The organism is Streptomyces sp. NPDC093544, from assembly GCF_040683495.1.
Lineage (GTDB): Bacteria > Actinomycetota > Actinomycetes > Streptomycetales > Streptomycetaceae > Streptomyces.
In genome coordinates this window covers 288358-346028 of sequence record NZ_JBFBEA010000003.1, presented here as the reverse complement: position 1 = coordinate 346028, position 57671 = coordinate 288358, and the positions used below count along the sequence as shown (strand labels likewise).

Sequence of the window (57671 nt, the reverse complement as noted above, 5' to 3'; positions counted from 1 at the left end):
GCCCCTGACGTGGGCGCCCGTGGCCCGAGCGGCCGACGCGGCAGCGACGACGGCCGATCCGCTCGCGCTGCCGAACACCGCCCGGGCGAAGGTGGTCAAGGCCTGGATGACGGGTGGCAAAGCCACCAAGGCGGCAGCGGCCAACGCGCTTTTCGGTACTGATGCCGACATCAGTACCTTCCTCGCCCAGACGCTGCCGACGGTGACGACGGAGGACAACCGCGTCGCGATCGCCAGCTACCTCGCCCGCTCCGGCAAGGGCCTGCGCCGCGAGGCCGTCGCCGCTCTCGACAACGGTGACAGCTCCATCGCCGCCTTCCTCCAGGGCGGTTACGAGTCGGCTCTCCAGGAAGATCTTCAGGTGGCGACCGCCATCCTGTCGGCCACCGGCGGCAAGGCGGTCCAGCGGGATGCGTCCGCCGCCCTGAACACGGGTACTCGGTCGGCGCTGGAGGCCTTCCTGACAGAGGGCCAGTACTCCGCCCGTCTGGAGGACTCGCAGCTTCAGGTCGGCGCCATGCTGGTCAACGCGGGGCCCGAGGTGCGGAAGTACGCGAACCGCGCCATGGACGGCACCGCGACGGACATCCAGTGGTTCCTCGACACCGGCCAGCACATCGCCCGCGCCCGTGACCAGGAGTCGGCGACCATCGAGGAACTCGTCGCGGTCGTCGACCGGGAGGGTAAGCGCGCCCAGGCCGAGACCGACCTGGCCGTCGAGGCGTCCGAGCGGGCCCAGGCCGCCGCGGCCGCGGCGAAGGCGGCGGCGGAGGAGGCCGCGGCCGAGGCCGCGGCCGCCAAGGACGACGTACAGAAGTCCGCCGCGGCGGCCCGCAAGGCGGCAAGCGCGGCCACGGGCGCGGCGAACGCCGCCCGTATCGCCATCAACGCATCCAACGCGGCCGTGAACGCCTCCCGCCGCGCCTCCTGGGCGGCCACCGCCGCGTCCCAGGCCGCGTCCGTCGCCGGTGGGGCCGCGTCCCGTGCCTACAACGCGGCCATCGCCGCCTCCAAGGACGCGAGCAAGACCCAGGCGGCCAAGGACGCGGCGGTCGCGGCCCGCAACTCCGCCGCCAAGGCCCGTACCGCGGCAAAGGCCGCCGACTCCGCCCGGGCCGCCTGCGCGCAGTCCGTCAGCGCCAGTGCCTCGGCCGCCTCCGCGGCCCGTAACTCCGCCGCCGCCGCCACCGCCGCCGCGCAGGCCGCCGCCGCGTCCGGAGCCGCCCAGTCGCAGGCCGCCGAGGCCAAGCGGCAGGCCGCCATCGCCACCGCCGCCGCCAACCGTGCCACCAACGCCGCCTCCACCGCCCAGGCCCTCGCCAACGCGGCGGCCTCGGCCTCGGCCGCCGCGCGGGACGCCGCCAACTCCGCTGCCGCCCACGCCGAGAAGGCGGCCGCCGCCGTCGACGAGGCCGTGGCGAACGCGGGCAAGGCCATCGACTTCGCGAACAAGTCCACCGCCCACGCCGGCGAGGCCGTCAAGGCCGCCGACACCGCCACCAAGGCCGTGACGGACGCCATGGCGGTCGCCAAGGCGGCCCGGGACGCGGAGCTCGCGCGCCTGGAGCAGGAGCGGCTCCAGGGCCTGGACGAGGCCCGGTTGCTGGGCGAGATCGAGGCGGAGGAACTGGCCGAGTACGCGAACAAGCGAGCCCAGGAGGCGCAGACCGATCAGGCGACCAAGGACCTGATCAGCGGGGCCGAGAAGGCCCTGTTCACGGACGGCGACCTGTCGCTCGCCGGCACCCTGGGCCGCAAGGCCGCCACCGCGCTGCTCGAAGCCAAGGGCGCCTGGACGCGGGAGGCCGCCCAGTTCGCGCTGTCCGGCAGCGACGACGACGTGTTCTCCTGGATCGACCTCGACCGGGGCGTCGCCCAGGGCCAGGACGACCGGGAGACCGTCCTCTACATCGCCCAGGTGTCCAACCCCACCATCGCCAGGGCGGCACAGGCCGCGCTGGAGAGCACCAGCTCCACGGCGGTGGGCGACTTTCTCACCTCCGGGGTGATCAAGGCCTCGAAGGACGACAACCGGGTGCAGATCGGCCGCATCCTCGACCAGAAGCCCGGCAAGGCCGTCACCAAGGCGGCCAACGACGCGCTGGACAAGAACACCCCGGAGGCCTTGCAGGACTTCTTCGACCGCACCTACCCCGCCGCCGTACGGGAGGACGACGCGGTCGAGACCGCGACCTCGGTGGCGAACGGAGGCGACTACACCAAGGCCTACGGGGACGTCGCCCTGGAGGGGCCGACGTGGATGCGCCGGAACTTCGTCCAGGTCGTGCAGCACTCCTCGGCCCAGCTCGACCACGACTCCGCCACCCACGTCGCGGCGATCCAGGGGGCGATCGCCGCCGCGGCCAAGACCGCCTACACAGCACAGCAGAACGCGGCGCTGGCGTCGCAGGTGGCGGCGACCGCCCGCCAAGCCGCCGCGGAGGCCCAGAACTGGGCGAACAAGGCCATCGCCGCGGGGACGAAGGCCGGCGAGTACTCCGACCAGGCCCGGCAGAACGCCGACGCGGCGGACAAGTCGGCCGCGGACGCGCAGACCTCGGCGAACAAGGCCTCGGCTGCCGCGACAACGGCGCGCAGCGCCTCCCGCTCGGCCAACTACTCCGCGAACAAGGCGATCGACTCGGCTCGTTCGGCCCTGAACTCCGCCTACAACGCCCAGGCGTCCGCGGCCAGCGCGCGCCAGTCCGAACTCGAAGCGGGCCGGGACGCGGCCACGGCGGCCGCGGCGGCGAACCAGGCACGCGCCATCGTCATCCAGAAGCGCCAGGAGGAGGCCCGCGAGGCCGCCCGTGAGGCCGCCGAGAAGGCGCAGGAGGACCGGAACAACGGCAGCAACCCGGCCGACAACGACGCCAACGACGACGTCAACCAGAACGGCAGCGGCTCCGACAACGACGAGTGGTACTCGGACGCCGGCTGGTGGGCCGACGCCTTCAACTACGTCAGCATCGGAACGGGATTCATCGCCGCCGGCCTCGGGCTCGCCAGCCTCGTCTTTCCCCCGTTCGCCGTCATCGGTGTCCCGGCCGCGGCGATCTTCGGCGGCATCGCGATGGGAGCCGGCGCGCTGAGCACCCTGTTCACCGGCATCGAATACGGCTTCACCAGCGGCGAGTTCGCCTGGTCCGCGGCCGGCACCGCGCTGAGCCTGGTCACCTACGGCCAGTCCAAGTGGATCACCCCGGTCGCCAAGAGGGTGGCTCCCGCGGTGAAGCAGATCGCGGAGGAGGGCAAGGAGCTCGTCTCCTCGATCACCGGCGACCTGTCGTCGATGTTCTGACCACCGTCCCGGGACAGCAGGGCGGCCGTTCTTTCACGCTTCGAGGTGTCGAGCAACGTCGCGTGAAGGAACGGCCGCCGGCGAAGAGTCTCGCCCCTGAACAGCCCGATGACGCCGCGCTGGGCATCCTGTGGTACTTCAGCGCGCGGCGTACCCAGGTCAGGGCCCACTTCCTCAGCACTCGATGATGTTCACCGCAAGCCCGCCCCGGGCCGTCTCCTTGTACTTGACGCTCATGTCCGCGCCCGTCTCCTTCATGGTCTTGATGACCTTGTCGAGGGAGACCTTGTGGGAGCCGTCGCCGCGCATGGCCATTTTCGCGGCTGTCACGGCCTTCACCGCGGCCATGCCGTTGCGCTCGATGCAGGGGATCTGGACGAGGCCGCCGACCGGGTCGCAGGTGAGGCCGAGGTTGTGCTCCATGCCGATCTCGGCGGCGTTCTCGACCTGTTCGGGGCTGCCGCCGAGGACCTCGGCGAAGGCGCCGGCGGCCATGGAGCAGGCCGAGCCGACCTCGCCCTGGCAGCCGACCTCGGCGCCGGAGATGGACGCGTTCTCCTTGAAGAGCATGCCGATGGCTCCGGCCGCGAGCAGGAATCGTACGACTCCCTCCTCGTCGGCGCCCGGCACGAAGTTGATGTAGTAGTGCAGGACCGCCGGGATGATGCCGGCCGCGCCGTTCGTGGGGGCCGTGACGACCCGGCCGCCCGCCGCGTTCTCCTCGTTCACCGCCATCGCGTAGAGGGTGATCCACTCCATCGCGTGGGCCAACGGGTCGCCCTCGGCGCGGAGTTGGCGGGCCGAGACGGCGGCGCGGCGGCGGACCTTGAGGCCGCCCGGCAGGATGCCCTCGCGGGACATGCCGCGCGACGTGCATGCCTGCATGACGCGCCAGATCGCGAGGAGCCCCTCGCGAATCTCCTCCTCGGTGCGCCACGCCCGCTCGTTCTCCAGCATCAGCGCGGAGATCGACAGTCCCGTCTCGCGGGTCAGCCGCAGCAGCTCGTCGCCCGTACGGAAGGGGTACTTCAGGACCGTGTCGTCCAGCTTGATGCGGTCCTCGCCCACCGCGTCGTCGTCGACCACGAAGCCGCCGCCGACCGAGTAGTACGTCTTCTCCAGCACGAGTTCGCCCGAGGCGCCGTACGCGAAGACCGTCATGCCGTTCGCGTGGTAAGGCAGCGTCTTGCGGCGGTGCAGGATCAGGTCGTCGGAGAAGGAGAAGTCGATCTCGTGCTCGCCCAGCAGCTTGAGGCGGCCCGCCGACTTGATCTCCTCGACCCGGCCGTCGGCGCCCTCCACGTCCACCGTCCGGGGTGAGGCGCCCTCCAGGCCGAGCAGCACCGCCTTGGGGGTGCCGTGCCCGTGGCCGGTCGCGCCCAGGGAGCCGTACAGCTCGGCGCGTATCGACACCACCGAGTCCAGCACGGCCTCGTTGCGCAGGCGCCGGGCGAACATGCCTGCCGCGCGCATCGGGCCCACCGTGTGGGAGCTGGACGGGCCTATGCCGATCGAGAACAGGTCGAAGACCGAGATGGCCACGGGAACTCCTCAAAACAAGGTGGTGCAAGGGGGTGGGCGCCGCGCACGGCTGATGTCCAGTGTGCGCGGCGCCCCGAAGAAACGTACGTTCCGGACGAACCCAATGGTGAAACGCAGGAAACGCGTGAAACGTACGAACTGCTACAGACCGGGGTACAGCGGGTGCTTGTCGGTCAGGGCTGCCACCCGGGTCTTCAGCGAGTCGACGTCGTACGACGGCTTCAGCGCTTCCGCGATGATGTCCGCGACCTCGGTGAAGTCCTCGGTCGTGAAGCCGCGGGTCGCCAGGGCCGGCGTACCGATGCGGAGACCCGAGGTCACCATCGGCGGGCGCGGGTCGTTCGGGATGGCGTTGCGGTTGACCGTGATGCCGACCTCGTGGAGACGGTCCTCGGCCTGCTGCCCGTCCAGCTCGGAGTTACGCAGGTCTACCAGGACGAGGTGCACGTCCGTGCCGCCGGAGAGCACGTCCACGCCCACGGCCTTCACGTCGTCCTGGACCAGCCGCTCCGCCAGGATCCGCGCACCGTCCAGCGTCCGCTGCTGGCGCTCCTTGAAGTCGTCCGTCGCGGCGACCTTGAAGGAGACGGCCTTGGCGGCGATCACATGCTCCAGCGGGCCACCCTGCTGGCCCGGGAAGACCGCCGAGTTGATCTTCTTGGCGAGTTCGGCCGTGGACAGGATCACGCCACCGCGCGGGCCGCCCAGCGTCTTGTGGGTGGTGGTCGTGACGACATGGGCGTGCGGCACGGGGTTGGGGTGCAGGCCCGCCGCCACCAGACCGGCGAAGTGCGCCATGTCGACCATCAGGTACGCGCCGACCTCGTCCGCGATCCGGCGGAACTCGGCGAAGTCCAGCTGGCGCGGATACGCCGACCAGCCCGCCACGATCAGCTTCGGCTGGGACTCCTTGGCGAGCTTCTCGACCTCGGTCATGTCGACCTGGCCGGTGGCTTCGTCCACGTGGTACGCGACCACGTTGTAGAGCTTGCCAGAGAAGTTGATCTTCATGCCGTGGGTCAGGTGCCCGCCGTGCGCGAGGTTCAGACCCATGATCGTGTCGCCCGGCTTGAGCAGCGCGAACATCGCGGCCGCGTTGGCCTGGGCGCCCGAGTGGGGCTGCACGTTGGCGTGCTCGGCACCGAAGAGCGCCTTGACGCGGTCGATGGCGATCTGCTCGATGACATCGACGTGCTCACAGCCGCCGTAGTAGCGGCGGCCGGGGTAGCCCTCGGCGTACTTGTTGGTCAGGACCGAGCCCTGGGCCTCCATGACCGCGACCGGAGCGAAGTTCTCCGAGGCGATCATTTCGAGGGTGGACTGCTGGCGGTGCAGTTCGGCGTCGACGGCGGCGGCGACGTCGGGGTCGAGTTCGTGGAGGGGCGTGTTCAGAATCGACTTGGGTTCAGACATGGGGCTACGACTCCTCAGCCGGCGGTGAAAGCGGTGTACTCGTCGGCGGAGAGCAGGTCGTCCGGCTCGTCCGCGACGCGCACCTTGAACAGCCAGCCGCCCGCGAAGGGGGCCGAGTTGACCAGCGCGGGGTCGTCCACCACGTCCTGGTTGAACTCCACGATCTCGCCGGTGACCGGCGCGTACAGGTCGCTCACCGACTTGGTCGACTCCAGTTCACCGCAGGACTCGCCCGCGGTCACCGTGTCACCGACCTCCGGAAGCTGGGCGTAGACGACATCGCCGAGCGCGTTGGCCGCGAACTCGGTGATGCCGACCGTCGAGACGCCGTCCTCGGCGACCGACAGCCACTCGTGCTCCTTGCTGTAGCGCAGCTGCTGGGGGTTGCTCATGTCCTGAATTCTCCTGTACGCGGGGGAGTGCTGATGACGGGGGGAGGGGTGATGAGCAGGGCGGATGTGCCCGGTGTCACGTCTGGCGGATGTGCCCTGCTGACGTCCGGCCACCGTGACCGCGAGCGAGCCCGAAGCCCGGCCTGTGGGCCAGTCTCACTTCTGGCGCTTGTAGAACGGCAGCGCCACGACCTCGTACGGCTCGTGACTGCCCCGGATGTCCACACCCACTCCGGCGGTACCCGGAGCGGAGTGCGCGGCGTCGACGTAGGCGATAGCGATCGGCTTGCCCAGTGTCGGGGACGGGGCGCCCGAGGTGACCTCGCCGACGACCTTGCCGTCGGCGACGACGGCGTACCCCGCGCGCGGGACGCGACGGCCCTCGGCGATCAGACCGACGAGCACCCGCGGGGGGTTCTCAAGAGCGGCCGCGGCGGCTTCGGAGAGCGCGTCGCGCCCCACGAAGTCGCCCTCCTTCTCGAACTTCACGACCCGGCCGAGGCCGGCGTCGAAGGGGGTGAGCGAGGTGCTCAGCTCATGCCCGTACAGCGGCATGCCCGCCTCCAGGCGCAGGGTGTCCCGGCAGGACAGACCGCATGGGATCAGGCCGACGCCCTCGCCCGCCTTGGTCAGCGCCTGCCACAGCTCCACGGCGTGCGCCGGCTTCACGAACAGCTCGAAGCCGTCCTCGCCGGTGTAGCCGGTGCGCGCGATGAGCGCCGGGACGCCCGCGACCGTGCCGGGCAGACCCGCGTAGTACTTCAGGCCGTCGAGGTCGGCGTCGGTGAGGGACTTGAGGATGCCGGGGGATTCCGGTCCCTGTACGGCGATCAGCGCGTACGCGTCACGGTCGTCCCGCACGACGGCGTCGAAGCCCGCCGAACGCTCCACGAGCGCGTCCAGCACCACCTGGGCGTTGGAGGCATTGGCGACGACCATGTACTCGGCATCGGCCAGCCGGTACACGATCAGGTCGTCGAGGATGCCGCCGTCCGCCTGGCAGATCATGGTGTACCGGGCGCGGCCGGCGCCGACCGAGGCGATGTTGCCGACCAGCGCGTAGCTGAGGAGTGCGGCGGCCTGGGGCCCGCTGACCGTGATCTCACCCATGTGCGAGAGGTCGAAGAGGCCGGCCTTCGTGCGGACGGCGATGTGCTCGTCGCGTTCGGAGCCGTAGCGCAGGGGCATGTCCCAGCCCGCGAAGTCGGTCATCGTCGCGCCGAGCGAGCGATGCAGGGCATCGAGCGCGGTGTGACGGGGTGCGTTACTGCTCATCGGTGGGGCTCCCAAGGCATGACGGCGAGGTCGTTCCTCCCCATCTGTCATCGGAACCTGAGAGGTTCATCACGACCCCGCGAAACGGTGGTCATGACTTGCACCTTGGGTGGGGCCACTGGTCAGCGGCCCGCTTTTCAGATGTGCCTCGCCCGCGCGGTACGGGGCCTGAGAGATTCAAGGGAGGGACTTGCTCCTTCGGCGCCCAGGGCGACGTGCCCCGGGACTCTCCCGCGCGGATTCAAGCGGCCGGTATGCAGTTGGCGCGCACATCATTGCACGCATCCCGGAGACACGGGAGGGGCACCTCCGAACACCCCCCTCACGGCAGCCCACGGCACCCCACGGCAACCCATGGCGACCCGCGGCAACCCACAGTGACTCACAGCGCCTTACAGTGACTTGTAACCAGCCTGTGGCAGACCGATTACGGAAACAGGAAGCACCGCGCATTACCTTCTCTTTACACTCGGCGGGGATGGGACTCCAGACCCATGGGGAGGACGATCACGGTGAACAGGACCACGGCGTACGCGACATCGACGGGTCTCGCGCTGCCCAAGCAGCCCGGTGCCCCGGCCAGGGAGGCGTGCGACCCGCTCCCGACTGCTGTCGTCCGCGACCTCAGGGAGCGCGCGGGACACAGCCCGCACGGCCTGCACTTCGGCAGCTCCGACGTCGTCGTGGTCACCGGACTCCCCGGCAGCGGCAAGTCGACCCTGATGCGCCGTGCCGTCTCGGGCCCGCGTATCGACTCGCAGGACACCCGCGACCGTTGGGACGGACGGATGTCCCGCTGGCTCCCGTACGCGCTCTACCGCCCCCTCGTCCGCCTCGCCCATTACACGGGCCTGCACCGCGCGTTGCGCTCCGGCGCCGGAGTCGTCGTACACGACTGCGGTACGCAGGCCTGGGTCCGCCGCTGGCTCTCCCGCGAGGCCCGCCGCCGTGGCGGCGCGCTGCACCTGCTGCTCCTCGATGTCACGCCCGGCACGGCGCTTGACGGCCAGCGCGAGCGCGGCCGCGGCGTCTCGCGGTACGCGTTCGGGCGCCACCGCGGCGCGGTCACCCGGCTGCTGCGTTCCGTCGAGAAGGGCGACCTGCCGGAGGGCTGCGGTTCCGCGGTGCTCATCGACCGGGACGCGGCGGACGTACTGCGCCGGATCGACTTCGGCGGCTGAGAGCGGCTGAGAGCGGCGGGGAACCGCTGAGAGCGGCCGAAGCGGCGGAGATTCCGTACAAGCCCACTAATCTAGCCAGCCGGAACACCGGAACAGTGGTTCACAGCAGGCGGTAGACAGGTAGGCAGATGGACTTCCCCCAATTCCCCGACTTCCCCGGCCTCCCGGCGCAGGCGCACCCCCATCCGCACGGCGGATGGCCGGGCAACGAACTGGAGGAGGTGCTCGCCGCGTCCCTCGGCGTGCCCGCGGGGCACTCGTCGGGTGCCCGCATCGTCGAGGTCCTCGGCCGCAGCTTCGTCTGGGTCCCGCTGCCGAACGGCGGCGGGACGCAGAGCGGCCCGCTCGACCTGCCCACGCTGGAGATCGCGGGTCAGGCGTACGTCCCTGTCTTCAGCTCCGAGGAGCAGTTCCGCCAAGTCACCGGCGGGCACATGTCGTACACGATCGCGCCCGCCGTCGAGTTCGCCCGCGGGCTGCCCCCGCAGGTCGGCATCGTGGTCAACCCGGACGGCGTGGTCGGCGTACCACTGCCGCCCCTCGCGGTCGCCGAACTGTGCCGCGCCCGGCGTACGCCTCTCGACGGGTCCGCGAGCGGCGGCCGGGTGCGGCTCTTCGAGCCCGACTGGCAGGACGACCCGGTGGACTTCCTGTCCGCGGCCTCCGCCGAGTTCGCCGGGACCGGCGTCGTGCTGACCGCCCGCCGCTGCCTGGCCAGCATCGAGGGCGGCGCACCCGTGATGTTCATCGGCGTCGAACTCTCGCTGTGGGAGGGCGAGGCCCGCACGCTCCCCCTGGACGCGCTGGGACGTGCGCTGGGCCGGGTCCCGGTCGACCGCCCCGTGAACCTGGTTCTCCTGGACATCACCCAGGACCCGGTGGGCGACTGGATGCGCGAGCGGGTGCGGCCCTTCTACCACCGGGGTCACTAGGAGCGCCCCGTCAGGGGCGCGGGGCTGTGACATTGTGCGGCTCCGCCGCGTGGGCGCGAGCAACCACAGCCGGCCCGCGGTCGCGGACGGCAGCAAGTCCCGAGCTCTTACGCGGCTTTCCGAGCGGAGCGTCCCGCACCGGTGTCAGGGTCGCCGCTTAAGCTGGTTTCATATCCGGGGCAACTTCGCGAAGGGGCGGTACAGGTGAGCGCCAGCGGCACCGCGGCCGGGCAGGTCGAGCACATGCTGCGCCAGGTGACGCCCGGGCGTTACGACGCCTACGAGGCGCTCCTGCGCGCGCTCGCGGCCCCGTCGGCAGGCCAGGTCTGGATGCTGCTCTGGCACGGCCAGTCCGGCTCCCCGGACGCGCAGTACGGAAACATGCAGGTGGACGGCTTCGGGTACGCGCCCTGTGTGACCTCCGCCCAGGAGCTCTCGGCCAGCGGCTGGAACCGTTCGTACGAGGTCGTCGACGGCCTCGACGTCGCCCGCACCCTGTACCCCGACCAGTTCGGCCTCTGGTTGAACCCGCACGCCCCCGGCGGCGGCGTCGGTATCCCCTGGCTCGATCTGCGCCGTATCGCCACCGGCCTGGAGCGCCAGCCCGCGGGCCCGCTCAGGCTCTCCGAGCCGGGCATCGAGATCCCGCAGTTCTACGCCCTGCTCACGCAGAACGCGCACCGCACGTCCGCCGTGCGCTCGCTGCGCCGCGCCTGGGTACAGCCCGCGCTCGGGGCGCCCTATCTGGCCATCGGTCTCGATGTGTACGACACCTCGCCGCCGGCCGTCGACTCGGTGCGGGCGATGATGCAGCAGTCCATCGGCGCGGTGCCGGACGGGCTGCCCGTCTCGACGGTCGCGATGTCCGACGAGTACGACCCGGTGGCGATGTGGCTGCGGTCCAACGCGCGACCCTTCTACGACCGTGAAGCCCATGCGGCTCCGGCGCAGGCACCGGTGGCCGGTGGCTACGGCTATCCGCAGTCCCGGTCATACTGATCCCTGTTCCACCGCTGAACCCATCCTGGCCCCGCCACGTCCTGATTTCCGCATGCCGTGACCTCGCGTCTGACCTGCGGCTCGACAGACGTAAGGGTTGGATGTCCCCTTTGAGGCTGACACCAGCCTAAAGGGCGCCTCATGGCCCCTTCCACCCCAACTGCCCCGTGTCCGCCCCGCGTTACCCACTGTTCGGATAACGGAATCCCCTTAACCGCATCACGGTTGCGCATACTTTCACCGCCAGACCTGGCACGTGATCGTGGCGGCCATGAAGACTCCCGTGCAGACATGGGGTCATCGATCCTGTGAGTGAGTGCAAGTCGAAGTAACAGCCCGGGTCTCCAGGCCGCATCATCTGCGGCCGCTCCCGGCATGCAAGTGAACCAAGCCGCAGACAGCGGCAGGCGTAGGCCGGTCACCACCGGTCAGAGGGGTCGGGTCATTGTGACCGCACCGATCGAGACCACCGGGTCGGAGACGGAAGTGCAGCCGGAGGCTGTGCTGGCCGGAGTCGACAAGGGGCAGATCGAGGGCCGTTCCCTGGGGCAGATCGCCTGGACGCGCTTCAAGCGCGACAAGGTGGCGGTCGCCGGCGGTGTCATTGTGGTGCTGCTCATCCTGCTGGCGGCGCTCTCGCGCCCCATCCAGGCGCTGTTCGGGCTCGACCCGAACGCCTTCAACCAGGACCTGATCGACCCCAACACCTCGCTGCCCCTGGGCGATTTCGGCGGGATGAGCTGGGCGCACCCGCTCGGCGTGGAGCCGAAGTTCGGGCGCGACATCGCCACCCGCATCCTGGAGGGCTCCTGGGTCTCGCTGGTCGTCGCCTTCGGTGCCACGATCCTCTCGAACGTGATCGGCACGGTCCTCGGAGTGGTCGCCGGTTACTACGGCGGCCGGGTCGACACGATCATCAGCCGGCTGATGGACACCTTCCTGGCCTTCCCGCTGTTGCTCTTCGCCATCGCGATCTCCGCGACGCTGCAGGGCGGCGCGTTCGGCCTCGAAGGACTCCCGCTGCACATCAGCGTGTTGATCTTCATTATCGGCTTCTTCAACTGGCCCTACCTGGGACGCATCGTCCGCGGCCAGACCCTGGCCCTGCGGGAGCGCGAGTTCGTCGACGCCTCCCGGGGGATGGGCGCGAGGGGACCGTACATCCTCTTCCGAGAGCTGCTCCCGAACCTGGTCGGCCCGATCATCGTCTACTCGACGCTGCTCATCCCGACCAACATCCTCTTCGAGGCGAGCCTGAGCTTCCTCGGCGTCGGCATCCAGCCCCCGCAGGCGTCATGGGGCGGGATGATCAGCGAGGCGGTCACCTACTACCAGGTCGATCCGCAGTTCCTGATCGTGCCCGGCCTCGCGATCTTCGTCACCGTGCTGGCGTTCAACCTGCTCGGCGACGGTCTGCGCGACGCTCTCGACCCGCGCAGCCGCTGACCTGTGGCAGCGCCGAGCGTCCATCAAGTTTCCAACAATGGAGGGGACCCGAACATCATGCGAAGGTCAGCGCTGGCCGCAGTTGCGGCCATCGGCAGTGTGAGTCTGCTTCTCGCAGGCTGCAGCAAGGCCGATGACAACACGAACGACGACACGAAATCAGCTGGGGCCAACGCAGCGACCAAGGACGTCGTCAACGCTTCCACCCAGAAGGGTGGGACGGTCACGTACGAGTACTCCGACGTCCCGGACTCGTTCGACCCGGGCAACACGTACTACGCGTACATGTACAACCTCAGCCGGTTGTACGCCCGCCCGCTGATGACCTTCAAGCCCGCCGCGGGCGACAAGGGCAACGAGCTGGTCCCGGACCTCGCCGCCAGCGCGGGTGTGCCGAGCGACGGCGGCAAGACCTGGACGTACAAGCTGCGCTCGGGCCTCAAGTACCAGGACGGCACGGCGATCACGTCGAAGGACGTGAAGTACGCCGTGGAGCGCTCCAACTTCGCGCGTGACGTACTCTCCCTCGGCCCGAACTACTTCCAGCAGTTCCTCGAGGGCGGCGACAAGTACAAGGGCCCCTACAAGGACAAGAGCGCCGAGGGTCTGTCGTCCATCGAGACGCCGGACGACACGACGATCGTCTTCAAGCTCAACACCGCCTTCCAGGAGTTCGACTACCTGGTCGCCACGCCGCAGACGGCTCCGGTGCCGCAGGCCAAGGACACCGGCGTCGACTACGTCAAGAACATCGTGTCCTCGGGCTCGTACAAGTTCGAGAGCTACGAGGAGGGCAAGCAGGTCACCCTCGTCCGCAACGAGAACTGGGACGCGAAGACCGACCCGCTGCGCAAGCAGTACCCGGACAAGATCGTCGTCAAGCTGAAGGTCAACGCCGAGACGATCGACCAGGACGTGATGGCCGGTAACGCCATCGACCTGGGCGGTACGGGTGTCCAGGCCGCGACGCAGGCCAAGGTGGTCAACTCCGCCGACCTGAAGGCCAACACCGACAACACCTACGGTGGCCGTCTCGTCTACATGGCGATCAACACCAAGCTCGCCCCGTTCGACAACGTCGCCTGCCGCAAGGCCGTCGAGTACGCCATCGACAAGGTCTCGGTGCAGACCGCCGAGGGCGGCCCGATCCGTGGTGACATCGCCACCACCGTCCTCCCGCCGGACATCCCCGGCTACGAGAAGTCGGACATCTACGCCTCCGCCGGCAACAAGGGCGACGTGGCCAAGGCCAAGGAGCAGCTGACGGCCTGCGGCAAGACGTCGATCACCACGAACATCTCCGCGCGCAGCGACCGCCCGGCGGAGATCGACGCGGCCACCGCGATCATCAACTCGCTGAAGGCCGCCGGCATCAACGCCAGCCTGAAGCAGTACCCGTCGGGCAAGTACTTCACCGACAACGCGGGTGTCCCCGAGTTCGACAAGAAGAACAACATCGGTCTGATGATGATGCAGTGGGGTTCCGACTGGCCGTCCGGCTACGGCTTCCTGCAGCAGATCCTGAACGGTGCCGCGATCGGCGCGTCCGGCAACACCAACCTGTCGCAGCTCGACAACGCCGTGGTCAACTCGACGCTGCAGAAGGCGATCGGCACCGAGGACAAGGCCGCGCGTGACGCCCTCTACACCGAGGTCGACAAGAAGGCCATGGAAGAGGCGGCCCTCGTTCCGCTGACCTACTTCAAGGTCCTGCTGTACCGCCCGGCCGGCTTCACCAACCTGGTCTCCACGGCGGCCTTCAGCGGCCAGTACGACTACCTCAACATCGGTACGACCAAGAAGTAGCCCCGGAAGGCAGGTGAAGGCATTGGTGCCCGCGGGCTTAGCGGCCCGCGGGCACCAGCGCCGATCCCCGTGATCTCGTACATCCTCCGCCGGATGGCCGCGGCAGTGATCCTGCTGCTGGTCGTCACCGCGGTCACCTTCGCCATTTTCTTCGTACTGCCGCGGTTCGCCGGTCAGACCGCAGACTCGCTGGCCCAGCAGTACATCGGGAAGAACCCGTCGGCGGCCGATATCGCCGCGGTCAAGCACAACCTCGGACTGGACCAGCCCCTTTACGCCCAGTTCTGGCATTTCATCAAGGGGATCGTGGTCGGGGCCACCTATGACCTCGGCCCCACCACGGCGCACTGCGACGCGCCCTGCTTCGGCTACTCCTTCAAGACCCACCAGGCGGTCTGGCCGGAGCTGACGTCCCGCATTCCGGTGACGGCCTCGCTGGCCGCCGGTGCCGCCGTGCTCTGGCTGGTGTCCGGTGTCACGGCCGGTGTGGTCTCCGCGCTCAAGCCGCGCTCGTTCCTCGACCGCACCTTCATGGGCATCGCCCTTGCCGGTGTCTCGCTGCCCATGTTCTTCACGGGCAACCTGGCGCTGCTGCTCTTCACCTTCCAGTGGCCGATCTTCGGCCAGACGTACGTCCCGTTCACCGAGAATCCCGCGGAGTGGGCCAACACCCTCTTCCCCGCGTGGTGCTCGCTCGCACTTCTCTACTCCGCCATCTACGCGCGGCTCACCCGCTCGGGCATGCTGGAGACGATGAACGAGGACTACATCCGTACGGCCCGCGCCAAGGGCCTGCGTGAGAGCAAGGTCGTGGTGCGGCACGGGCTGCGGGCCGCGCTGACGCCGATCATCACCATCTTCGGCATGGACCTCGGTCTGCTGCTCGGCGGAGCCGTGATCACCGAGTACGTGTTCTCGCTGCCCGGCATCGGCCAGTACGCGGTACAGGGCATCACCGACAACGACCTGCCCAAGATCCTCGGTGTCACCCTGATCGCCGCCCTCTTCGTCGTGATCGCAAATCTTCTGGTGGACCTGCTCTACGCAGCCGCCGACCCGCGGGTGAGGCTCTCGTGACCGAACTGTCCAAGACCGGCGCCGCGGTAGGCGAACCCGTCACCGCGCGCTCGGACGCACCGAGCGCCTTCCTCGAAGTACGCGACCTCAAGGTGCACTTCCCGACCGACGACGGCGTGGTCAAGTCCGTCGACGGGCTCAGCTTCTCGCTGGAGAAGGGCAAGACCCTCTCCATCGTGGGCGAGTCGGGCTCCGGGAAGTCCGTCACCTCGCTGGCGATCATGGGTCTGCACCGGCTGGGCGCGGGCGGCAAGCACGTCCGGATGTCCGGCGAGATCTGGCTCGACGGCAAGGAACTGGTCGGCGCCGACCCGGACGAGGTGCGCAAGCTCCGCGGCCGCGAGATGTCGATGATCTTCCAGGACCCGCTCTCCGCGATGCACCCGTACTACACGATCGGTAACCAGATCGTGGAGGCGTACCGCGTCCACCACAAGGTCAACAAGAAGACCGCGCGCAGGCGGGCCATCGAGATGCTCGACCGGGTCGGCATCCCCGAGCCCGGCAAGCGCGTCGACAGCTACCCGCACGAGTTCTCCGGCGGTATGCGCCAGCGCGCGATGATCGCCATGGCGCTCGTCAACAACCCCGAGCTGCTCATCGCGGACGAGCCGACGACCGCCCTGGACGTGACCGTCCAGGCGCAGATCCTCGACCTCATCCGCGATCTGCAGAAGGAGTTCGGCTCCGCCGTCGTCCTCATCACCCACGACCTGGGTGTGGTCGCCGAGATCGCCGACGACGTCCTGGTGATGTACGGCGGCCGGTGCGCGGAACGCGGTCCCGTCGACACGATCTTCGAGCGGCCGCAGCACCCCTACACCTGGGGTCTGCTCGGCTCGATGCCGCGTATCGACCGGGAGACGTCCGAGCGGCTCATCCCCGTCAAGGGCCAGCCGCCGAGTCTCATCAACATCCCCTCGGGCTGCGCCTTCCACCCGCGCTGCCCGTACGCCGACCTCCCCAAGGGCGATGTCACCCGTACCGTGCGCCCCGAACTGCAACTGGTCGGCAGCGGGCACTACTCCGCCTGTCACCTCTCGCCGGAGGACCGCACGCGGATCTGGACCGAAGAGATTGCGCCGAAGCTGTGAGTGAGACGAAGAAGACGGACGCCGTCGACGCGCCGGTGACCCCGCCGCAGGCGGCGGCCTCCGATGACCGCGAGGTGCTGCTCAGGGTCCAGGGGCTGAAGAAGCACTTCCCTATCCGGAAGGGCGTCCTCCAGCGCCAGGTCGCGGCCGTCAAGGCGGTCGACGGCATCGACTTCGAGGTGCGCAAGGGCGAGACGCTGGGCGTGGTCGGCGAGTCCGGCTGCGGCAAGTCGACCATGGGCCGGGTCATCACCCGGCTCCAGGACCCGACCGCCGGCACCATCGAGTTCGAGGGCAAGGACATCACCCGGCTCGGCGCGGGAGGGATGCGCCCGCTGCGCCGGGACATCCAGATGATCTTCCAGGACCCGTACGGTTCGCTGAACCCGCGGCACACCATCGGCTCGATCGTCTCGGCGCCCTTCCGGCTCCAGGGCGTGGAGCCCGAGGGCGGTGTGAAGAAGGAGGTCCAGCGCCTTCTCGAGCTGGTGGGTCTGAGCCCCGAGCACTTCAACCGCTACCCGCACGAGTTCTCCGGCGGTCAGCGCCAGCGCATCGGCATCGCCCGCGCGCTCGCCCTGAAGCCGAAGCTGGTCGTCGCGGACGAGCCGGTCTCGGCCCTCGACGTGTCGATCCAGGCGCAGGTCGTGAACCTGATGGACGACCTGCAGACCGAGCTGGGCCTGACGTACGTGATCATCGCGCACGACCTCTCCGTCGTACGCCATGTCTCGGACCGTATCGCGGTGATGTACCTCGGCAAGATCGTCGAACTCGCCGACCGTACCTCGCTGTACGAGGCGCCGATGCACCCGTACACCAAGGCCCTGATGTCGGCGGTGCCGGTCCCGGACCCCAAGCGCCGGGGCACCAAGAGCGACCGCATCCTGCTCAAGGGTGACGTGCCCTCGCCGATCTCGCCGCCGAGCGGCTGCCGCTTCCACACGCGGTGCTGGAAGGCCACGGAGATCTGCAAGACGACCGAGCCGCTGCTCCTGGAGCTGAAGCCCGGCCAGCAGGTGGCCTGCCACCACCCGGAGAACGCGGACGACCAGGCGCCGCAGGACACGGTGTTGCTGTCGGCGGCCAAGGTGGCCATGGAGACGGTCGAGCTGGTCCCTGCGGTGGATGCCGCCGAGGTGTCGGGGGAGGCTCCGGCCGAGGTGTCGGTCGAGACCGGGACTTCGGTTGAGGCTGAAGCTGAGACTCCGGCTGAGGCTGCGACTTCGGCCGAGGCTGAGACCTCGGTCGAGGTTGAGGCTCCGGCTGAGGCTGCGGAGGAGACTTCCTCCGAGGAACCGGAGTCCGCACCCGAGGCAAGCGCGTCCACGGAGTCGAAGGAGTCCACGGAGCCGAAAGAGTCCAAGGACTAGGCGCCGAAGCCGGGCCGAAGCACCACGAACGGGAGAGCGCACGCGCGCTCTCCCGTTCGCATAGGTAAAAATGGCGGGTGCTCCAGGAACTGTTCACCCCCTCCGTCCAGCATGTCCTCGACCTCGTGGGGATCTTCGTCTTCGCGATCTCCGGCGCCCTGCTGGCCGTCCGCAAGAACTTCGACGTCTTCGGCATCGCCGTACTCGCCGAGGTCACCGCGCTGGGCGGAGGACTGTTCCGCGACCTGATCATCGGGGCCGTACCCCCGGCCGCGTTCACCGACCTCGGCTACTTCAGCACCCCGCTGCTCGCCGCCCTGCTCGTCTTCTTCCTCCACCCGGAGGTGGAACGGACCCAGGTCGCCGTCAACGTCTTCGACGCGGCAGGACTCGGCCTCTTCTGCGTCTCCGGCACGACGAAGGCGTACGAGTACGGGCTCGGCCTGACCCAGTCCGCGGCCCTCGGCCTCGCCACGGCGGTCGGCGGCGGCGTGCTGCGTGACGTCCTCGCCAACGAGGTGCCCTCGCTGCTGCGTTGGGACCGCGACCTGTACGCGGTGCCGGCGATGGTCGGTGCGGCGATGGTCGTCGTGTGCATCCGCTACGACATGCTCACCACGTTCACCAGCGGACTCGCGGTCGTCACCGCCTTCGTGCTGCGGCTGCTCGCGATGCGGTACCACTGGCGGGCGCCGCGCGCGTGGCACCGGCGCTCGACGGCGACCGAGTCGGAGACTCCGTGAACCCTGGCTCGTCGCGGGCAGACGTCATGCGCCTGAAACAGTCAAAGCTACCGCTTAGTAATTTCCTGTTGTACCGTTCGGGCATGTCAGATGCAGCTTCGATACAGGCCGTACAGGCCACGATCGGCGACAGCGAGTTCGACCGCGACACGGCGGTCACCCTGCGCGAACCCGGCGTCTACGACATCGACCTGTCCGCCGGGTGGACGATCATCAGTGCCGTCAACGGCGGCTATCTCCTGGCGGTCCTGGGCCGCGCCCTCGCGCACGCCCTGCCGCACGCCGACCCGTTCACGATCTCCGCGCACTACCTGACCGCGTCCCAGCCGGGACCGGCGGTCGTCCGTACGGAGGCCGTACGCACCGGCCGGACCCTCTCCACCGGCCAGGCCTCCCTCTTCCAGTACGACGACGAGGGCCGCGAGGTCGAACGGATCCGCGTCCTCGCCTCGTACGGCGATCTCGACACCCTGCCCGAAGACGTCCGTACGACGGCGAAGCCGCCCGCGATACCGCCCATGGACCAGTGCTTCGGTCCCGAAGACGCGCCTGCACCCGTGCCCGGCGGCTCGGCGATCACCGACCGGCTGATGCTCAAGCTCGACCCGGCGACGCTGGGCTGGGCGCTCGGAGCGCCCTCCGGGAAGGGCGAGATGAGGTCCTGGTTCGGCCTGGCCGACGGCCGCGACGCGGACCCCCTCTCACTACTCCTCGCCGTCGACGCGCTGCCCCCGACCGCCTTCGAACTCGGCCTGTCCGGCTGGGTGCCGACCGTCGAACTGACGGTGCACGTCCGCTCCCGCCCGGCCCCCGGCCCGCTCCGGGTGTCGATCACCACCCGCAACCTCGCCGGCGGCTTCCTGGAGGAGGACGCCGAGGTGTGGGACAGCGCGGACCGGCTGGTCGCGCAGTCCCGGCAGCTCGCACGGGTGCGGATCGGCTGAGGGGCTCGCCGGCCGGTCCGTCAGGTGGCCGACCGGACCGGCCGGTCAGGTCGCCGATCGGGCGTCGAACTCGTGGACGCCCGTGAGGCGTTGCGGCGCCGGGTGGCAGGCGGCGTTGCCGCCGCTGGTCCCGATGTCACGGTTCGGGAACAGCGCTCCCACCTGGACCTGTCTTCTTTCCCGCGGCTTCAACCGATCCACAGCAAGCCATAGCTTCGGCACAGCGTGGTCCTACCTGGATCTGGTGCTCTGGCCCCCACTCATCCCGTACTCATCCGGTACTCATAAACCGGGCTCGGGACCTGACTGGGAGTTAGCCTCATGAACCGTCGTGTACGACTCGTCCCCGCCGTCGCACTGCTCGCACTCGCGCCTCTGCTGGCGGCCTGTGGCTCGGGCGACTCGTCCTCGGACAGCGGCACCACCGGCCAGACGGAGTGTGCCCGGCCTTCGGGCATGCCGAGCGGGGGCCCGTCCGGGCGGCCCAGCGGCGCGCGGTCCGGCAGGCCCTCCGGTGCTCCGTCCGGGATGCCCTCGGGCGCGGCCCGCTCGGGTCGGCCGTCCGGTATGCCGAGCGGTGGGGCCGGTGGCGGCGGCTGCGGTGGCGGGGGTGGTGGGCAGGGGGCTCAGGCGCAGCAGACGGGCTGACCCTTTCCCTCACGTCGGTTCGATGGCTTTGTGGGGTGACGTACTCGGTGAACGGGTGCGTCACCTCTGCCAGTTGCGTCACCGGAGCCGGGTTGTCACCCCAGCCAATTCCGTCACGGGAGCCGGGTTGCGTCACCCCAGCCAGTTGCGGCGGCCGATGCTGATCAGCCGCATCTGGCGGGCCGCCACGCGGGCCACCCGGTCCCGCTCCTCCTCGGACGCCTCCAGCGCCTCCAGGAGGAGCGACGCCGTCATCAGCATCTGGTCGACGTACAGGCCCGCGAGCATCAGCAGGTCGTCGTCGCTCCACCCCTGCGACTCGGGCTGCTTGGCCAGCTCGGTCTTCACTTCCTCGGCGAACCGGGCCAGTTGCTCGCGGATCTCCTCCCGCACCGGCTGTACGCCGCCGTGCCGCTCGCGCGCGATGAAGCGGACGTGCGCGGGGTGGGTCGCCACGTGGTGGGCGATCAGATCGACGGCACGCGTGATGCGTTCGTCGCTGTCGCCGGCCGCGGACACGGTGTCCCCGATCATCGGGTGCAGGCTGCCCAGCGCCTCCTCGACGAGCGCCACACCCAGATCCGCCGTCGAGCGGAAGTGCCGGTAGAAGGCGGTCGGAGCGACACCTACGGCACGGGTGACCTCACGCAGACCCAGGCTGCTCAGGCTCTGCTCCTCCAGCAGCCCCAACGCCGCGTCCAGGAGGGCCTGTCGGGTCTTCTGCTTCTGGGCCTGTCGGATGCCGAGGGTGTGACTCATGCCATGCAGTTAACAACTGTTCTCTGTAGTTGGAAAGCCGGGTGACCCGCTAGACTCAAGAGTCAGTGAACAAGTGTTACTACAACCGTTCACTGAGTCGTCGGACTTCCACGAGAGGCATCTCATGCTGTTCCTCGTCGCCGCCCTCCTGCTGATGGGTGTGGTCATGGGCTCCGTGGCCCACGCGCCGGTGCCCGTCAGCCTCGTCGCCGCCGTCGTCATCGGCATCTGGCTGGCCGTCTTCGCCGTTCGGGAGCGGAACGCACGCCGGCGCCACACCTCCCTCAACTGACTGCGCCACACCTCCACCAACTGAATGTTGGGAGCGGACTCACACCATGGAACTCACCGAACTCACCGAACGTACTGACCACGCCGACCGCGAGGAACTTGCCGAGCGCACCGCCGCGCCGACCCGCGGGACCGCAGGGCGGGACGCCGACGGTATGGCCGTCGCCTCCTTCATCCTCGGCCTCGTCGGCCTCCTGGTCCTCAATGTCTTCCTGGGCCCCATCGCCATCGTCCTCGCGTCGATCGCCCTGTACCGCGGCACGGCCCGCCGGGGCCGCGCGTTCCTGGGCCTCGGTCTGGGCGTCGCGGACCTGGTCGTACTGGTGGCCCTCATGCAGTTCGACAGCACGGTGTCCTGGAGCTTCTAGGGCGCGATACGACCCCGGGTGGCGACCGGGCCGGGTCCACCCCCGGGTGGGGCGGAGGCAGTGGTGAGCGGGCCCGTAGAATCGGGCCCACCATGGCTTACCTCGACCACGCCGCGACCACGCCGATGCTTCCCGAGGCGGTAGAGGCACTGACCGCCCAACTGAGCGTCACGGGCAACGCCTCCTCCCTGCATGCCGCCGGCCGCCGCGCCAGACGTACCGTCGAGGAAGGCCGTGAAGCCCTGGCGGACGCCCTCGCCGCACGCCCCAGCGAGGTGGTCTTCACCTCCGGCGGCACCGAGGCCGACAACCTCGCCGTGAAGGGCCTCTATTGGGCTCGCCGCGACGCCGATCCCGCCCGCACCCGCATCCTCGCGAGCCCCGTCGAACACCACGCCGTCCTCGACGCCGTGCACTGGCTCGGCGAACACGAGGGTGCCACCGTCGAGTACCTCCCGGTGGACTCGTACGGCCGCGTGCACCCGGACGCCCTGCGCGAGGCCATCGCCCGCAACCCCGACGACGTCACCCTCGCCACGGTCATGTGGGCCAACAACGAGATCGGCACCATCATGCCGGTCCGCGAACTGGCCGACGTGGCAGCCGAGTTCGGCGTCCCGCTGCACGCCGACGCCGTCCAGGCCTTCGGTCAGATCCCGGTCGACTTCGGCGCTTCGGGCCTCGCCGCCATGACGGTGTCCGGCCACAAGATCGGCGGCCCGTACGGCATCGGCGCGCTGCTCCTGGGCCGCGAGTACAGCCCCGTACCCGTCCTGCACGGCGGCGGCCAGGAACGCCACGTCCGCTCCGGCACGCTCGACGTACCCGCGATCGCGTCGTTCGCCGTCGCCGGGCAACTCGCCGCCGAGCAGCGCGAGTGGTTCGCCCGGGAGATCGGCGCCCTGCGCGACGACCTGGTCGAGGCCGTACGCAAGGCCGTGCCCGACGCGATCCTCGGTGGCGATCCGGCCGATGGAGGGCGGCTGCCGGCCAACGCGCACTTCACCTTCCCCGGCTGCGAAGGCGATTCCCTGCTCCTCCTCCTGGACGCGCAGGGCATCGAGTGCTCCACCGGCTCCGCGTGCACGGCGGGCGTGGCCCAGCCGAGCCACGTCCTCCTCGCCACCGGCACCGACCCCGACCTGGCCCGCGGCACCCTCCGCTTCTCCCTCGGCCACACCTCCACGGAGGCGGACGTCCAGGCGGTGGCCCGCGCGATCGGACCGGCGGTGGAACGGGCGCGCTCGGCGGGGCTCAGCTAGCGGACGCCTCGCCCGTCCCGGCCGCCTGGGTCTGTGCCTGGGCGGACAGTGCCTGCCGTACGAGCGGTATGTACCGGTCCCAGTCCCAGTTCGGCCCAGGGTCCGTGTGATCCGTGCCCGGCACCTCGACGTGCCCGATGATGTGCTCCCGGTCGACGGGGATGTCGTAGCGCCCGCATATCCGGGCCGTCAGCCGTGCCGAGGCCGCGTACATCGCGTCCGTGAGGTCCTCGGGGCGGTCCACGAAGCCCTCGTGCTCTATGCCGACACTCCGCTCGTTGTACTCGCGGTTGCCCGCGTGGAACGCCACGTCCAGCTCGCGGATCATCTGGGCGATGTGCCCGTCCTGGCGGACGATGTAGTGCGCGGCCGCGCCGTGCCCCGGGTCCTGGAAGACCTTCACCGCGCTGGCGAAGCTGCCCTGGGTGACGTGGATGATCACCCGGTCTATTCCGTAGTCGTCGGGCCGGTCCGCCCGCCGCCAGTTCGCCGACGACGCCGCAACCCACTGGGCGCCCGCGAAGTCGACCTCGCCCTCCTTGCGCGGCTTCTCCACGCTCGGCAGCCGCCACCACAGACGCGCGAGCTCGTCGCGCGCGAGCACGACGCTCCCCACGGCGGCCGCCGCGCCACCGATGAGCAGCGCCCGGCGCCCGATCCGCCGGTCGCCGTCCCTGGCCCGGTGGCCCTTCGTACGGGCCTCTCCGTCCGCCTTTTTCTCCCCCATGCGATCTTCAACGGATACTCGCGGGCTTCGGTTCCCACGGCCCCGTACCCTGGAGGGGTTATGACTGACACCTCGCAGCGCCCCCGCACCCTTCGCGTACTCGCCGCCATGTCCGGTGGAGTGGACTCCGCCGTCGCCGCCGCCCGCGCGGCGGAAGCCGGCCACGATGTGACGGGCGTGCACCTCGCGCTCTCCGCCAACCCGCAATCGTTCCGCACGGGCGCGCGTGGCTGTTGCACCATCGAGGACTCGCGCGACGCCCGCCGCGCGGCCGATGTCATCGGCATCCCGTTCTACGTGTGGGACCTCGCCGAGCGCTTCCGGGAGGACGTGGTCGAGGACTTCGTCGCCGAGTACGAGGCGGGGCGCACCCCGAACCCGTGCCTGCGCTGCAACGAGAAGATCAAGTTCGCCGCGCTGCTCGACAAGGCGCTCGCGCTCGGCTTCGACGCGGTCTGCACGGGCCACTACGCGAAGGTGATGGTCGGCGAGGACGGCACGCGCGAGCTGCACCGCGCCTCCGACATGGCCAAGGACCAGTCGTACGTCCTCGGAGTGCTCGACGACCGCCAGCTCGCGCACGCCATGTTCCCGCTCGGGGACACCCTCACCACGAAGGACGAGATCCGCGCCGAGGCCGAGCGCCGGGGCCTCGCCGTCGCCAAGAAGCCGGACTCCCACGACATCTGCTTCATCGCCGACGGCGACACCCAGGGCTTCCTGGCGAACCGTCTCGGCAAGGCCGAGGGCGACATCGTCGACGAGTCCGGCACCAAGCTGGGCACCCACGAGGGCGCGTTCGGCTACACGATCGGCCAGCGCAAGGGGCTCCGCATCGGCACCCCGGCCCCCGACGGCAAGCCGCGCTACGTCCTGGACATCTCGCCCGTCGACAACACCGTGACGGTCGGCCCGGCGGCGGCCCTGGACGTCAACGGCCTCACAGCCATCAAGCCCCGCTGGTGCGGCACCGCCCCGACCGGGCCCGGCACCTACACGGCCCAACTCCGCGCCCACGGCGGCGAGACGACGGTCACGGCGGAGCTCGTCGACGGCACCCTCGAAGTCGCCTTCACCGAGCCAGTCCGCGGTGTCGCCCCCGGCCAGGCGGTCGTCCTGTACGACGGCACACGCGTGGTCGGCTCGGCGACGATCGCGACGACCACGCGCGCGACGGCGGCTGTCTAGCACCGTCCGACCGGCTCAACTGCTGCCGGCGCTCCCGAAGAACTCCGCCAGAACCGGCGCCAGCACCTGGGGATCCACCATGTGGGTCTGGCCGTCCAACGTGCGGTACGACCCGTCGGGGACCGTTTCGGCGACGGTGCGCGCCGCCTCCCGCAGCCACTCGGGGCTCGCTCCGCCGCCGACGGCCAGCACCGGCACCGTGAGCGAGGCCAGCCGGTCCCGGGGGACCAGTCCGTCGCCCATCGCGGCATTGTCGTAAGCCAGGGTCGGTGCGATCGCCTCCATGTCCGGCCACGCGGGGGAGCGGCGGGCGCCCGCGATCATCTCCGGCGGCGTACCGGCGAGTGCCATGAACAGCTCGACGGCGTCTCCCCGCCGCCCCTTGCCGAGCAGCTCGGTCAGCCGCTCGGTGTACTCCAGGCGCTCCTTGCCGCCCCCTTCGTATACGGCGAACGGTGTCTCGTAGACGACGACTTGGCTGACGGGCAGCCCGCTCGCCGCGGCCTCCAGGGCCAGCGCGCCGCCCGACGAGATGCCGTAGAGCGCCGCGGGGCCCCCGGACGCCTCGATCAGCGCCGCGATGTCCTCGACCTCACGGGCCACCGCGAAGGGGGCCGTGTCGCCGCTCTCACCCCGGCCCCGTCGGTCGTAGGTGATGGCGCCGAAACGGTCCGAGAGGGCTGCCGCCTGTGGCGCCAGGGTGGCGCCCGTGCACAGGGCGCCACCGACCAGGACAACCGTCGGGCCGTCACCGTGGCGTTCGTACGCGATAGGGGTTCCGTCGAGGGAGAGAGTCTTCTTGTCCATGCCGTGGAGACTGGCAGAAGACCCGGAACTCATCGGGTCAGACCACTTCCACTTCGTAGAAGCACAGGTGGTCCTTGATCTGGGTGACTTCGGGGTTGGGGTCGGGGTACGCCCAGACCAGGTCGGCCGCGTCGGCGAGGGACCAGTAGGACGCGGTGCCCTTGAAGGGGCAGAACGTGTGGGTCGGGGAAGCCGCCAGCAGATCGAGGCGGACATCCTCCGGGGGGATGTAGTAGCGCACGGGACAGCCGGTCTCGCGCAGCAACAGGGGGCGGTCGCTCTCCGCCAGGATCTGGTCGCCGTGCACGACGCGTACGCGCTCCGTGCCCTGCTCGATGGTGATCGTGTGTCCTTCAGCCATACCTGGAAAGCACCGGCAGGCCCGAAGTTCTTCCCCCGTACCGTGGACGCATGAATATCTGTGTCTTTCTCTCCGCCGCCGACCTCGACGAGCGCTACACGCGCCCCGCGCGGGAGTTCGCCGAACTGCTGGGCAAAGGCGGCCACACGCTGGTGTGGGGCGGCTCCGACGTCGGTCTCATGAAGGTGGTCGCCGACGGAGTGCAGGAGGCGGGCGGGCGCCTGGTGGGCGTCTCCGTGGACTTCCTGGCGGACACGGCCCGGCCGAACGCCGACGAGATGGTCATCGCGCGTGACCTGGCCGCGCGCAAGGCGCTGCTTGTGGAGAAGGCCGACGCCGTGGTGATCATGGTCGGGGGAACGGGGACGCTCGACGAGGCGACCGAGATCCTGGAGCTGAAGAAGCACGGGAAGACGCAGAAGCCGGTGGTGCTGCTCAACACGGCGGGCTTCTACGACGGCCTGAAGGAGCAGTTCCGGCGTATGGAGGACGAGGGTTTCCTGCCGCTTCCCCTCACTGAACTGGTGTTCTTCGCCGAAGAGGCAGTGGGCGCCCTGGCCTACCTGGAGGAGAGTCAGGGCCAGCAGTGATGCGAGCATGGCGGGCATGGCTACCCATGTGATCACCGGGGCGGGCTCCGGCATCGGCGCGGCCGTCGCCCGCCGCCTCCACGCGCGCGGGGACGACATCGTGCTGCACGCGCGCGACGCGGGCCGCGCGAAGGAACTCGCCGCCCAGTACCCCGGAGCGAGGACTCTGGTCGGTGACCTCGCGGACCCGGACAAGCTCTCCTGGGCGTTCTCGTACCAGACGCTGCCCGACCGGATCGACTCGCTGCTGCACATCGCGGGCGTCGTCGACCTCGGCCCGGTCGGCGAGCTGACCCCCAAGTCCTGGCGCCACCAGCTCAACGTCAACCTGATCGCCCCCGCCGAGCTGACCCGCCACTTCCTTCCCCAACTGCGCCTGTCCCAGGGGCACGTGCTGTTCGTCAACTCCGGCGCCGGCCTCAACGCCCACGCCGACTGGTCCGCGTACGCCGCCTCCAAGCACGGCCTCAAAGCCCTCGCCGACTCCCTGCGCCACGAGGAGCACAGGAACGGCGTCCGCGTCACCTCCGTCTACCCCGGCCGCACCGCCGGCCCCATGCAGGTCAAGGTCCACCAGCAGGAGGGCAAAGAGTACGACGCGTCGAAGTGGATCGACCCCGAGTCCGTCGCGACGACGATCCTGATGGCCCTCGACCTGCCGAGCGACGCGGAGGTCAGCAACCTGACGGTACGACCGGGCCGCTGACCTCGTGAGAGCCATTCCGTAGGCTTCCCGCGTGAGCGAAAACAGCAGGTTCAGGTTCGGTCCCGCCACCGGGGTCGGATCCATGCCCGGAGGGGACACGCGGGAAGCCGCGAAGACCGTCACCGGGTCCGTCGAGGAGTTCCCGTATCTGCCCGAGTTGCCCGCGCGGGGGCCCGGCGCCGACATGATCGGGCGGACCGCCGGGATGCTCGTCGAGCTCTACGCGCGCGTGGAGCCCAGCGGGTGGCGGCTCGGGGACCGGCCGGGGCGGGACACCAAGCGGGCCCGGTCGTGGCTGGGGGAGGACCTCGACGCGACCGAGGAGTACCTGCAGGGGTTCGAAGGGCCGCTGAAGGTGCAGGCCGTGGGGCCCTGGACACTGGCCGCCGCGCTGGAGTTGAGGAACGGCGAGGTGGCGCTCTCCGACCTCGGCGCCTGCCGGGATCTCGCCGGTTCGCTCGCCGAGGGACTGCGTGTCCATCTCGAAGACGTACAGCGGCGCGTTCCGGGAGCACAGCTCGTCCTCCAGCTCGACGAGCCGTCCCTCATCGCCGTACTGCGCGGGCACGTGAGGAGCGCGAGCGGCTACCGGACCCACCGGGCCGTGGACCGGCAGCTGATCGAGGCGACGCTGCGGGATGTCATCGGGGTGCACGGAGAAGGCCCCGTCGTGGTGCACTCGTGCGCACCCGACGTGCCGTTCGCGCTGCTGGGCAGGGCGGGCGCCTCGGCGGTCTCCTTCGACTTCTCGCTCCTCACCGAGCGTGACGACGATGTGATCGGGGAAGCAGTGGAAGGCGGGACGCAACTCCTCGCCGGTGTCGTCCCCGGCGTGGACGGTCCATTGTCAGACCCTGCCGGTAGCGTCATGGGTGTCAGGACGCTGTGGCGCAGGCTGGGGCTGCAACCGGGGCTTCTCGCGGAGGCGGTCACGGTCACTCCGTCGTGCGGGCTCGCGGGGGCTTCCCCCGACTATGCGCGCAGGGCGCTCGCCCACTGCGTCCGGGCGGCGAGATCCCTCGCGGACAACCCTGAGTAACGGGAGGACAACACGGTGGCCGGCGAAAAGCACGCAGAGCCCACATCGGTACCCGCCGAGGCACGGGAGAAGCACGCGCTGCTCGCCGAGCAGATCGAGGAGCACCGCTTCCGGTACTACGTCAGGGACCAACCCGTCATCAGCGACGCGGAGTTCGACAAACTCCTGCGCTCCGTGGAGGCCCTTGAGGACGAGTACCCCGAGCTGCGCACGCCCGACTCCCCGACCCAGAAGGTCGCGGGCGCGTACGCGACCGAGTTCACGTCCGTGCAGCACCGCGAGCGCATGCTGTCGCTCGACAACGCCTTCGACGACCTGGAGCTCGCGGCCTGGGCCGAGCGCGTCGCCAAAGACGTGGGCACCACCGACTACCACCTCCTGTGCGAGCTGAAGGTCGACGGCCTCGCGGTCAACCTCACGTACGAGGGCGGCCGCCTCACGCGCGCGGCGACCCGCGGCGATGGCCGCACGGGCGAGGACATCACGCCCAACGTCCGTACGATCGCGGAGATCCCGGACCGGCTGAAGGGCGAGCGCGTCCCGGACCTCGTGGAGATCCGCGGCGAGGTCTACTTCCCGATGGAGAAGTTCGAAGAGCTCAACGCCCGCCTGGTGGAGGCCGGTGACAAGCCCTTCGCCAACCCGCGCAACGCGGCGGCGGGCTCCCTGCGCCAGAAGGACCCGCGCGTCACCGCGAGCCGCCCCCTGCACATGGTGGTGCACGGCATCGGCGCCCGCGAGGGCTTCGACATCGATCGCCTCTCGCATGCGTACGAACTGCTTCACGAGTGGGGCCTGCCGACCACGAGGTACGCGAAGGTGGTCGACGACCTCGATGGCGTACGGGAGTTCATCGCGTTCTACGGCGAGAACCGCCACTCCGTGGAGCACGAGATCGACGGGGTGGTCGTCAAGCTCGACGAGATCCGCCTCCAGGGCCGCCTGGGGTCCACGGCCCGTGCCCCGCGCTGGGCGATCGCCTGGAAGTACGCGCCCGAGGAGGTCAACACCAAGCTGATCAACATCCGGGTCGGTGTCGGACGCACAGGCCGCGTCACGCCGTACGCGCAGGTCGAACCGGTCACGGTCGCCGGCTCCGAGGTCGAGTTCGCGACCCTGCACAACCAGGACGTGGTCAAGGCCAAGGGCGTCCTCATCGGCGACACGGTCGTGCTCCGCAAGGCCGGTGACGTCATCCCGGAGATCCTCGGGCCGGTGGTCGACCTGCGCGACGGCAGCGAGCGGGAGTTCGTGATGCCGGCCGAGTGCCCGGAGTGCGGGACGCCGCTGCGCCCGATGAAGGAAGGCGACATCGACCTGCGCTGCCCGAACGCCCGCACCTGCCCGGCCCAGTTGCGGGAGCGGCTCTTCTATCTGGCGGGCCGCAAGGCGCTGGACATCGAGCACTTCGGGTACGTCGCCGCCGCGGCGCTCACCAAGCCGCTGGAGCCGGCCGAGCCGCCGCTCATGGACGAGGGCGATCTCTTCGACCTCACCATCGAGCGACTGCTGCCCATCAAGGCGTACGTCCTCGACCAGGACAGCGGACTGCCCAAGCGCGACCCGAAGACGGGCGAGGAGAAGATCGCCACGGTCTTCGCCAACCAGCAGGGCGAGCCCAAGAAGAACGCGATCGCCATGCTGGACACCATTGCGGCGGCCAAGGAGCGCCCGCTCGCCCGCGTGCTGACGGGGCTGTCGATCCGTCATGTCGGGCCGGTCGCGGCCGAGGCGCTGGCCCGCGAGTTCCGCTCGATCGACCGGATCGAGGAGGCGACCGAGGAGGAGCTCGCCGCCACCGAGGGCGTCGGCGCGATCATCGCCACCTCCCTCAAGCAGTGGTTCGCGGAGGACTGGCACCGCGAGATCCTGCGCAAGTGGCGCGCGGCCGGGGTCCGCATGGAGGAGGAGAGCTCCGGCGAGGACGACGGGCCGCGCCCGCTCGAGGGGCTCACCGTTGTCGTCACGGGAACGCTCGAACACCACACACGGGATGGCGCGAAAGAGGCCCTGCAGAGCCGGGGAGCGAAAGTGACCGGTTCTGTTTCGAAGAAGACATCTTTCGTCGTTGTGGGAGACAATCCCGGTTCCAAGTACGACAAGGCCATGCAGCTGAAAGTTCCGGTTCTGAACGAGGACGGCTTCGCCGTTCTGCTCGAACAGGGACCGGACGCGGCAGCGGAAGTCGCACTTCCGATCGAGGAGTAGCGGTTGAAGGCCACCCGTTCGGCGCATATCAGATGCATACGGGTGGCCGGGTCGCATTCGGGCAACCGTCCACGACCGCTGCCCGTGGAAGCCTTCTGCGGCCTAGTGTTGAGATGTGCGCCTGCCGTGCCCAGCTGCGGTTGGGGCATCCCCTGCTCCTCGGGAGTTCGGGGATTGGTTTTCGGACGCGGCGGCCGTGGCCAGATTGTCTTCGGGCCCGGGCCGCGTGGCGTGGGCACCGCCGGCTGTGAGAGGGACGGGAATGGAACCGACCGAGAGCGCCGCCTCTGACTCACGGCTGCGCCGGATGGCCGGCGCATGGCTCGGGGGCGGCCGCGGGACAGCGCGGACCTCGGAGCGCCCCGGCGCCGCGTCCCGCACGGCCGCCAATGGTGTGGGGGTCGGCGGTCTCGCTCCCGGCCCCGGCATGGCCGGCCACGAACCCGAACGGCCCATATCCGGGCCCGCGCTGCCCGCGGCGGTCGTCGCGGCGGCCGGGCTAGTCCTGGGCGCCGGTTTCTACCGGGCGTTCAGCGGCGACCACGCGCTCTTCCCCTCCGGCGCCGTCGGCTGGTCGCTCGCCCTGCTGACCGGCATCATCGTCGGCCACCTCGTCGCCCTCGGCCGCTCCCGCTGGTGGGGCGGCACGGGCTCCGGCGCCGCCCTCACCCTCGCGGTCCTGCTGCTGTTCGGCTGGGTGCCCGCCGGAATGGTCAGCCTGACCGTCGTCGTCCTGGTCGGCATCGCGCGCCGCAACCGTTGGCGCCAGGGCATCCTGCACGGCGCGGTCGACATCCTCGGCATCGGCGCCGGGGCGCTGGTCCTGGCCGCCTGGGGACGGTTCCCGTCCGTCGAGACGCCCTGGAGCCCGGAGACCTGGACCGTCTCCGCGGTACCCGAAGTGGTCCTGGTCGCCGCCGCGTATCTCGCGGCCACCCGCACCCTGCTCTGGTACGTCCACGCGCCGCGTACCGGCGGCCTGCCGACCGTCGCGCGTACGGCCCTGGTCAGACAGGGGCTCGTCGCGGTCGCGCTGCTCGGCATCACGCCGCTGATCTGCGTGGTCGCGATCGCGCAGCCGATGCTGCTGCCGCTGTTCTCGATCCCGCTGATCGCTCTCGACTCCACCCTGTGGATCGCCCGCGCGCGGGCGGAGGAGCAGTTGCGTGACCCGCTGACCGGGCTGCCCAACCGGCAGTGGCTGCTTGAACGTACGTGGACGGCCCTGGACGAAGCCGAACGCATCGGTGCACGTTCCGCCCTGATGCTGATCGACCTGGACCGTTTCCGTTCGGTGAATGACACGCTTGGGCATCTCGCCGGAGACCGGCTGCTCCTTCAGATAGCCGATCGGCTGCGGCTCAACCTGCCGCGCGGAGCGGAGGCCGCGCGGCTGGGCGGCGACGAGTTCGCCGTACTGCTGCCCATCGCCGACTCCACGACGTCGGCCACGCGGGTCGCCCGCAATCTCGTCGCCGCGCTCGGTTCGTCGCTCGACCTGGACGGGCTCTCGCTCGTCCTGGAGGCCAGCGCCGGGCTCGCCGTCTTCCCCGACCACGCGCTCGACGCGGAGGGGCTGCTCCGGCGGGCGGACGTCGCCATGTACCAGGCGAAGCGGGACCGGACGGGGGTGGAGGTGTACGAGTCCAAGCGGGACTCGAACACACCGGACCGGCTGGGGCTGCTGGGGGATCTGCGCCGGGCCCTGGACGCCGGGGACGTCGAGCTGCACTACCAGCCGAAGGTCCGGTTCGACGGTCAGGTCGCCGGACTCGAGGCACTCGTACGGTGGGTGCACCCCGAGCGGGGAAGGGTCGCACCGGACGAGTTCATCGCCATCGCCGAGTCGTCCGGGCTCATGCCGCACCTCACGGAGTACGTCCTGGAGACCGCGCTCGCCCAGGTCGCGCGGTGGCGTGCACAGGGGCTGCATGTGCCGGTCGCGGTGAACGTCTCGCCACGCGATGTCCACACCCCCGGGTTCGCGGGCTCGGTCGCCGCGCGACTGGCCAGGCACGGGGTTCCCGCGGGGTCGCTCCAGCTGGAGATAACGGAGCATGTGCTCCTTGAGGATCCGCAGCGGGCCGCGGACACCCTGGCCGCGCTGACCGCGCACGGGGTGAAGATGTCGCTGGACGACTTCGGTACGGGGTACTCCTCGCTCGTCCATCTGCGCCGACTGCCGGTCAGCGAGCTGAAGATCGACCGGTCCTTCGTCGCAAGGCTCGCCGTGGACAACGAGGACGCGGAGATCGTGCGCTGCACCATCGATCTCGCGCACTCGCTCGGACTGCTTGTCGTCGCCGAGGGCGTGGAGGACGACGAGACGTGGGAGCGGTTGCGCGATCTCGGGTGTGACGCGGTGCAGGGGTGGCTGGTCGCCGCCGCGATGCCGCCGGAGGACACCACGGCGTGGTTGCTCGCGCGGGGGTCGCGGGGGTGGCAGCGGCCGCGGGCCGCGTTGCCGGCGGCGGAGTAGTCCCGCCGGCCGGTGGGGGCCGTTTTATTCACCCGTTTATTCACCCGCCCACGCACCGCCCGTGACGGTTCGCTGATGAGTGGGCGTCTCCTGTGGGGGCCGAGCGCCATCGGGGCCCGCCCGTCAGCGGACGGGACGACAAGGGGCGCGGGGAACTGCGCGCCCAGCCACAGACGGCCCGCAGCGTCCGAACGATGGCGCGGCCCCTGGAGGGACGGCCGCCGACGGCGCTCAAACCCCCACAGGAGAGGCCCGCTTGTCGGGAGACAGTCACGGGCGGGCGTGGGTGGGCAAAGGCTCCCGAGGAAACCCGGGCGCAGGCACCGTCCCCCGACCCATAGGATTGGGCCAAACCACACACACTCACCCCCAGAGGAACGCCGCATGCCTGGCATCACGCGCGAGGAGGTCGCCCACCTCGCACGGCTGGCGCGTCTGGAGCTGAAGGGCGAAGAGCTCGATCACTTCGCCGGCCAGCTCGACGACATCATCGGCGCGGTCGCCCGCGTCAGCGAGGTCGCCGACCAAGACGTACCGCCGACCTCACATCCGCTGCCGCTGACGAACGTCATGCGCGCGGACGAGGTCCGTCCGTCGCTCACCCCCGAGCAGGCGCTCTCCGGCGCCCCGGCCCAGGAGCAGCGGCGTTTCAAGGTGCCGCAGATCCTGGGGGAGGACTAATCACCATGACGGACACCAACGTCAACATCATCAGGCTGACGGCCGCGGAGATCGCCGCCAAGGTCGCTTCCGGCGAACTCACCGCCGTCGAGGTCACCGAGGCGCACCTCGCCCGTATCGAGGCCGTCGACGAGAAGGTGCACGCCTTCCTGCACGTCGACCGCGAGGGAGCGCTCGCCCAGGCTCGCGCCGTCGACGGGAAGCGGGAGCGCGGCGAGAAGCTCGGCCCGCTCGCCGGCGTCCCCCTCGCACTCAAGGACATCTTCACCACCGAGGGCATCCCGACCACCGTCGGATCGAAGATCCTCGAAGGGTGGATCCCGCCGTACGACGCGACCGTCACCAAGAGGCTGAAGGCCGCCGACGTCGTCATCCTGGGCAAGACCAACATGGACGAGTTCGCCATGGGGTCCAGCACCGAGAACAGCGCGTACGGGCCCACCGGCAACCCCTGGGATCTGAGCAGGATCCCCGGCGGCTCGGGCGGCGGGTCGAGCGCCGCGCTCGCCTCCTTCCAGGCCCCCCTCGCCATCGGCACGGACACCGGCGGCTCGATCCGCCAGCCCGCGGCCGTCACCGGCACGGTCGGCGTCAAGCCGACGTACGGCGGCGTCTCCCGCTACGGCATGGTGGCGTTCTCGTCCTCCCTCGACCAGGGCGGCCCCTGCGGCCGTACGGTCCTGGACACGGCCCTGCTCCACGAGGTCATCGCCGGGCACGACCCGCTCGACTCGACCTCCATCGACGCCCCGGTCCCGCCGGTCGTCGAGGCCGCGCGCAACGGCTCAGTCGCCGGGATGCGCGTCGGCGTCGTCAAGCAGTTCGCGGGCGAGGGCTACCAGGCCGGAGTCGTCCAGCGTTTCAACGAGTCCGTCGCCCTCCTCAAGGAGCTGGGCGCCGAGATCGTCGAGCTGGACTGCCCGTCCTTCGACCTGGCGCTCTCCGCGTACTACCTGATCGCGCCGTCCGAGTGTTCCTCGAACCTCGCCCGCTTCGACGCCATGCGCTACGGCCTGCGCGTCGGCGACGACGGCACGCACTCCGCCGAGCAGGTCACCGCCCTCACCCGTGAGGAGGGCTTCGGCGACGAGGTCAAGCGCCGCATCATGCTCGGCACGTACGCCCTGTCCAGCGGCTACTACGACGCGTACTACGGCAGCGCCCAGAAGGTCCGTACGCTCATCACGCGCGACTTCGAGAAGGCGTTCGAGCAGGTCGACGTGATCGTGTCGCCCACGACGCCGACCACCGCCTTCCCGATCGGCGAGCGCGCCGACGACCCGATGGCGATGTACCTCGCGGACCTCTGCACCATCCCGACCAACCTGGCGGGCAACGCCGCCATGTCGCTGCCCTGCGGTCTCGCGCCGGAGGACAACCTTCCGGTCGGCCTGCAGATCATCGCCCCCGCGATGAAGGACGACCGGCTGTACAAGGTCGGCGCCGCCGTCGAGGCCGCCTTCGTGGAAAGGTGGGGGCACCCGCTGATCGAGGAGGCTCCGTCGCTGTGAGTGCCATGGCAAAGAAGGCCAAGAACTTCAAGAAGTCCAAGACGGGCGTGTACGTGTCGCTCGCCAGCACCGCCTTCGGTGCGCTCAGCGTCGCCAAGCAGGCCAAGCTCGCCCGCGAGGACGGCGACTTCCTGCGGCTCGTCGACGCCGCCGTATCCGCCGCCGCCATCGTCACCGGCCTCGCCATCCTCTACCGGGAGCTCAAGCGCCTGGGCGACGACGACGTCCTGCTGGGCTGAGAGGGAAGTTTTCACCGTGACCACCACGACCGACGAACTGGTGTCGTACGAGGACGCTCTGGCGACGTACGACCCTGTCATGGGCCTCGAAGTCCATGTCGAACTCGGCACCAAGACCAAGATGTTCTGCGGGTGTTCCACCGAGCTGGGCGCCGAGCCCAACTCGCAGACCTGCCCGACCTGCCTCGGCATGCCCGGCGCGCTCCCGGTCGTCAACGCGATCGGCATCGAGTCCGCCATCAAGATCGGCCTCGCGCTGCACTGCGAGATCGCCGAGTGGTGCCGCTTCGCCCGGAAGAACTACTTCTATCCGGACATGCCGAAGAACTTCCAGACCTCCCAGTACGACGAGCCGATCGCCTTCAACGGCTATCTGGACGTCCAGATGGAGGACGGCGAGGTCTTCCGCGTGGAGATCGAGCGCGCCCACATGGAGGAGGACACCGGTAAGTCGCTGCACGTCGGCGGCGCCACCGGCCGTATCCACGGCGCCTCGCACTCGCTTCTCGACTACAACCGTGCCGGCATCCCGCTCATCGAAATCGTCACCAAGCCGATCGAGGGCGCGGGCGAGCGCGCTCCCGAGGTCGCCAAGGCGTACGTCGCCGAGCTGCGCGAGCTCATCAAGGCGCTCGGTGTCTCCGAGGCCCGCATGGAGCAGGGCCAGATGCGCTGCGACGTGAACCTGTCGCTGCGTCCTTACGGCCGGGAGAAGTTCGGCACCCGGAGCGAGACGAAGAACGTCAACTCCCTGCGCTCCGTGGAGCGTGCGGCCCGCTTCGAGATCCAGCGGCACGCCGCCGTGCTCAACAGCGGCGGCACGATCATCCAGGAGACCCGCCACTTCCACGAGGACACCGGGTCCACGACCTCCGGCCGCGTGAAGGAGGAGGCTGAGGACTACCGGTACTTCCCGGAGCCCGACCTCGTCCCCATCGCGCCGTCCCGTGAGTGGGTCGAGGAGCTGCGCGCCGGTCTGCCGGAGCAGCCGCTTGCCCGCCGCAACCGGCTGCGTGAGGAGTGGGGCGTCGGCGCCCACGACATGCAGTCGATCCTCAACGCCGGTGCCATCGACCTGATCGTCGCCACCACCGAGGAGGGCGCCGACTCGGCGTCCGCCCGCAAGTGGTGGATGGGCGAACTGGCCCGCAGCGCCAACGAGTCGGGCAAGGCCCTTGAGGACCTGCCCATCACCCCGGCGCAGGTCGCCCGCGTCACCGCCCTGGTGGCCGAGGGCTCCCTGAACGACAAGCTGGCCCGCCAGGTCATCGAAGGCGTCCTCGCCGGCGAGGGCACCCCGGACGAGGTCGTCGAGAAGCGCGGTCTGAAGGTCGTCTCCGACGAGGGTGCGCTGACCGCCGCCGTCGACGAGGCCATCGTCGGCAACCCCGGTATCGCCGACAAGATCCGCGGCGGCAAGCTCCAGGCCGTCGGCGCGCTGGTCGGCGCGGTCATGAAGGCCACCCGTGGCCAGGCCGACGCGGCCCGCGTCAAGGAACTGATCCTGGAGAGGCTGGGCGTCAGCGAGGGCTGAGGTCCGCGTTTTCTTGTGCCTTGGGGGGATGCATCGATTCCGATGCATCCCCCCAAGCGCGTCTCCGAAGAGAGTGTCTTCCGCGCCTCAGCATCGAGCCGCCCGAGTGCCGCGCCGCCCATGAGAGGCTGGCCGGCGCGACGGACGCCGAGGTGGCGGACGTACTGGAGAAGGAGCGGCGGCAGGATGTACGCGATATCCCTGGGTGACGACGGAGCGGAACTGCGGCCTCTGGAGCCCTGGCACGCCGAGGAGCTCCTGGCGCACATGGAGCGGGGACGCGAGTTCATCGGCCGGCACATCGCCCTGGCCGACGCGGTGAAGGACCTCCCGTCGGCGCGGGCCTTCCTCCAGGCGTACGCCGACAAGCGCGCCGCCGACACGGGCCACCTGTACGGGATCTGGCTGGAGGGGAAGCTTGTCGGCGGGCTGCTCTTCAGGATTTTCGACACCGCGCAGCAGACCTGCGAGGCCGGGTGCTGGCTGGAACCCGCGGCCGCCGGACACGGACTCGTCACCCGCGGGGCGCGGACCATCATCGACTGGGCGGTCGAGGAGCGCGGTATGCACCGTGTGGAGTGGATCGCGTCACCCGCGAACGAGCCGAGCCTGAACGTGGCGCGGCGGCTGGGCATGACGCGGGAGGGCGTACTTCGCGAAAGCTACCTGTATCGGGGCGTACGGAGCGACATGGAGGTCTGGTCGGTGCTCGCCCCCGAGTGGCGGGCGGCACGCGCGCGTCACGGACGATAACGATCGACTTCCATTCCCGCGAACATTAAGAGACCTCTCAGACAGCATCCGTACGGTGCGATGTATGGGAACCAAGACTGTTGACGAGGCCGGGGTCGAGACCGGCGCCGAGGCGAAGAGCGAAGAGGAAAAGGTGGACGTCACCAAGAGCGACGCCACTGACGCCACCGAGGCCGACGAGGCCACGGAAACCGACGGGGAAGCCACGGCCGGCACCCCTGACGAGGACGAGGACGGGTTCGACGACGAGGAGCCGGCCGAGCCGGTCGCCGAGAAGGTCCCCTCAGGGGTCGGCCTGGGTGCCGCAGCTGTGGTCTCGGCCGCACTGGGTCTCGTCTCGCTGACCGGCGGCTGGCTCGGTACCGTCGCCCAGGCGCGCGACTCGCTCTACGGGCAGCTGGAGACCGCGTCCACCGCGACCGTCTCCACCCAGATCGAGCAGGTCTACGGCAACTCGTGGAACGCCAACGCGCTGGTCGCCGGCATCTTCGCGCTGGTCGCCCTGATCGTCGGCGTCGGCGTGCTGGTCCGGCCGCTGTTCGGGAACCCCGACCGGGTGGTGCAGTCCACGTGGGTCAAGTCCGTCGCCTGGGCGGGTGTCTCGCTCGCGATCATCGGCCTGCTGCTGGCCGTCCTGAAGTACACCGACGTCCTGCTGGCCATGCCGACCGTGAGCAGCTGAGTACTCGCTCCCGAGCTGTCCCAGCTCTCCGACCTGTCCTGAGGGGCCTTAGGCCCGCCCTACGTCATGTACGGCGGACCTAAGGCCCTTCGTGCGCTCAAGATGCGGAACTCTCCCGATGTGGCGCACCCCCCTTGGAGACGAAGGTTGAGGCATCGCAACAAGCGAAGCCCGAAACCGACTCTTCACGAGGGGTACAAGATGTTCGAGTACGAGCTCCAGCAGATCCGTTCCGCAGAGCTGATCCGCGAGGCCCAGAACCACCGACTGGCTCGGGAGGCACTCCGCAGCCGCCGTGCCGCCCGCCGCGCCGCGCGCGATTCGGCACAGAACGACGCGGAGGGGCAGTCGCATAGCCGCCGCCACCGCCGGCACCGGTTCGCCCGCGCCGCGTGAACGCCGCCGCCGGGCCCCGGGAGGACGGCCGCACAGGGGTCGGCCGTCCCGCCGGGCCCCGGGAGGACGGCCGCACAGGGGTCGGCCGTGCTCCCGGACCAAGGGCCGGCGTCCCGGCAAGTGAATCAATGGCCGCCGTCGTGACAAATGGATCGACGGCGGCCGTTGTGACAAATGGATCGACGGCGGCTGTCCTGGAAACTGGATTGACGGCGGCCGTCCCAGCAACGGGATTGACGGCGGCCGTCCCGGCAACCGGATCGACGGCCGCCCTCCCGATAACCAGTGCCGCACTGTCAGACCGCTGTGCGATGCTCGGGCCAATGGAGACCAGGTCCGTCAGCCCAGTGTTCGTCGGACGCGCCGAGGAGCTGGGCGTGCTGCACGACGCGCTCGCCCGCGCCGCCGCGGGCGAGCCGCAGGCGTTGCTGCTCGGCGGTGAGGCCGGGGTCGGAAAGACCCGCCTGATCGAAGAGTTCGCCACCTCGGCCGGACGCGAGGGCGCGATCGTCGTGTGCGGCGGCTGCGTCGAGATCGGCGCCGACGGACTGCCCTTCGCCCCCTTCTCCACGGCCCTGCGCGCCCTGCGCCGCCTCCTCCCGGACGAGCTCACCGCGGCTGCCGCCGGTCAGGAGGACGAACTGGCCCGGCTGCTGCCCGAGCTGGGCGAGGCCAGCCAGGGGCGGCGGTACGAGGAGGAGGGCATGGCCCGCCTCTTCGAGCTCACCGCCCGCCTCCTGGAACGCGTCGCGGCGAACCGCACGGTCGTCGTCGCCCTCGAAGACCTGCACTGGGCCGACGCCTCCACCCGTCACCTCCTGGCCTACCTCTTCCGCACCCTGCGCAGCGGCCGGCTCGTCGTCGTCGCCACCTACCGCGCCGACGACATCCACCGCCGTCACCCGCTGCGTCCCCTGCTGGCCGAGCTGGACCGCCTCCGCACGGTCCGCCGTGTCGAACTGGGCCGCTTCAGCCGAGCCGAGGTCGGCCGTCAGATCGCCGGGATCCTCGCCCACGAACCCGACCCGGGCCAGGTCGACGAGATCTTCGAACGCTCCGACGGCAACGCGTTCTTCGTCGAGGAACTCGCCGTCGCCTCCGACCAGGGCTGCCGTACGGCGCTCACGGACACCCTCCGCGACCTGCTCCTGGTACGCGTCGAAGGCCTGCCCGAGAGCTCCCAGCGGGTCGCCCGGATCGCCGCCGAGGGCGGCTCCACCGTCGAGTACCCGCTGCTCGCCGCCGTGGCCGGGCTCGCCGAGGACGACCTCATCGAGGCGCTGCGGGCCGCCGTCGGCGCCAACATCCTGCTCGCCTCACCCGGTGGCGACGGCTACCGCTTCCGCCACTCCCTGGTCCGCGAGGCCGTCAGCGACGACCTGCTGCCCGGCGAACGCTCCCGCTTCAACCGGCGCTACGCCGAAGCCCTGGAGGCCGACCCGACGCTCGTACCGGCCGACGAGCGCCTCACCCGCCTGGCCAGCTACTGGTACCACGCCCATGACGCGGCCAAGGCCCTCCCCGCCGTCCTCGACGCCTCGGTCGAGGCTCGCTGCCGCCACGCCCACTCCGAGCAACTGCGGCTCCTGGAGCGGGCGATGGAGCTGTGGGACGTCGCCTCCGACGCCGTACGGGCCGACCTGCGCCCCGTCGACTACGTGGAGGTCTATCCTCCCCCACTGCCTGAAAGGCGTGGGGGGACCCCCAGCGGCTGCGACCCGGCGAACACACCCCTGCGCTATCTCGACCTGATGGCGGAGGCAGCCGTCGCGGGCCGGCTGTGCGGGGAGCGCGAGCGCGCCCTGAAGATCACCAAGCGGGCGCTGCACCTCCTGGAGGACGAGGGCGATCCACTGCGCGCGGCGTGGTTCTGGGTCCAGCGATCCCGCCTGGTCCAGGCGCAGGCCCGCGGCGACGGCTGGCAGGAACTCGGCACCGCCCAGGAACTGGTACGCGGCCTGCCCCCGTCGGAGGTGCACGCCGACGTCCTGTCCAACGTCGCCGCCTGGTGCATGCTGCACGAACCGGGACCCGGGGCCTTCTCCGCCGCCGAGCGCGCCGTGGAGTACGCGCGCATGGTCGGCGCCCGCGACATCGAGCTGAACGCCCGGCTCACACTCGGCGGCCTGATGGTCGACGCCGGCGACATCGAGGCGGGCCTCGCGGAGCTGTACGAGGTCAAGGAGCGGGTGAACCGGCACGGCGCCTCCCTCGTCGTGGGCCGGGTCCACATCAACCTGCCCTCCCATCTGGAGTCGCTGGGCCGCTCTCGCGAGGCAGTCTCGGTCCTGCGAGAGGGCGTTGAACTCGCCAAGAGAAAGGGCCTGTTGGACACCGAGGCCTATGTCTGGGGCAACTTCTCGGAGTCGCTCGACTCGCTCGGGCAGTGGGACGAGGCCGTCGAGGCCGCAGGGAAGGCGCTACGCATCGGGCTCAGCGGCAAGGCGTCCGGCGTCGGCACCATCCGGCTGTCCCAACTCGCGCTGGCCCGAGGTGATCTCGCCGAGTCGGGACGTCGACTGACAGCCACCCGCGCCCACTTCGGCACCCACGACCCCATGCCCCAGCACGCTCTCCCGTTGCTGAGCACCGCGATCGGTATCGCCGCCGCCGAAGGCCGCATCCTCGACGCCCGCGCCGCCCTGGAGGAGGGCCTGAGCGTGGGCTTCCCGCCCGGCACCCAGCGCTACGGTTGGCCGCTGCTGCTCGCCGCCGCCACCGCGGAGGCCGACGCCCGCGGGCTGCCCGTCGCCGAGGCGGGCCGCGCCGAGACGGTGGAACACCTCCGCTCGGCCGCCAAGTCCCTGGTAACCGGCGCGCCCCTCTGGCTCGCGTACGAGGAGTGGGTGCGCGCCGAGCTCCGCCGCGCCGAGGGGGTGACCGCCCCGCAGGACTGGTGCGAGGTGGTCACCGCCTTCGAACCCCTGGAGCGCCCCTACGACCTCGCCCGCGTCCGCCATCGCCTCGCCGATGCCCTGCTCGCCTCGGGCACGGACGACGACGACCGTGCCCGCGCCACCGAACTCCTCCGCCTGGCCCGGGCCGCCGCCGACCACCTCGGCGCGCGCCCGCTCGCCGACGCCGTCGCGCTGCTCGCCCAGCGGGCCCGCCTTGTCCTGGGCCGCGCCTCCGAGCCGTCCGCCCCGGCCCCTGTAGACCCCGCGGTCGCACTCGGCCTCACCAGCCGTGAGCGCGATGTCCTGCGCCTCGTCGCCGCAGGCCGCAGCAACCGCCGGATCGCCGAGGAACTCTTCATCTCCCCCAAGACGGCCAGCGTCCATGTGTCGAACATCCTCGCCAAGCTGGGCGTATCCGGCCGTGGCGAGGCGGCGGCCATGGCCCACCGCCTGCGGTTGTTCCCGCCCGAGACCCCCGCCGCCCAGGCTGTGGGCTGAGGTTTACGCTGTAGGGGATCCGGGCCGAGGGAGGCGCCGTGTTCAACATGTTCGAGGAGCTGTTCGCACCAGGCCGCAAGCACACCAACGACGAACGCAAGCGCCTGGAACTGAGCCGGGTGGACCTGAACGACGGTGACCCCGGCCGCGGCCCCATAGACCTGTCCTCGGGCAAGGTGGTCGTACGACCACCGGTGCCCGAACCGGCGACTTCTCAGAGCCCGGCCGTGGACGCGACGGAGGCCACGGAGGCCGTGGACGCGACGGAGGCCACGGAGGCCGTGGACGCGACGGAGGCCACGGACGCCGTGGACGCGACGGAAGCCACGGACGCGACGGAAGCCACGGACGCCGAGGAGCCCGACGAGGACTGAGCGGCCCATCACGGCATCTTCAGCTCCGCAATCACGTCACCTCCAAGCTTCGCAATCACGTCACCTCCAGCTCCAGAATCCTGTCGTCCCCCGCCCCGGGGCTGCCCCGCCCGTCCGTCTCGCTCGTCACCAGCCAGAGCTTGTCGCCGCCGGCGGAAACCACCGTCCGCAGGCGGCCGTAGTCACCCTCCAGGAAGGACTGCGGGTCGGCGGAGGCCTTGGTGCCGTCCAGGGGGATGCGCCACAGTCGTTCGCCCTTGAGACCCGCCATCCAGATGGAGCCCTCCGCGTAGGCGATGCCGCTGGGGGAGGCGTCGTCCGTGTGCCACTGGGCGATCGGGTTCAGATACTTGGAATTGTCGCTCTCGCCCTCGACCACCGGCCAGCCGTAGTTCCCGCCCGGCTTGATCTGGTTCAGCTCGTCCCAGGTGTCCTGGCCGAACTCGGCGGCCCACAGCCGCTGCTTGTCGTCCCAGGCGAGGCCCTGGACGTTGCGATGCCCGTACGAGTAGACGACCGAGTTGTCGAACGGATTGCCCGGCGCCGGCTCGCCCTCCGGGGTCATCCGGAGGATCTTGCCGCCCAGCGACTTGGTGTCCTGGGCCAGACCCGTCTGACCCGTCTCACCCGCCCCCGCGTACAGCATCTTGTCCGGGCCGAAGGCGATCCGGCCGCCGTTGTGGATGTACCCCTTGGGGATGCCCTTGAAGATCGTGTCCGGCGAGCCCAGCTGGTCCCCGGACGGCTTGTTCTCGTCGTACAGCATGCGGACGATGCGATTGTCCGACACCGTGGTGAAGTACGCGTAGACCAGATGGTCCGAGGCGTAGTCGGGGGAGAGCGCGATCCCCAGGAGGCCGCCCTCTCCCTCGGGGGCCACCCCGGACACCTCGCCCAGCTCCGTCTTCTTGCCGCTCTCCCCGTCGACCCGCGTGATCGTCCCCTCGTCCCGGGAGGACACCAGCAGGTCGCCCTCGGGCAGCGGTGCCAGGCCCCAGGGGGAATCGAGGTCCTCGGTGACGGTACGCACGACCTTCACCGAGCCCTTGGCGGGCGGTGTCTCCTCGGCGGCCTGCTCGGAGGACGAGGCCCCCGGCTCCGTACTGCCGCCGTCACTGCTGCTCGGCGACGTGCTCCCGCCGCCGTCCGCCGTCCCTCCGTCGTCGGAGGAACAGCCGGACGTCACCAGAAGCGCGGCCGCGGCCAACACGGCCGTCACCACTCGTCGTTGCACGATCATGGAGTCCCTTCGACGCGGCGGTTCTACTGTTCATACACCGCTCGCGTCCCACGAGTTCCCGATCACGGACAAACAAATCCGGCCACGTGACTCATGGCCACGTACTGATCGCCAGGTACGCCCGGTTGTCCGCCAGGCGCTCCGGTTGTCCGCCAGGCGCTCCGGCTATTCGCCAGGGCCTCCGGCAGCGCGGCCTACTCCCAGGATCCCTGCGCCCCCGGCAACCCCGCCACCTCCGCCAGATCCTCCGCCGTCAGTCCCAGCCCGGCCGCCCCCGCGTTCTCCGCGACCCACCGCTCCCGCTTGGCCCCCGGCACCGGCACCACGTGCCGCCCCTGCGCCAGCACCCAGGCCAGCGCCACCTGCGCGGGCGTGACAGCGTGCTCGTGGGACCCGTGCCGCCGGGCGACGCGTCGCAGGCCGACGACGATCGGCTGGTTCGAGGCCATCATCTCGGCGGTGAAGCGGGGGTGCCGGGCGCGGACGTCGTCGGGCTCGAAGCCCTCGCCGGGGGTCAGTGTGCCGGTCAGGAAGCCGTTGCCGAGGGGCATCGCCGCCAGGAAGCCGACCCCGCGGGCCGCGCACCACGGCAGCAGCGCGTCCAGCGCCTCCGTGGACCACACCGACAGCTCGGCCTCCACGGCGCTCACCGGGAAGACCTGCTGCACCCGCTCCAGCTGCCTGATCGTTCCGTCGTGCAGCCGTGCCCCCGAGCGGCGGGCGGAGCGCGCACCCACCGCGCACAGCCCGAGCGAGCGCACCTTTCCGGCCGTCACCAGCTCCGCCATCGCACCCCAGGTCTCCTCGACGGGAATCTCGGGGTCCGCGCGGTGCAGCTGGTAGAGATCGATCACGTCCGTCTGGAGCCGGCGCAGCGAGGCGTCGCACGCCCGCTTCACATAGCCAGGGCGGCCGTTGGCCACGATGTGCTGTTCGCCCACCAGCAGGCCGACCTTGGTCGACACGAAGGCCTCGGAGCGCCGCTCCTTCAGCACGCGCCCCAGCAGCAGCTCGTTGGTGAAGGGGCCGTACATGTCGGCCGTGTCGAGCAGCGTCGAACCCCGGTCGAGCGCCGCGTGCACCGCACGGAGCGACTCCTCACCGCGCTGCCGCGAACCGGTGTACGCCCAGCTCATCGGCATGCACCCGAGCCCGATCGCTCCCACGCCGAGCGCCGCCGCCCCGACCGTCCTGCGCTCCACCTGGCCGTAACCCTCCCTCTTCTGGCACCCCAACCTAACCTCTGTGCGTCCCGGCGCCTGACATAGCCTCTTGAGCATGACTTCAGACGTATGGCTTCCCCTTCGCGCCGAGGAGATCGACGGGCTTCCCGAGGGCCTCAACTACCGCTACTGGAATGGTGACCAGGAGTTTCCTTCGGATCCGGCCGATTGCGAGTTCTATGTCGTGCCCTACATGAAGCCGCCCGCCGTCTCGCAGCGGCCGATGTCCGAAATGACCTCGGTACGGGTTCTGCAGACGCTCTCCGCCGGTGTCGACCACGTCCTGCCGAGCCTCGAAGTCCTGCCCGCCGGCGTGCAGTTGTGCAACGCGCGCGGGGTGCACGAGGCGAGCACCGGCGAGCTTGCCCTCGCGCTGATCCTCGCCTCGCTGCGGGGCATCCCCGCCTTCGTGCGAGCGCAGGACAAGGGGGAGTGGAAGTCGGGGTTCCACCCGGCGCTGGCCGACAAGTCCGTACTCATCGTGGGCTACGGGTCGATCGGGTCCGCCATCGAGGACCGGCTCACTGCCTTCGAGGTCGCGCGGGTGGCGCGCGTCGCGCGCTCCGCGCGCACCACGGAGCGCGGCCCTGTGCACGCACTCGCCGAACTGCCCGCCCTGCTGCCCGAGGCCGACGTCGTCGTCCTGTCCACGCCTCTCAACGAGACCACCCGCGGCCTGGTGAACGCGGACTTTCTCTCCCACATGAAGGACGGCGCCCTCCTGGTGAACGTCGCCCGCGGTCCCGTCGTCGACACCAAGGCGCTCCTCGCCGAGCTGGAGAGCGGCCGTATCACCGCGGCCCTCGATGTCACCGACCCCGAACCGCTGCCCCAGGGGCACCCGTTGTGGCAGGCGCCCGGCGTGCTCATCAGCCCCCATGTCGGCGGACCTACGTCCGCGTTCCTGCCGCGCGCCAAGCGGCTCCTGGTCGCCCAGTTGAACCGTTTTGTGAACCGGGAGCCGCTGCGGAACGTGGTGCTTACGACGAGCGCGCAGGCCACGTCATGACGGGCGCCTAGCGCCGCTCGCAACGGGCGCGTGGGTCTGTTCACAACGGGCGCGCAGGTCCGTTCACCACGGGCGTGCGGGCCATCTCGCGTTCGCTCCCCGTCCGCTTTTGACACCCTCCGCAGTTCTCCGAATGCGGGCAGTGCCGACAAACTCCCTGGTCGTCACGGAGCGTAGAGGAACTATGTCCCTGAGTGACGAGACTGGTGTATCGTCCCGACTGGGGCTGCGCCGTGCACCGTTCGGCGGCGGGATGGACATTCGGACTGCGAGGGGGGCGACGGGCGATGCACGGCCTATGGACCAACGATCCGACGCGGCGGGGCCGCCGCCGACGACCCTGGCGCGCGGCCACGCGGAGACGCGGGCAATGCGGTCACAGTTGCCAGGGTGGCCATCACCACCGCAGGCCCAGCGGCCGCCGGAGGCATGCGCACGCGGACCGGCGGGACCCCGGGGCGCGGACCGGGTGGGCCCGGTGAGTTCCCCCGGAGCGCTGCTGACCCGTCGGCCGGTGCTCGGTGGCGGGACAGGCCTGGTCTCGCAACTCGTACTGGCCCTGGTGTGCGCGGGATACGCCGTCGGTTCCGCGCTCGGCTGGGGCTCCGTGAGCCTCGCGCTCTTCATGGGTGACTTCGGACTGAGCGCCGCCGCGGGCGCCGCCGCGGTCTCCTGCTTCCGCTACGGTCAGAGCCGCCGCAGCCGTTTTCGACCCGCCTGGCTGCTGTTCGCGCTCTCCTCCGCCATGGCATGCCTGGGCAACGCCGTCTGGGGATGGTACGAGGTCGTCCTCGACCGCCCCATGCCCAGCCCCAGTTTCGCCGACGTGTTCTTCCTCTGCTTCGCGCCGCCCGCCATCGTGGGACTGCTCGTGCTCGCCAAGAGGCCCGTGACAAAGGCGGGTTGGGTCTGCCTGGCGCTCGACTCCTGGCTGATCGGCGGCTCGTTGCTGACGCTGTCCTGGAGTCTCGCACTCGCCCAGGCGGCGAAGTTCGACGGGCCGAGCGTCGCGCACACCGCGCTGTCACTGGCGTACCCGCTGCTGGATATCGCGCTGGTCAGCATGGTGCTCGCGCTGCACTTCCGGCGCTCGTCGGTGAACCGCTCCGCGGTGAACACCGCGGTCGGCGCGCTCGCCCTGACCGTGATGTGCGACGCCCTGTTCACCTCACCCCTGCTGCACAACGACTACCGCTCGGGACAACTCCTCGACGCGGGCTGGTTCGCCGGCTCGCTGCTCCTCGCGTACGCCCCCTGGGTCGCGCCCAAGCACGGTCAGCCGGGCGCAGAGCGGCATGACACCGACGGGCACGCGCGCGTGGTGCACGAGCACATCCCGGGGCAGCGGCAGGAGGGGCGGCAGGGGCACCCGGGAGCACAGGTGCACGTGCCCCTCCCCGGTGGAGGGCACAGCGACGGCCACGGCACGGGTCACAGCCGATATCCGGCCACCCGTCCCATCGCCGGATCACTGGCCGCGCTCACGCCCTATCTGGCCGCCGCGGTCTGCACCTTGGGGATCCTCTACAACGTTCTGAACGGTCGCAATGTCGACCGCGTGGTGCTCATCACCGCCGGTCTCGTCGTGCTCGCCCTCGTCGTCCGCCAGGGCATCATGCTCCTCGACAACATCACCCTCACCCAGGAACTGGCCCAGAAGGAGAACCACTTCCGCTCCCTGGTGCAGGGCTCAAGCGACGTCATCATGATCGCAGCTCCGAACGGCATTCTGAGATACGTCAGTCCGGCCGCCGCCGGAGTCTACGGACGGGACGCCGACGATCTCGTGGGTTCCGAACTCGCCTCGCTCATCCACCCCGAGGACCTCGGCTGTGTGGTCCACGAAGTACGCCGCTTCCTGGCCGCGAGTCACATCGAGGAGCCCACGACCCGCATCGAGTGCCGCTTCAGATCGGGCGACGGCGGCTGGCTGAACGTGGAGTCCACGGTCAACCGGCACCACGGCGGCCTCATCTTCAACAGCCGTGACGTGACCGAACGGGTGCGTCTCCAGGCGCAGTTACAGCACAACGCCGAGCACGACCCGCTCACCGACCTGCCCAACCGAGCCCTGTTCACCCGGCGCGTCCAGCAGGCGCTCTCCGGTCGTCGCTCCTCCGACCGCGGCACCGCCGTCCTGTTCATCGACCTCGACGGCTTCAAGGCGGTCAACGACACGATCGGGCACCAGGCCGGTGACGAACTCCTCGTCCAGGCCGCCCGCAGACTCCAGGACTCCGTACGGCACGGCGACACCGCCGCCCGCCTCGGCGGCGACGAGTTCGCGGCGCTCATCGTCGGCGACGGCACCCGTGACCGCACCGCCCGAGAGCACCAGATCCTCGAGCTCGCCGACCGCCTGAGGCTCACGCTCTCGCAGCCCTACACCATCGACGGCAACGATGTCCGGGTCGCCGCGTCCATCGGCGTCGGCTTCGCCGAACCGGGTCTGGGCGCGGGCGAGTTGCTGAGAAACGCCGACCTCGCCATGTACCGCGCCAAGGCGGCGGGCAAGGGCCGCGTCGAGTTGTACGCGCCCCAGATGCAGCAGGACGTCGTACGCAGGGCGGAGTTGGCGACAAGGCTGCGCTCCGCGTTGCAGGACGGCGAGTTCACGCTGCTGCATCAGCCGGTGGTCTCGCTCGACACCGGTCGGATCGCGACGGTCACCGCCCAGGCACGCTGGCGGTCCTCCCAGGGCGTGCTGTTCACGCCCGCGGAGTTCCTGCGCGTCGCCGAGGACAGCGACAGGACCGCGGAGCTGGGCCGCTGGCTGCTCCAGGAGGCCGTCGAGCAGGCCGCCGAGCGTGCCGCCACCGGCGTCATGCTGCCTGTCGCCGTCCGGATGAACGCCCGGCGCCTGCTGGACCGCTCCGGGCCCCTCGGCTCCGTGGAGGCCCTGCTGACCCGGCACGGGCTCCCCTCCGGTGCCCTGATCATCGAGCTGTCCGACACCGACCCCCGGGCCTCCCTGGACGAGCTGGAGCGCCGGCTGAACGCGCTGCGGCGGCTCGGCGTCCGGATCGCCTTGGACGGCTTCGGCAGCGGCTATGCCGCCATCACGGCGCTGAGAAGGCTCCCTGTGGACGTACTGAAACTGGACAGGGACCTCGTCGAGGGTGTCGTCGAGTCCGCGCGGCTGCACAAGATCACCAGCGGGCTGCTGCGGATCGCCACCGACCTCGGGCTGCAGTCCGTGGCCGACGGCGTGGACCTCCCGGAGCAGGTCATCGCCCTGCGCGCGATGGGCTGCACCCATGGGCAGGGCATGGCGTTCTCCGCGCCGCTGGACGAGTACCGGCTGCGCAGAGCGCTGTCCATGGGCCACTACCCGGTGCCGCACGGGCCTGTCGAGCCCGTGTTCGCGGGCGGTGGCGGTGCGGGGGTGTACACCGGTGGTGTGCCCGCTGTCTATGGAGGCGGGACCGTCCTCCGCTCACATAATGAGACTCCCGTCCCACCCACTTGACAGTCGGTGCGTGCCGGGGGGAGGGTCAATGCCATGCGCACCCGAATTCTCGTACTTGGAAAGCGCGTCGGCTGAGCTGGGACCCACCGGATCGACAGAACCGGAATCCCCAGCGATCGCACCGGCGCGCTCCCCTCGCTTGCCTCACGGCACGAGGGGTTTTTTGTTGCACTGGCACCAGTCGTACACCGTACAAACTTCGCAAAAACCCTCAGCATCGAGAAGAGAATGCCGATGACCGAGCAGGCCACCGGGGCCCACCATCCGCAGCCGCGGCCCCGATCCGGAGGACAGCAGTCCGCGCCCGAGCAGGTGACGGGTGCGAAGTCCCTCATCCGTTCTCTTGAGGAAGTCGGGGCCGACACGGTATTCGGCATTCCCGGCGGCGCGATCCTTCCGGCCTACGACCCGCTGATGGACTCCAAGCGCGTGCGGCACGTGCTCGTCCGTCACGAGCAGGGCGCAGGTCACGCGGCCACCGGTTACGCGCAGGCCACCGGCAAGGTCGGCGTCTGCATGGCGACCAGCGGCCCCGGCGCCACCAACCTGGTGACGCCGATCGCCGACGCGCACATGGACTCGGTGCCGCTCGTGGCGATCACCGGGCAGGTCGCGTCCAAGGCGATCGGCACGGACGCCTTCCAGGAGGCGGACATCGTCGGTATCACGATGCCGATCACCAAGCACAACTTCCTGGTGACCAAGGCCGAGGACATCCCGCGGACGATCGCGGAGGCCTTCCACATCGCCTCCACCGGCCGCCCCGGACCCGTCCTCGTCGACATCGCCAAGGACGCCCTCCAGGCGCAGACCACCTTCCAGTGGCCGCCCACCCAGGACCTGCCCGGCTACCGCCCGGTGACCAAGCCGCACGCCAAGCAGATCCGCGAGGCCGCCAAGCTGATCACCGCCGCGAAGCGGCCCGTCCTCTACGTCGGAGGTGGCGTCCTCAAGGCGAACGCCACCGCCGAGCTGAAGGTCCTCGCCGAACTCACCGGAGCGCCCGTCACCACCACCCTGATGGCGCTCGGCGCATTCCCCGACAGTCACGAGCTGCACGTGGGAATGCCGGGCATGCACGGTGCGGTCACCGCCGTCACCGCGTTGCAGAAGGCCGACCTGATCGTCGCCCTCGGAGCCCGCTTCGACGACCGCGTCACCGGCAAGCTGGACAGCTTCGCCCCGTACGCCAAGATCGTCCACGCCGATATCGACCCCGCGGAGATCGGCAAGAACCGCGCCGCCGACGTGCCGATCGTCGGTGACGCCCGCGAGGTCATCGCCGACCTGATCCAGGCCGTGCAGAAGGAGCACAGCGAGGGCCGCATCGGCGATTACAGCGCCTGGTGGAAGGACCTCAGCCGCTGGCGCAAGGCCTACCCGCTCGGCTACGAACAGCCCGACAACGGCTCGCTCGCCCCGCAGCAGGTCATCGAGCGCATCGGCCAACTCGCCCCGGAGGGAACGATCTTCGCGGCGGGCGTCGGCCAGCACCAGATGTGGGCCGCGCACTACGTCCAGTACGAGCAGCCCGCGACCTGGCTGAACTCCGGCGGCGCCGGAACGATGGGCTACGCGGTCCCGGCCGCGATGGGCGCCAAGGCCGGCCGCCCGGACCGTACGGTTTGGGCGATCGACGGCGACGGCTGTTTCCAGATGACCAATCAGGAACTCACCACCTGCGCCCTGAACAACATCCCGATCAAGGTCGCCATCATCAACAACGGCGCCCTCGGGATGGTCCGCCAGTGGCAGACCCTCTTCTACAACCAGCGCTACTCCAACACCGTGCTGCACTCGGGTCCCGAGGCGAGCGGCAAGGAGCCGAGTGCCGGCACCCGCGTCCCCGACTTCGTGAAGCTGTCGGAGGCCATGGGCTGCTACGCGATCCGCTGCGAGTCCCCGGACGACCTCGACAAGGTGATCGAGGAGGCGAACTCGATCAACGACCGTCCGGTCGTGGTCGACTTCATCGTCCACGAGGACGCGATGGTGTGGCCGATGGTCGCCGCCGGCACCTCCAACGACGAGGTCATGTTCGCCCGGGACGTCCGCCCCGACTTCGGCGACAACGAAGACGACTGAGAGAGAGCCGAGTCAGACCCATGAGCAAGCACACCCTCTCCGTCCTCGTCGAGAACAAGCCAGGTGTCCTCGCCAGGATCACCGCCCTGTTCTCGCGCCGCGGCTTCAACATCGACTCGCTCGCCGTCGGTGTCACCGAGCACCCGGAGATCTCCCGCATCACGATCGTGGTGAACGTGATCGAGGCGCTGCCCCTCGAACAGGTCACCAAGCAGCTCAACAAGCTCGTCAACGTCCTGAAGATCGTCGAGCTGGAGCACGCCTCCGCCGTTCAGCGCGAACTGGTTCTGGTGAAGGTGCGCGCCGACAACGAGACGCGCTCCCAGATCGTCGAGATCGTCCAGCTGTTCCGCGCCAAGACCGTCGACGTCTCCCCGGAGGCCGTCACCATCGAGGCCACCGGCGGCAGCGACAAGCTGGAGGCCATGCTCAAGATGCTGGAGCCGTTCGGCATCAAGGAGCTCGTCCAGTCCGGCACGATCGCGATCGGCCGCGGCGCGCGCTCGATCACCGACCGGTCGCTGCGCGCCCTTGACCGGTCTGCCTGAGGCTTGAAACGGGCGGCCGGCGATCGTCGGCCGCCCGTATACCGAGACCCGAAAACTTCCCTCACCCCGCCCGCCGTACGGTGGGACGCGACACCGCACACCAAGGAGAACCCCAGTGGCCGAGCTGTTCTACGACGACGACGCCGACCTGTCCATCATCCAGGGCCGCAAGGTCGCGGTCATCGGCTACGGCAGCCAGGGCCACGCCCACGCGCTGTCGCTGCGCGACTCCGGCGTCGACGTCCGCGTCGGTCTGCACGAGGGCTCCAAGTCCAAGGCCAAGGCCGAGGAGCAGGGCCTGCGCGTGGTGACTCCCGCCGAGGCCGCCGCCGAGGCCGACGTCATCATGATCCTGGTGCCGGACCCGATCCAGGCGCAGGTCTACGAGGAGTCCATCAAGGACAACCTCAAGGAGGGCGACGCGCTGTTCTTCGGCCACGGCCTGAACATCCGCTTCGACTTCATCAAGCCGCCGGCCGGCATCGACGTCTGCATGGTCGCCCCGAAGGGCCCGGGCCACCTGGTCCGCCGGCAGTACGAGGAGGGCCGCGGCGTTCCGTGTATCGCGGCCGTCGAGCAGGACGCGACCGGCAAGGCCTTCCCGCTGACGCTGTCGTACGCGAAGGGCATCGGCGGCACCCGCGCCGGCGTCATCAAGACGACCTTCACCGAGGAGACCGAGACCGACCTGTTCGGTGAGCAGGCCGTCCTCTGCGGTGGCACCGCGGCGCTGGTCAAGGCGGGCTTCGAGACGCTGACCGAGGCCGGCTACCAGCCGGAGATCGCGTACTTCGAGTGCCTCCACGAGCTGAAGCTCATCGTCGACCTCATGTACGAGGGCGGCCTGGAGAAGATGCGCTGGTCCGTCTCCGAGACCGCGGAGTGGGGCGACTACGTCACCGGCCCGCGCATCATCACGGACGCCACCAAGGCCGAGATGAAGAAGATCCTCGCCGAGATCCAGGACGGGACCTTCGCCCGTGAGTGGATGGCCGAGTACCACGGCGGTCTGAAGAAGTACAACGAGTACAAGAGCCAGGACGAGAAGTCCCTCCTGGAGACCACCGGCAAGGAGCTCCGCAAGCTCATGTCGTGGGTCAGCGACGACGACGCGTAAGCCGTACGCGGAAGGGGTCGGAGCGGGCTGCTCCGACCCTTTCCGTGAACCGCCGGTAACGCCTGGAAACACGGCGTTGTCCATCCCGTCCAGCCACGGACGGGTGATCCTTCCGCGGAGGCGTAAGGCGGCCCGGTCGGCGCCACTACACTGCTGCACATCAACAACGCGTCAGGCCCACAGCGTCGTGCGTCTTCCACGCGGCTAGGCGACGCCGGGTAAGTGCACTTCCCCGGATCCGCTGACAACCCTCCACCGCATGCGGCCGTCGGGACGGCCGTCCGCATTGGACCTGTGAGGACTCACGTGAGCACTGCGTCATCGAAACCCGTCGTACTCATCGCTGAAGAGCTGTCGCCCGCGACCGTCGACGCCCTGGGCCCCGACTTCGAGATCCGGCACTGCAACGGCGCGGACCGCGCCGAGCTGCTGCCCGCCATCGCCGATGTCGACGCGATCCTGATCCGCTCGGCAACGAAGGTCGACGCGGAGGCCGTCGCGGCCGCGAAGAAGCTGAGGGTCGTCGCACGAGCCGGCGTCGGCCTGGACAACGTCGACGTCTCCGCCGCCACCAAGGCCGGCGTCATGGTCGTCAACGCCCCCACCTCGAACATCGTGACCGCCGCCGAGCTCGCCTGCGGTCTGCTCCTTGCCACCGCGCGCCACATTCCGCAGGCCAACACGGCGCTGAAGAACGGCGAGTGGAAGCGCAGCAAGTACACAGGTGTCGAGCTCGCCGAGAAAACCCTCGGTGTCGTCGGCCTCGGCCGCATCGGCGCCCTCGTCGCGCAGCGCATGTCGGCGTTCGGCATGAAGGTCGTCGCCTACGACCCCTACGTCCAGCCTGCCCGGGCCGCGCAGATGGGCGTGAAGGTCCTGACGCTGGACGAGCTCCTCGAAGTCTCCGACTTCATCACCGTGCACCTGCCCAAGACCCCCGAGACCCTCGGTCTCATCGGCGACGAGGCACTGCACAAGGTCAAGCCGTCGGTGCGGATCGTGAACGCCGCTCGTGGCGGGATCGTCGACGAGGTCGCGCTGTACTCGGCGCTCAAGGAGGGCCGCGTCGCGGGCGCCGGCCTCGACGTGTACTCGAAGGAGCCCTGCACCGACTCCCCGCTCTTCGAGCTCGACGAGGTCGTCTGCACCCCGCACCTCGGTGCCTCCACGGACGAGGCGCAGGAGAAGGCCGGTGTCTCCGTCGCCCGCTCGGTGCGCCTCGCGCTCGCCGGTGAGCTGGTCCCGGACGCGGTGAACGTGCAGGGCGGTGTCATCGCCGAGGACGTCAAGCCGGGCCTGCCGCTCGCCGAGAACCTCGGCCGCATCTTCACCGCCCTCGCGGGCGAGGTCGCGGTCCGTCTCGACGTCGAGGTGTACGGCGAGATCACCCAGCACGACGTCAAGGTGCTCGAACTCAGCGCTCTGAAGGGCGTGTTCGAGGACGTCGTCGACGAGACCGTGTCGTACGTCAACGCCCCGCTCTTCGCGCAGGAGCGTGGGGTCGAGGTCCGGCTGACCACGAGCTCGGAGTCCCCGGACCACCGCAATGTCGTCGCCGTGCGCGGCACGCTCAGCGACGGCCAGGAGGTCTCGGTCTCCGGCACGCTGGCCGGTCCCAAGAACCTGCAGAAGATCGTCGCCGTCGGTGAGTACGACGTGGACCTCGCGCTCGCCGACCACATGGTCGTGCTGGGCTACGAGGACCGTCCCGGTGTCGTCGGCACCGTCGGCCGGATCTTCGGCGAGGCGGGCATCAACATCGCCGGCATGCAGGTCGCGCGCGCGGTCGCCGGCGGGGAGGCCCTCGCGGTCCTCACCGTGGACGACACGGTTCCGCAGAACGTGCTGACCGAGGTGGCCGACGAAATCGGGGCGACGTCGGCGCGGTCGGTCAACCTCGTCTGAGGCTGCCGGCACAGAGCATTTGAGGGCCGGGTCACCTTCGGGTGGCCCGGCCCTCCGTCGTACGACGGACTATGCGGACGTCGTCGGCTCCGGGGTGATCAGGCCCTCCCGATAAGCGATCGCCACCGCTTCCGTGCGGCCGGCGGCGCCCAGTTTGGCGAGGATGTTCGAGACGTGGACGCTCGCCGTCTTGCCGCTGATGAACAGCTCCTCGCCGATCTGGCGGTTGGTGCGGCCGAGGGCGAGGAGGCGCAGAACGTCGCTCTCGCGGGCGGTCAGTGCGGCGATGCGGTCGGCGGCGGACGGCGATTCGGCGAGGCGACCGCGCCGGATGAGGGTGTCCACGGCCTCGCGCAGCGGGACGGCACCGAGGCTGACGGCGGTGTCGCGGGCCGCGCGCGCATGCTCGGCGGCTTCCTCGCGGCGGTCCGCCGACAACAGGGCCTCGGCGAGGCGCCGCTCGCAGCGGGCCAGCTCGTACGGGTCGCCGTAGCCGAACGCGGCGACGGCCTTCTCCCACGCGGCGACATCAGGACCGGAGTGCGCGCGCAGCCATTCCGCCTCGGCGCGAGCCAGCCACGCCAGTCCCTCGGGCCCTTGCTCGGTGCCGTCCTCACCCTTCGCGGCCGTGGCTCTGGCCACCTCCACCAGCTCGGTGGCGGTGTCGGTCCAGCGGCGGGTCCCCGCCTCGTCGCCGGTGAGACGCAGTTCGACGGCCGCGTCCGCGACGGCGGACAGGGCCAGCGCGGTGAGCCGCACACCGATGTCGGGCCGCCCGGAGCCCGAGCCGTCGGCGAGCCTGACGAGGTTGTCGCGCGCGCACGCGACGGCCCCCTCGGCGTCACCCCGCAGGGCCGCGGCATCGGTCAGCACGATGCCCGCGACGAGCGAGGCCATCCAGTCGAACGGCCCGTCGAGCAGGGCGCGGGCGCGCTCGGTGGCTTGCTCCTCGCCGCGGGCGAGGGCGACGTACAGCGCGGGACCGATCGCGAACCCGCCCGCCGCGGGCAGCCGTTCGGCATCGGCGGCGGCCGCTCGGGCGCACTCGTCCCAGCGGCCCAGGGTGTAGAGGACGAGCGACTGGAGGTAGCGCAGTTCCAGGGCGTACGGCGCGGAGATGAGCCCGGAGCGGTTCGCGCGCTCCAGTCCCTCGGAGAGCCAGCCGAGGCACTCGTCCAGGTCGCCGGATTCGTAGCAGCCGATGGCGAGGTTGAAATGCGCGCGCATCTCGATCGTGACGTGGCCCGCGCGCCGGGCGAGGTCCCGCGCCAGACGAAGCCGGTCCCGGCCCTCGGCGGTGCGTCGGTTGTGCTCTTCCAGGCCGACCAGAGAGATGATCAAGTCGGCCTGTGCGTCGGACAGTTGCAGCTCCTCGGCCATGCGCAGCGCCTGGCGGCCGACGCGCTCGGCGTCCTGGTCCTGGCCCATGTACCGCGCCGCCATGACGTGGGTGGCCGCCGCCCACACCCAGGTGTGTGACGCAGGCTCGGCGGGGATCATGGCGAGCGCCTCGCTGCTGTACGTGAACGCGGCCTTCAGGCTGTCGACGCGCATCAGATTGCCCGCCAGGGTGTAGCGGACGCGGGCGGCGAGTTCGGAATCCGCGTCCGAGCCGGCCCTGGCGAGAGCGGAGCGGGTGAGGGAGACCGCCCGGTGCGTCTCCCCGGCGTGCGCGGCGGCCGCGGAGGCGCGCAGGGTGAGGGTCACCGGGTCGGCGTCGGGTCGGGCGGCGGAGTCCACCGCCGGCCACAGCTCGAGCGCGGTCTCCAGATGGCGCAGCTCTTCGGCGGGCGCGCCGACCCGCTGGGCGTGGTCGGCGGCTTCGAGCGAGGCGACGAGTGCGTCGGCGAGGTCGTGGCTCTCCCGCGAGTGATGGGCGCGCTCCGCCGCGCTCTTGGCCGAATGGCCCTGAGTGGCAAGGAGTTTGGCGAACGTGCGGTGCAGCCGGACCCGCTCCCCGGGCAGCAGGTCGGCGTACACCGCCTCGCGGGTCAGGGCATGCCGGAAGGAGTACGTGGCGTCCTCGCCGGGGACCAGCAGTTGCCGGCCGACGGCCTCCCGCAGTGCCGACTCCAGCTCGTCCTCCGGCAGTTGTACGGCGTCACGCAGCAGCTCGTGCTCGACGCGGCGCCCGGCGACGGCCGCTGTGCGCAGCACCTGCTGTGCGGTGTCGGAGAGTTGCTCGATACGGATCAGGAGCAGGTCGGCCAGGCCGCTCGGCATGGCGCCGGACGCCGGGCCGGTGTCGCCGGGGAGCGGGTCGGCGGTGGCGGCGAGCAACTCCTCGGCGTAGAAGGCGTTGCCCTCGGCGCGGTCGACGATACGGCGGACGGTCGTGTCGGACAGCGGGTCCGTGCGCAGTCCCCGGACGAGCCGGGCCACTTCGGCGTCGGCCAGCGGCCGCAGTTCCAGCCGGTCGACGGCGGGCAGCCGGACCAGCTCGGCCAGCAGGGGACGCAGGGGGTGGCGGCGGTGCAGGTCGTCCGCGCGGTACGAGGCGAAGATCGCCAGTGGATGCGGCGGGGCGCCCGAGGCCGGGCTCTGGAGGAGACCGCGGCT

The 57671-nt window shown here is 70.2% G+C and carries 47 protein-coding genes and 1 riboswitch (2 of these 48 only partly in view); of the genes, 36 read left to right on the top strand and 11 right to left on the bottom strand.

Annotated elements, in window-relative coordinates; genetic code table 11:
* On the top strand, window positions 1–3301 hold the 3' portion of the coding sequence (locus AB0N66_RS05870) for an ALF repeat-containing protein (RefSeq protein WP_365429277.1). The gene continues 71 nt to the left of window position 1, outside the view; the window shows 3301 of its 3372 coding nt (coding positions 72–3372); its start codon lies off the left edge, out of view; it ends in the stop codon at window positions 3299–3301.
* Window positions 3302–3475: 174 nt separating this feature from the next.
* Here AB0N66_RS05870 and AB0N66_RS05865 read toward each other — a convergent pair whose 3' ends face one another.
* The 4 genes from AB0N66_RS05865 to gcvT form a co-directional block, all read right to left on the bottom strand.
* A complete protein-coding gene (locus AB0N66_RS05865) occupies window positions 3476–4843 on the bottom strand; it encodes an L-serine ammonia-lyase (protein ID WP_365429274.1) in 1368 nt (455 codons plus the stop codon).
* Between the two features lie 141 nt (window positions 4844–4984).
* Complete coding sequence (glyA, locus tag AB0N66_RS05860) at window positions 4985–6256, bottom strand: serine hydroxymethyltransferase (RefSeq protein ID WP_365429272.1); 1272 nt, start codon at window positions 6254–6256, stop codon at window positions 4985–4987.
* A 14-nt stretch (window positions 6257–6270) separates the two neighbouring features.
* A complete protein-coding gene (gene gcvH / locus AB0N66_RS05855; protein WP_365429270.1) occupies window positions 6271–6648 on the bottom strand; it encodes a glycine cleavage system protein GcvH in 378 nt (125 codons plus the stop codon).
* Window positions 6649–6804: 156 nt separating this feature from the next.
* Window positions 6805–7923, bottom strand: a complete 1119-nt coding sequence (gcvT, locus tag AB0N66_RS05850; protein ID WP_365429267.1) for a glycine cleavage system aminomethyltransferase GcvT — start codon at window positions 7921–7923, stop codon at window positions 6805–6807.
* 147 nt (window positions 7924–8070) lie between these two features.
* A riboswitch (glycine riboswitch) is annotated at window positions 8071–8167 on the bottom strand.
* Window positions 8168–8435: 268 nt separating this feature from the next.
* Here gcvT and AB0N66_RS05845 point away from each other — a divergent pair.
* From AB0N66_RS05845 to AB0N66_RS05795, 11 genes are all read left to right on the top strand, one after another.
* Window positions 8436–9104, top strand: coding sequence for an AAA family ATPase (locus AB0N66_RS05845; RefSeq protein WP_365429264.1), 669 nt, complete (start codon window positions 8436–8438; stop codon window positions 9102–9104).
* Window positions 9105–9232: 128 nt separating this feature from the next.
* Window positions 9233–10036: an enhanced serine sensitivity protein SseB gene (locus AB0N66_RS05840; RefSeq protein WP_365429261.1), complete on the top strand. Its 804-nt coding sequence runs from the start codon at window positions 9233–9235 to the stop codon at window positions 10034–10036.
* A gap of 204 nt (window positions 10037–10240) precedes the next feature.
* A complete protein-coding gene (locus AB0N66_RS05835; RefSeq protein ID WP_365429258.1) occupies window positions 10241–11035 on the top strand; it encodes an enhanced serine sensitivity protein SseB C-terminal domain-containing protein in 795 nt (264 codons plus the stop codon).
* A gap of 447 nt (window positions 11036–11482) precedes the next feature.
* Window positions 11483–12481, top strand: a complete 999-nt coding sequence (locus tag AB0N66_RS05830) for an ABC transporter permease (protein WP_365429255.1) — start codon at window positions 11483–11485, stop codon at window positions 12479–12481.
* A 57-nt stretch (window positions 12482–12538) separates the two neighbouring features.
* Window positions 12539–14287, top strand: a complete 1749-nt coding sequence (locus tag AB0N66_RS05825; protein ID WP_365429252.1) for an ABC transporter substrate-binding protein — start codon at window positions 12539–12541, stop codon at window positions 14285–14287.
* Window positions 14288–14356: 69 nt separating this feature from the next.
* Window positions 14357–15364, top strand: coding sequence for an ABC transporter permease (locus AB0N66_RS05820; RefSeq protein WP_365429249.1), 1008 nt, complete (start codon window positions 14357–14359; stop codon window positions 15362–15364).
* On the top strand, window positions 15361–16458 hold the full coding sequence (locus AB0N66_RS05815) for an ABC transporter ATP-binding protein (protein ID WP_365429246.1): 1098 nt from the start codon (window positions 15361–15363) through the stop codon (window positions 16456–16458). The genes AB0N66_RS05820 and AB0N66_RS05815 overlap by 4 nt, the downstream gene beginning before the upstream one ends.
* Complete coding sequence (locus AB0N66_RS05810; protein ID WP_365429243.1) at window positions 16455–17831, top strand: dipeptide ABC transporter ATP-binding protein; 1377 nt, start codon at window positions 16455–16457, stop codon at window positions 17829–17831. The genes AB0N66_RS05815 and AB0N66_RS05810 overlap by 4 nt, the downstream gene beginning before the upstream one ends.
* Window positions 17832–17908: 77 nt before the next feature.
* Entirely contained in the window at window positions 17909–18574 is a 666-nt protein-coding gene (locus AB0N66_RS05805) for a trimeric intracellular cation channel family protein (protein WP_365429241.1), read from the top strand.
* An 83-nt stretch (window positions 18575–18657) separates the two neighbouring features.
* Window positions 18658–19518, top strand: coding sequence for a thioesterase family protein (locus tag AB0N66_RS05800; protein ID WP_365429238.1), 861 nt, complete (start codon window positions 18658–18660; stop codon window positions 19516–19518).
* A 321-nt stretch (window positions 19519–19839) separates the two neighbouring features.
* Window positions 19840–20166, top strand: coding sequence for a hypothetical protein (locus tag AB0N66_RS05795; RefSeq protein ID WP_365429235.1), 327 nt, complete (start codon window positions 19840–19842; stop codon window positions 20164–20166).
* A gap of 132 nt (window positions 20167–20298) precedes the next feature.
* On the opposite strand, the gene AB0N66_RS05790 is transcribed toward AB0N66_RS05795, so the two are convergent.
* The gene (locus AB0N66_RS05790) at window positions 20299–20925 is read right to left on the bottom strand and encodes a TetR family transcriptional regulator (protein ID WP_365429232.1); all 627 of its coding nucleotides are present in this window, start codon (window positions 20923–20925) and stop codon (window positions 20299–20301) included.
* Window positions 20926–21049: 124 nt separating this feature from the next.
* On the opposite strand from AB0N66_RS05790, the gene AB0N66_RS05785 reads away from it, so the two are divergent.
* The 3 genes from AB0N66_RS05785 (at window position 21050) to AB0N66_RS05775 (ending at window position 22846) form a co-directional block, all read left to right on the top strand.
* Window positions 21050–21217 (top strand): hypothetical protein, encoded by a 168-nt coding sequence (locus AB0N66_RS05785; RefSeq protein ID WP_365429229.1) that lies wholly within the window; start codon window positions 21050–21052, stop codon window positions 21215–21217.
* 46 nt (window positions 21218–21263) lie between these two features.
* On the top strand, window positions 21264–21584 hold the full coding sequence (locus AB0N66_RS05780) for a DUF4190 domain-containing protein (protein WP_365429226.1): 321 nt from the start codon (window positions 21264–21266) through the stop codon (window positions 21582–21584).
* A gap of 92 nt (window positions 21585–21676) precedes the next feature.
* Window positions 21677–22846, top strand: a complete 1170-nt coding sequence (locus AB0N66_RS05775) for a cysteine desulfurase family protein (RefSeq protein WP_365429224.1) — start codon at window positions 21677–21679, stop codon at window positions 22844–22846.
* On the opposite strand, the gene AB0N66_RS05770 is transcribed toward AB0N66_RS05775, so the two are convergent.
* The gene (locus AB0N66_RS05770; RefSeq protein ID WP_365429221.1) at window positions 22839–23573 is read right to left on the bottom strand and encodes an N-acetylmuramoyl-L-alanine amidase; all 735 of its coding nucleotides are present in this window, start codon (window positions 23571–23573) and stop codon (window positions 22839–22841) included. The genes AB0N66_RS05775 and AB0N66_RS05770 overlap by 8 nt on opposite strands.
* A 60-nt stretch (window positions 23574–23633) precedes the next feature.
* On the opposite strand from AB0N66_RS05770, the gene mnmA reads away from it, so the two are divergent.
* On the top strand, window positions 23634–24761 hold the full coding sequence (gene mnmA / locus AB0N66_RS05765) for a tRNA 2-thiouridine(34) synthase MnmA (RefSeq protein WP_365429218.1): 1128 nt from the start codon (window positions 23634–23636) through the stop codon (window positions 24759–24761).
* 15 nt (window positions 24762–24776) lie between these two features.
* Here the strand turns inward: mnmA and AB0N66_RS05760 are convergent, their stop codons facing one another.
* Both AB0N66_RS05760 and AB0N66_RS05755 read right to left on the bottom strand, forming a co-directional pair.
* Window positions 24777–25568 (bottom strand): alpha/beta fold hydrolase, encoded by a 792-nt coding sequence (locus tag AB0N66_RS05760; RefSeq protein ID WP_365429215.1) that lies wholly within the window; start codon window positions 25566–25568, stop codon window positions 24777–24779.
* A 37-nt stretch (window positions 25569–25605) separates the two neighbouring features.
* Window positions 25606–25929, bottom strand: coding sequence for a DUF427 domain-containing protein (locus tag AB0N66_RS05755; protein ID WP_365429212.1), 324 nt, complete (start codon window positions 25927–25929; stop codon window positions 25606–25608).
* Between the two features lie 50 nt (window positions 25930–25979).
* Here AB0N66_RS05755 and AB0N66_RS05750 point away from each other — a divergent pair, with 50 nt between their 5' ends.
* From AB0N66_RS05750 to AB0N66_RS05685, 14 genes are all read left to right on the top strand, one after another.
* Window positions 25980–26519: a TIGR00730 family Rossman fold protein gene (locus tag AB0N66_RS05750; RefSeq protein ID WP_365429209.1), complete on the top strand. Its 540-nt coding sequence runs from the start codon at window positions 25980–25982 to the stop codon at window positions 26517–26519.
* Between the two features lie 7 nt (window positions 26520–26526).
* Window positions 26527–27225, top strand: a complete 699-nt coding sequence (locus AB0N66_RS05745) for an SDR family oxidoreductase (protein ID WP_365429206.1) — start codon at window positions 26527–26529, stop codon at window positions 27223–27225.
* Between the two features lie 31 nt (window positions 27226–27256).
* Window positions 27257–28264 carry a methionine synthase gene (locus AB0N66_RS05740; protein ID WP_365429203.1) on the top strand — a complete coding sequence of 336 codons (1008 nt, stop codon included), beginning with the start codon at window positions 27257–27259 and terminating at the stop codon, window positions 28262–28264.
* Window positions 28265–28279: 15 nt separating this feature from the next.
* Window positions 28280–30472, top strand: coding sequence for an NAD-dependent DNA ligase LigA (ligA, locus tag AB0N66_RS05735; RefSeq protein ID WP_365429200.1), 2193 nt, complete (start codon window positions 28280–28282; stop codon window positions 30470–30472).
* Between the two features lie 262 nt (window positions 30473–30734).
* The gene (locus AB0N66_RS05730) at window positions 30735–32951 is read left to right on the top strand and encodes a bifunctional diguanylate cyclase/phosphodiesterase (protein WP_365429197.1); all 2217 of its coding nucleotides are present in this window, start codon (window positions 30735–30737) and stop codon (window positions 32949–32951) included.
* Between the two features lie 384 nt (window positions 32952–33335).
* Entirely contained in the window at window positions 33336–33632 is a 297-nt protein-coding gene (gatC, locus tag AB0N66_RS05725) for an Asp-tRNA(Asn)/Glu-tRNA(Gln) amidotransferase subunit GatC (RefSeq protein ID WP_190154674.1), read from the top strand.
* 5 nt (window positions 33633–33637) lie between these two features.
* Window positions 33638–35143: an Asp-tRNA(Asn)/Glu-tRNA(Gln) amidotransferase subunit GatA gene (gene gatA, locus AB0N66_RS05720; RefSeq protein ID WP_365429194.1), complete on the top strand. Its 1506-nt coding sequence runs from the start codon at window positions 33638–33640 to the stop codon at window positions 35141–35143.
* Between the two features lie 5 nt (window positions 35144–35148).
* On the top strand, window positions 35149–35382 hold the full coding sequence (locus AB0N66_RS05715; RefSeq protein WP_185146129.1) for a hypothetical protein: 234 nt from the start codon (window positions 35149–35151) through the stop codon (window positions 35380–35382).
* Between the two features lie 16 nt (window positions 35383–35398).
* Entirely contained in the window at window positions 35399–36916 is a 1518-nt protein-coding gene (gatB, locus tag AB0N66_RS05710; RefSeq protein WP_365429192.1) for an Asp-tRNA(Asn)/Glu-tRNA(Gln) amidotransferase subunit GatB, read from the top strand.
* A 186-nt stretch (window positions 36917–37102) separates the two neighbouring features.
* Window positions 37103–37669 carry a GNAT family protein gene (locus tag AB0N66_RS05705; protein ID WP_365429190.1) on the top strand — a complete coding sequence of 189 codons (567 nt, stop codon included), beginning with the start codon at window positions 37103–37105 and terminating at the stop codon, window positions 37667–37669.
* Window positions 37670–37733: 64 nt separating this feature from the next.
* On the top strand, window positions 37734–38351 hold the full coding sequence (locus AB0N66_RS05700) for a hypothetical protein (protein WP_365429187.1): 618 nt from the start codon (window positions 37734–37736) through the stop codon (window positions 38349–38351).
* A 201-nt stretch (window positions 38352–38552) separates the two neighbouring features.
* Complete coding sequence (locus AB0N66_RS05695) at window positions 38553–38747, top strand: hypothetical protein (RefSeq protein ID WP_365429184.1); 195 nt, start codon at window positions 38553–38555, stop codon at window positions 38745–38747.
* Window positions 38748–39058: 311 nt separating this feature from the next.
* On the top strand, window positions 39059–42142 hold the full coding sequence (locus AB0N66_RS05690; protein WP_365429182.1) for an AAA family ATPase: 3084 nt from the start codon (window positions 39059–39061) through the stop codon (window positions 42140–42142).
* Between the two features lie 47 nt (window positions 42143–42189).
* Entirely contained in the window at window positions 42190–42516 is a 327-nt protein-coding gene (locus AB0N66_RS05685) for a DUF6191 domain-containing protein (RefSeq protein ID WP_365429482.1), read from the top strand.
* Window positions 42517–42571: 55 nt separating this feature from the next.
* Here AB0N66_RS05685 and AB0N66_RS05680 read toward each other — a convergent pair whose 3' ends face one another.
* A complete protein-coding gene (locus AB0N66_RS05680; RefSeq protein WP_365429179.1) occupies window positions 42572–43756 on the bottom strand; it encodes a PQQ-dependent sugar dehydrogenase in 1185 nt (394 codons plus the stop codon).
* 194 nt (window positions 43757–43950) lie between these two features.
* A complete protein-coding gene (locus tag AB0N66_RS05675; RefSeq protein WP_365429176.1) occupies window positions 43951–44958 on the bottom strand; it encodes an aldo/keto reductase in 1008 nt (335 codons plus the stop codon).
* Between the two features lie 76 nt (window positions 44959–45034).
* On the opposite strand from AB0N66_RS05675, the gene AB0N66_RS05670 reads away from it, so the two are divergent.
* From AB0N66_RS05670 to serA, 6 genes are all read left to right on the top strand, one after another.
* Window positions 45035–45988 (top strand): 2-hydroxyacid dehydrogenase, encoded by a 954-nt coding sequence (locus AB0N66_RS05670; protein ID WP_365429173.1) that lies wholly within the window; start codon window positions 45035–45037, stop codon window positions 45986–45988.
* Between the two features lie 478 nt (window positions 45989–46466).
* The gene (locus tag AB0N66_RS05665) at window positions 46467–49457 is read left to right on the top strand and encodes an EAL domain-containing protein (RefSeq protein WP_365429170.1); all 2991 of its coding nucleotides are present in this window, start codon (window positions 46467–46469) and stop codon (window positions 49455–49457) included.
* Window positions 49458–49685: 228 nt separating this feature from the next.
* Window positions 49686–51542, top strand: coding sequence for an acetolactate synthase large subunit (locus AB0N66_RS05660; protein ID WP_365429167.1), 1857 nt, complete (start codon window positions 49686–49688; stop codon window positions 51540–51542).
* 20 nt (window positions 51543–51562) lie between these two features.
* Window positions 51563–52090: an acetolactate synthase small subunit gene (gene ilvN, locus AB0N66_RS05655; protein ID WP_365429164.1), complete on the top strand. Its 528-nt coding sequence runs from the start codon at window positions 51563–51565 to the stop codon at window positions 52088–52090.
* A 115-nt stretch (window positions 52091–52205) separates the two neighbouring features.
* Window positions 52206–53207, top strand: a complete 1002-nt coding sequence (ilvC, locus tag AB0N66_RS05650; RefSeq protein WP_365429161.1) for a ketol-acid reductoisomerase — start codon at window positions 52206–52208, stop codon at window positions 53205–53207.
* 306 nt (window positions 53208–53513) lie between these two features.
* The gene (serA, locus tag AB0N66_RS05645) at window positions 53514–55112 is read left to right on the top strand and encodes a phosphoglycerate dehydrogenase (RefSeq protein WP_365429158.1); all 1599 of its coding nucleotides are present in this window, start codon (window positions 53514–53516) and stop codon (window positions 55110–55112) included.
* 69 nt (window positions 55113–55181) lie between these two features.
* Here the strand turns inward: serA and AB0N66_RS05640 are convergent, their stop codons facing one another.
* Window positions 55182–57671: the 3' portion of an AAA family ATPase gene (locus AB0N66_RS05640; protein WP_365429155.1), read on the bottom strand. 486 nt of this gene lie beyond the right edge of the window; the window shows 2490 of its 2976 coding nt (coding positions 487–2976); its start codon lies beyond the right edge, outside the window — the gene reads right to left on this strand; it ends in the stop codon at window positions 55182–55184.

What these genes read in the sequence shown, in the direction of transcription:
- AB0N66_RS05795 (WP_365429235.1), top strand. Translation starts at nt 19,840, where the DNA reads ATGAACCGTCGTGTACGACTCGTCCCCGCCGTCGCACTGCTCGCACTC.
- AB0N66_RS05690 (WP_365429182.1), top strand. Translation starts at nt 39,059, where the DNA reads ATGCTCGGGCCAATGGAGACCAGGTCCGTCAGCCCAGTGTTCGTCGGA.
- AB0N66_RS05730 (WP_365429197.1), top strand. Translation starts at nt 30,735, where the DNA reads ATGGAACCGACCGAGAGCGCCGCCTCTGACTCACGGCTGCGCCGGATG.
- AB0N66_RS05660 (WP_365429167.1), top strand. Translation starts at nt 49,686, where the DNA reads ATGCCGATGACCGAGCAGGCCACCGGGGCCCACCATCCGCAGCCGCGG.
- gcvH (WP_365429270.1), bottom strand. Translation starts at nt 6,648, where the DNA reads ATGAGCAACCCCCAGCAGCTGCGCTACAGCAAGGAGCACGAGTGGCTG.
- AB0N66_RS05680 (WP_365429179.1), bottom strand. Translation starts at nt 43,756, where the DNA reads ATGATCGTGCAACGACGAGTGGTGACGGCCGTGTTGGCCGCGGCCGCG.
- AB0N66_RS05705 (WP_365429190.1), top strand. Translation starts at nt 37,103, where the DNA reads ATGTACGCGATATCCCTGGGTGACGACGGAGCGGAACTGCGGCCTCTG.
- ilvN (WP_365429164.1), top strand. Translation starts at nt 51,563, where the DNA reads ATGAGCAAGCACACCCTCTCCGTCCTCGTCGAGAACAAGCCAGGTGTC.
- AB0N66_RS05750 (WP_365429209.1), top strand. Translation starts at nt 25,980, where the DNA reads ATGAATATCTGTGTCTTTCTCTCCGCCGCCGACCTCGACGAGCGCTAC.
- AB0N66_RS05755 (WP_365429212.1), bottom strand. Translation starts at nt 25,929, where the DNA reads ATGGCTGAAGGACACACGATCACCATCGAGCAGGGCACGGAGCGCGTA.
- AB0N66_RS05685 (WP_365429482.1), top strand. Translation starts at nt 42,190, where the DNA reads ATGTTCGAGGAGCTGTTCGCACCAGGCCGCAAGCACACCAACGACGAA.
- AB0N66_RS05800 (WP_365429238.1), top strand. Translation starts at nt 18,658, where the DNA reads ATGTCAGATGCAGCTTCGATACAGGCCGTACAGGCCACGATCGGCGAC.
- AB0N66_RS05695 (WP_365429184.1), top strand. Translation starts at nt 38,553, where the DNA reads ATGTTCGAGTACGAGCTCCAGCAGATCCGTTCCGCAGAGCTGATCCGC.
- mnmA (WP_365429218.1), top strand. Translation starts at nt 23,634, where the DNA reads ATGACTGACACCTCGCAGCGCCCCCGCACCCTTCGCGTACTCGCCGCC.
- AB0N66_RS05770 (WP_365429221.1), bottom strand. Translation starts at nt 23,573, where the DNA reads ATGGGGGAGAAAAAGGCGGACGGAGAGGCCCGTACGAAGGGCCACCGG.
- AB0N66_RS05825 (WP_365429252.1), top strand. Translation starts at nt 12,539, where the DNA reads ATGCGAAGGTCAGCGCTGGCCGCAGTTGCGGCCATCGGCAGTGTGAGT.
- AB0N66_RS05780 (WP_365429226.1), top strand. Translation starts at nt 21,264, where the DNA reads ATGGAACTCACCGAACTCACCGAACGTACTGACCACGCCGACCGCGAG.
- AB0N66_RS05670 (WP_365429173.1), top strand. Translation starts at nt 45,035, where the DNA reads ATGACTTCAGACGTATGGCTTCCCCTTCGCGCCGAGGAGATCGACGGG.
- gatC (WP_190154674.1), top strand. Translation starts at nt 33,336, where the DNA reads ATGCCTGGCATCACGCGCGAGGAGGTCGCCCACCTCGCACGGCTGGCG.
- AB0N66_RS05785 (WP_365429229.1), top strand. Translation starts at nt 21,050, where the DNA reads ATGCTGTTCCTCGTCGCCGCCCTCCTGCTGATGGGTGTGGTCATGGGC.
- gatA (WP_365429194.1), top strand. Translation starts at nt 33,638, where the DNA reads ATGACGGACACCAACGTCAACATCATCAGGCTGACGGCCGCGGAGATC.
- AB0N66_RS05715 (WP_185146129.1), top strand. Translation starts at nt 35,149, where the DNA reads ATGGCAAAGAAGGCCAAGAACTTCAAGAAGTCCAAGACGGGCGTGTAC.
- AB0N66_RS05760 (WP_365429215.1), bottom strand. Translation starts at nt 25,568, where the DNA reads ATGGACAAGAAGACTCTCTCCCTCGACGGAACCCCTATCGCGTACGAA.
- glyA (WP_365429272.1), bottom strand. Translation starts at nt 6,256, where the DNA reads ATGTCTGAACCCAAGTCGATTCTGAACACGCCCCTCCACGAACTCGAC.
- AB0N66_RS05775 (WP_365429224.1), top strand. Translation starts at nt 21,677, where the DNA reads ATGGCTTACCTCGACCACGCCGCGACCACGCCGATGCTTCCCGAGGCG.
- gcvT (WP_365429267.1), bottom strand. Translation starts at nt 7,923, where the DNA reads ATGAGCAGTAACGCACCCCGTCACACCGCGCTCGATGCCCTGCATCGC.
- AB0N66_RS05840 (WP_365429261.1), top strand. Translation starts at nt 9,233, where the DNA reads ATGGACTTCCCCCAATTCCCCGACTTCCCCGGCCTCCCGGCGCAGGCG.
- AB0N66_RS05745 (WP_365429206.1), top strand. Translation starts at nt 26,527, where the DNA reads ATGGCGGGCATGGCTACCCATGTGATCACCGGGGCGGGCTCCGGCATC.
- AB0N66_RS05700 (WP_365429187.1), top strand. Translation starts at nt 37,734, where the DNA reads ATGGGAACCAAGACTGTTGACGAGGCCGGGGTCGAGACCGGCGCCGAG.
- AB0N66_RS05790 (WP_365429232.1), bottom strand. Translation starts at nt 20,925, where the DNA reads ATGAGTCACACCCTCGGCATCCGACAGGCCCAGAAGCAGAAGACCCGA.